This window comes from Bifidobacterium sp. AGR2158, from assembly GCF_000424225.1.
GTDB lineage: Bacteria > Actinomycetota > Actinomycetes > Actinomycetales > Bifidobacteriaceae > Bifidobacterium > Bifidobacterium anseris.
The window spans coordinates 1-57,671 of sequence record NZ_AUJM01000013.1 but is presented as its reverse complement, the minus strand read 5'-3'; the positions used below and the strand labels follow the sequence as shown (position 1 = coordinate 57,671).

46 protein-coding genes, 3 tRNA genes and 2 pseudogenes (1 of these 51 running past the window's edge) are annotated in these 57,671 nt (G+C 66.4%); 33 read left to right on the top strand and 18 right to left on the bottom strand.

Annotated elements, in window-relative coordinates:
- Positions 1-2,824: the 3' portion of a transcription-repair coupling factor gene (gene mfd, locus G606_RS0104980; protein ID WP_026645022.1), read on the top strand. 746 nt of this gene lie to the left of the window's left edge; 2,824 of the gene's 3,570 nt are visible here — the last part of the coding sequence; its start codon lies beyond the left edge, outside the window; its stop codon occupies positions 2,822-2,824.
- A 128-nt stretch (positions 2,825-2,952) separates the two neighbouring features.
- Here mfd and G606_RS0104975 read toward each other — a convergent pair whose 3' ends face one another.
- The 3 genes from G606_RS0104975 to G606_RS10000 all read right to left on the bottom strand — a co-directional run bounded on the left by G606_RS0104975 (position 2,953) and on the right by G606_RS10000 (position 5,820).
- Positions 2,953-3,678: an ABC transporter ATP-binding protein gene (locus tag G606_RS0104975; RefSeq protein WP_101670907.1), complete on the bottom strand. Its 726-nt coding sequence runs from the start codon at positions 3,676-3,678 to the stop codon at positions 2,953-2,955.
- Entirely contained in the window at positions 3,675-4,673 is a 999-nt protein-coding gene (locus G606_RS0104970) for an ABC transporter substrate-binding protein (protein WP_026645021.1), read from the bottom strand. Before G606_RS0104970 ends, G606_RS0104975 begins: the two co-directional genes overlap by 4 nt.
- Before the next feature lie 259 nt (positions 4,674-4,932).
- Entirely contained in the window at positions 4,933-5,820 is an 888-nt protein-coding gene (locus tag G606_RS10000; RefSeq protein ID WP_051198577.1) for an ABC transporter permease, read from the bottom strand.
- A 378-nt stretch (positions 5,821-6,198) separates the two neighbouring features.
- On the opposite strand from G606_RS10000, the gene eno reads away from it, so the two are divergent.
- The 8 genes from eno (at position 6,199) to G606_RS0104925 (ending at position 13,381) form a co-directional block, all read left to right on the top strand.
- Positions 6,199-7,491, top strand: coding sequence for a phosphopyruvate hydratase (gene eno, locus G606_RS0104960; protein ID WP_026645019.1), 1,293 nt, complete (start codon positions 6,199-6,201; stop codon positions 7,489-7,491).
- Positions 7,492-7,592: 101 nt separating this feature from the next.
- Positions 7,593-8,117, top strand: coding sequence for an FtsB family cell division protein (locus tag G606_RS0104955; RefSeq protein WP_026645018.1), 525 nt, complete (start codon positions 7,593-7,595; stop codon positions 8,115-8,117).
- A 17-nt stretch (positions 8,118-8,134) separates the two neighbouring features.
- The gene (locus G606_RS10945; protein ID WP_026645017.1) at positions 8,135-9,784 is read left to right on the top strand and encodes a DUF501 domain-containing protein; all 1,650 of its coding nucleotides are present in this window, start codon (positions 8,135-8,137) and stop codon (positions 9,782-9,784) included.
- A 45-nt stretch (positions 9,785-9,829) separates the two neighbouring features.
- A tRNA-Leu gene (locus G606_RS0104945) sits at positions 9,830-9,909 on the top strand.
- Positions 9,910-10,075: 166 nt separating this feature from the next.
- Positions 10,076-10,711, top strand: a complete 636-nt coding sequence (locus tag G606_RS0104940) for a cadmium transporter (protein ID WP_231371423.1) — start codon at positions 10,076-10,078, stop codon at positions 10,709-10,711.
- 117 nt (positions 10,712-10,828) lie between these two features.
- Entirely contained in the window at positions 10,829-12,298 is a 1,470-nt protein-coding gene (locus G606_RS0104935; RefSeq protein WP_026645015.1) for an L-serine ammonia-lyase, read from the top strand.
- A gap of 74 nt (positions 12,299-12,372) precedes the next feature.
- The gene (locus G606_RS0104930) at positions 12,373-12,780 is read left to right on the top strand and encodes an FKBP-type peptidyl-prolyl cis-trans isomerase (RefSeq protein WP_026645014.1); all 408 of its coding nucleotides are present in this window, start codon (positions 12,373-12,375) and stop codon (positions 12,778-12,780) included.
- A 118-nt stretch (positions 12,781-12,898) separates the two neighbouring features.
- Complete coding sequence (locus G606_RS0104925; protein ID WP_026645013.1) at positions 12,899-13,381, top strand: GreA/GreB family elongation factor; 483 nt, start codon at positions 12,899-12,901, stop codon at positions 13,379-13,381.
- A 118-nt stretch (positions 13,382-13,499) separates the two neighbouring features.
- Here the strand turns inward: G606_RS0104925 and trhA are convergent, their stop codons facing one another.
- Complete coding sequence (gene trhA, locus G606_RS0104920) at positions 13,500-14,378, bottom strand: PAQR family membrane homeostasis protein TrhA (RefSeq protein WP_026645012.1); 879 nt, start codon at positions 14,376-14,378, stop codon at positions 13,500-13,502.
- 193 nt (positions 14,379-14,571) lie between these two features.
- Between trhA and G606_RS0104915 the strand changes: the two genes are divergently transcribed.
- On the top strand, positions 14,572-16,050 hold the full coding sequence (locus G606_RS0104915; RefSeq protein WP_026645011.1) for a sensor histidine kinase: 1,479 nt from the start codon (positions 14,572-14,574) through the stop codon (positions 16,048-16,050).
- A 95-nt stretch (positions 16,051-16,145) separates the two neighbouring features.
- On the opposite strand, the gene G606_RS0104910 is transcribed toward G606_RS0104915, so the two are convergent.
- The 4 genes from G606_RS0104910 to G606_RS09985 all read right to left on the bottom strand — a co-directional run bounded on the left by G606_RS0104910 (position 16,146) and on the right by G606_RS09985 (position 21,223).
- Positions 16,146-16,421, bottom strand: coding sequence for a WhiB family transcriptional regulator (locus G606_RS0104910; protein ID WP_024541252.1), 276 nt, complete (start codon positions 16,419-16,421; stop codon positions 16,146-16,148).
- Between the two features lie 132 nt (positions 16,422-16,553).
- Complete coding sequence (locus G606_RS0104905) at positions 16,554-18,242, bottom strand: FtsK/SpoIIIE domain-containing protein (RefSeq protein ID WP_051198574.1); 1,689 nt, start codon at positions 18,240-18,242, stop codon at positions 16,554-16,556.
- A gap of 129 nt (positions 18,243-18,371) precedes the next feature.
- On the bottom strand, positions 18,372-19,700 hold the full coding sequence (locus G606_RS09990; protein WP_026645009.1) for an LCP family protein: 1,329 nt from the start codon (positions 19,698-19,700) through the stop codon (positions 18,372-18,374).
- A gap of 65 nt (positions 19,701-19,765) precedes the next feature.
- A complete protein-coding gene (locus tag G606_RS09985) occupies positions 19,766-21,223 on the bottom strand; it encodes an LCP family protein (RefSeq protein WP_442852242.1) in 1,458 nt (485 codons plus the stop codon).
- Positions 21,224-21,409: 186 nt separating this feature from the next.
- On the opposite strand from G606_RS09985, the gene G606_RS0104890 reads away from it, so the two are divergent.
- Positions 21,410-24,508 carry a glycosyltransferase family 2 protein gene (locus tag G606_RS0104890; RefSeq protein WP_026645008.1) on the top strand — a complete coding sequence of 1,033 codons (3,099 nt, stop codon included), beginning with the start codon at positions 21,410-21,412 and terminating at the stop codon, positions 24,506-24,508.
- Positions 24,505-26,046 carry a DUF5719 family protein gene (locus tag G606_RS11180; protein WP_026645007.1) on the top strand — a complete coding sequence of 514 codons (1,542 nt, stop codon included), beginning with the start codon at positions 24,505-24,507 and terminating at the stop codon, positions 26,044-26,046. The genes G606_RS0104890 and G606_RS11180 overlap by 4 nt, the downstream gene beginning before the upstream one ends.
- 10 nt (positions 26,047-26,056) lie before the next feature.
- On the opposite strand, the gene G606_RS0104880 is transcribed toward G606_RS11180, so the two are convergent.
- A complete protein-coding gene (locus tag G606_RS0104880; RefSeq protein WP_026645006.1) occupies positions 26,057-26,485 on the bottom strand; it encodes a metallopeptidase family protein in 429 nt (142 codons plus the stop codon).
- Positions 26,486-26,579: 94 nt separating this feature from the next.
- Between G606_RS0104880 and G606_RS0104875 the strand changes: the two genes are divergently transcribed.
- Positions 26,580-27,386 carry an HAD-IIB family hydrolase gene (locus G606_RS0104875; RefSeq protein WP_034523736.1) on the top strand — a complete coding sequence of 269 codons (807 nt, stop codon included), beginning with the start codon at positions 26,580-26,582 and terminating at the stop codon, positions 27,384-27,386.
- A gap of 51 nt (positions 27,387-27,437) precedes the next feature.
- On the top strand, positions 27,438-28,202 hold the full coding sequence (locus tag G606_RS0104870; protein WP_155802783.1) for a ComF family protein: 765 nt from the start codon (positions 27,438-27,440) through the stop codon (positions 28,200-28,202).
- A gap of 117 nt (positions 28,203-28,319) precedes the next feature.
- Here the strand turns inward: G606_RS0104870 and G606_RS09980 are convergent, their stop codons facing one another.
- The 3 genes from G606_RS09980 to glgB all read right to left on the bottom strand — a co-directional run bounded on the left by G606_RS09980 (position 28,320) and on the right by glgB (position 32,445).
- Entirely contained in the window at positions 28,320-29,381 is a 1,062-nt protein-coding gene (locus tag G606_RS09980; protein ID WP_231371420.1) for a sensor histidine kinase, read from the bottom strand.
- A gap of 68 nt (positions 29,382-29,449) precedes the next feature.
- On the bottom strand, positions 29,450-30,166 hold the full coding sequence (locus tag G606_RS0104855; RefSeq protein WP_026645003.1) for a response regulator transcription factor: 717 nt from the start codon (positions 30,164-30,166) through the stop codon (positions 29,450-29,452).
- A 26-nt stretch (positions 30,167-30,192) separates the two neighbouring features.
- On the bottom strand, positions 30,193-32,445 hold the full coding sequence (gene glgB, locus G606_RS0104850; protein WP_026645002.1) for a 1,4-alpha-glucan branching protein GlgB: 2,253 nt from the start codon (positions 32,443-32,445) through the stop codon (positions 30,193-30,195).
- 136 nt (positions 32,446-32,581) lie between these two features.
- Here glgB and G606_RS0104845 point away from each other — a divergent pair, with 136 nt between their 5' ends.
- Both G606_RS0104845 and G606_RS0104840 read left to right on the top strand, forming a co-directional pair.
- Positions 32,582-33,178 carry a CarD family transcriptional regulator gene (locus G606_RS0104845; protein ID WP_026645001.1) on the top strand — a complete coding sequence of 199 codons (597 nt, stop codon included), beginning with the start codon at positions 32,582-32,584 and terminating at the stop codon, positions 33,176-33,178.
- Complete coding sequence (locus G606_RS0104840) at positions 33,175-33,669, top strand: 2-C-methyl-D-erythritol 2,4-cyclodiphosphate synthase (RefSeq protein WP_026645000.1); 495 nt, start codon at positions 33,175-33,177, stop codon at positions 33,667-33,669. The genes G606_RS0104845 and G606_RS0104840 overlap by 4 nt, the downstream gene beginning before the upstream one ends.
- A 162-nt stretch (positions 33,670-33,831) precedes the next feature.
- On the opposite strand, the gene G606_RS0104835 is transcribed toward G606_RS0104840, so the two are convergent.
- The 3 genes and pseudogenes from G606_RS0104835 to G606_RS09970 form a co-directional block, all read right to left on the bottom strand.
- A complete protein-coding gene (locus tag G606_RS0104835) occupies positions 33,832-34,665 on the bottom strand; it encodes a metal ABC transporter permease (protein ID WP_026644999.1) in 834 nt (277 codons plus the stop codon).
- A gap of 356 nt (positions 34,666-35,021) precedes the next feature.
- Positions 35,022-35,555: pseudogene (locus G606_RS11525) on the bottom strand (ATP-binding cassette domain-containing protein); the annotation flags it as partial.
- A gap of 150 nt (positions 35,556-35,705) precedes the next feature.
- Complete coding sequence (locus tag G606_RS09970) at positions 35,706-36,737, bottom strand: metal ABC transporter solute-binding protein, Zn/Mn family (RefSeq protein ID WP_051198570.1); 1,032 nt, start codon at positions 36,735-36,737, stop codon at positions 35,706-35,708.
- Between the two features lie 130 nt (positions 36,738-36,867).
- Here G606_RS09970 and G606_RS0104820 point away from each other — a divergent pair, with 130 nt between their 5' ends.
- From G606_RS0104820 to G606_RS0104775, 10 genes are all read left to right on the top strand, one after another.
- Positions 36,868-37,764, top strand: a complete 897-nt coding sequence (locus G606_RS0104820; RefSeq protein WP_026644998.1) for a bifunctional methylenetetrahydrofolate dehydrogenase/methenyltetrahydrofolate cyclohydrolase — start codon at positions 36,868-36,870, stop codon at positions 37,762-37,764.
- A 181-nt stretch (positions 37,765-37,945) separates the two neighbouring features.
- Positions 37,946-39,427: a 30S ribosomal protein S1 gene (gene rpsA / locus G606_RS0104815; protein WP_026644997.1), complete on the top strand. Its 1,482-nt coding sequence runs from the start codon at positions 37,946-37,948 to the stop codon at positions 39,425-39,427.
- Positions 39,428-39,596: 169 nt separating this feature from the next.
- Complete coding sequence (gene coaE, locus G606_RS0104810) at positions 39,597-40,247, top strand: dephospho-CoA kinase (protein ID WP_026644996.1); 651 nt, start codon at positions 39,597-39,599, stop codon at positions 40,245-40,247.
- A gap of 8 nt (positions 40,248-40,255) precedes the next feature.
- Complete coding sequence (gene uvrB / locus G606_RS0104805) at positions 40,256-42,367, top strand: excinuclease ABC subunit UvrB (protein WP_026644995.1); 2,112 nt, start codon at positions 40,256-40,258, stop codon at positions 42,365-42,367.
- A gap of 72 nt (positions 42,368-42,439) precedes the next feature.
- Positions 42,440-43,423 carry a TerC family protein gene (locus G606_RS0104800; RefSeq protein WP_026644994.1) on the top strand — a complete coding sequence of 328 codons (984 nt, stop codon included), beginning with the start codon at positions 42,440-42,442 and terminating at the stop codon, positions 43,421-43,423.
- Positions 43,424-43,543: 120 nt separating this feature from the next.
- Positions 43,544-44,986 (top strand): pyruvate kinase, encoded by a 1,443-nt coding sequence (gene pyk, locus G606_RS0104795; protein WP_026644993.1) that lies wholly within the window; start codon positions 43,544-43,546, stop codon positions 44,984-44,986.
- Positions 44,987-45,136: 150 nt separating this feature from the next.
- A tRNA-Leu gene (locus tag G606_RS0104790) sits at positions 45,137-45,213 on the top strand.
- Positions 45,214-45,294: 81 nt separating this feature from the next.
- Positions 45,295-45,522 carry a hypothetical protein gene (locus tag G606_RS0104785; RefSeq protein WP_155802780.1) on the top strand — a complete coding sequence of 76 codons (228 nt, stop codon included), beginning with the start codon at positions 45,295-45,297 and terminating at the stop codon, positions 45,520-45,522.
- 8 nt (positions 45,523-45,530) lie between these two features.
- Complete coding sequence (locus tag G606_RS0104780) at positions 45,531-45,818, top strand: hypothetical protein (RefSeq protein ID WP_231371419.1); 288 nt, start codon at positions 45,531-45,533, stop codon at positions 45,816-45,818.
- 1 nt (position 45,819) lies between these two features.
- The gene (locus G606_RS0104775) at positions 45,820-46,170 is read left to right on the top strand and encodes a hypothetical protein (protein ID WP_026644990.1); all 351 of its coding nucleotides are present in this window, start codon (positions 45,820-45,822) and stop codon (positions 46,168-46,170) included.
- A 268-nt stretch (positions 46,171-46,438) separates the two neighbouring features.
- Here the strand turns inward: G606_RS0104775 and G606_RS09965 are convergent.
- Together G606_RS09965 and G606_RS0104765 are read right to left on the bottom strand one after the other, a co-directional pair.
- Positions 46,439-46,618, bottom strand: a pseudogene (locus G606_RS09965) (hypothetical protein); the annotation flags it as partial.
- Between the two features lie 12 nt (positions 46,619-46,630).
- The gene (locus G606_RS0104765) at positions 46,631-47,002 is read right to left on the bottom strand and encodes a hypothetical protein (RefSeq protein WP_026644989.1); all 372 of its coding nucleotides are present in this window, start codon (positions 47,000-47,002) and stop codon (positions 46,631-46,633) included.
- Between the two features lie 689 nt (positions 47,003-47,691).
- Here G606_RS0104765 and G606_RS0104760 point away from each other — a divergent pair.
- From G606_RS0104760 to glgX, 6 genes are all read left to right on the top strand, one after another.
- Positions 47,692-48,288 carry an NUDIX domain-containing protein gene (locus tag G606_RS0104760; RefSeq protein ID WP_026644988.1) on the top strand — a complete coding sequence of 199 codons (597 nt, stop codon included), beginning with the start codon at positions 47,692-47,694 and terminating at the stop codon, positions 48,286-48,288.
- A 98-nt stretch (positions 48,289-48,386) separates the two neighbouring features.
- On the top strand, positions 48,387-49,178 hold the full coding sequence (locus G606_RS0104755; RefSeq protein WP_442852241.1) for an ANTAR domain-containing response regulator: 792 nt from the start codon (positions 48,387-48,389) through the stop codon (positions 49,176-49,178).
- Positions 49,179-49,297: 119 nt separating this feature from the next.
- On the top strand, positions 49,298-52,129 hold the full coding sequence (gene polA, locus G606_RS0104750) for a DNA polymerase I (RefSeq protein ID WP_026644986.1): 2,832 nt from the start codon (positions 49,298-49,300) through the stop codon (positions 52,127-52,129).
- A gap of 87 nt (positions 52,130-52,216) precedes the next feature.
- Positions 52,217-53,137 carry a Nif3-like dinuclear metal center hexameric protein gene (locus G606_RS0104745; protein ID WP_026644985.1) on the top strand — a complete coding sequence of 307 codons (921 nt, stop codon included), beginning with the start codon at positions 52,217-52,219 and terminating at the stop codon, positions 53,135-53,137.
- The gene (locus G606_RS0104740) at positions 53,127-53,777 is read left to right on the top strand and encodes an NUDIX hydrolase (protein ID WP_051198568.1); all 651 of its coding nucleotides are present in this window, start codon (positions 53,127-53,129) and stop codon (positions 53,775-53,777) included. Before G606_RS0104745 ends, G606_RS0104740 begins: the two co-directional genes overlap by 11 nt.
- Before the next feature lie 90 nt (positions 53,778-53,867).
- Complete coding sequence (gene glgX, locus G606_RS0104735) at positions 53,868-56,012, top strand: glycogen debranching protein GlgX (protein ID WP_231371418.1); 2,145 nt, start codon at positions 53,868-53,870, stop codon at positions 56,010-56,012.
- A 123-nt stretch (positions 56,013-56,135) separates the two neighbouring features.
- Here glgX and G606_RS09960 read toward each other — a convergent pair whose 3' ends face one another.
- On the bottom strand, positions 56,136-57,386 hold the full coding sequence (locus G606_RS09960; RefSeq protein ID WP_051198564.1) for a hypothetical protein: 1,251 nt from the start codon (positions 57,384-57,386) through the stop codon (positions 56,136-56,138).
- 137 nt (positions 57,387-57,523) lie between these two features.
- On the opposite strand from G606_RS09960, the gene G606_RS0104725 reads away from it, so the two are divergent.
- Positions 57,524-57,597 (top strand) — tRNA-Pro (locus G606_RS0104725).
- Positions 57,598-57,671 lie beyond the last annotated feature (74 nt).

Below are 57,671 nucleotides of genomic sequence, written 5' to 3'. Positions count from 1 at the left end.
GATCAAGTCCGTCTGGGCGACGCCGTGCCGCGAGGTGCAGCTCACCGAGCAGATCCGCGAGCGCGCGCGTTCGCTCGTCGGCCGCATCCCGAACGCCGACGACATGCTCGAATCAATCACGCAGGCGATTCCCGTCGAGGGCATGGAATCGCTGCTGCCGGCCCTCGTGGACGACATGAGGCCCGTCTCGTCGATGCTGCCGAAGGACGCCGTCGTCATGCTGTGCGACCCGGAGAAGCTGCGCCGTTCGGTCGACGACCTAGCGAAGACCGCCAATGAGTTTCTCGCGACGAGCTGGCACGTCGCCGCCGCCGGGCACGGCGCCGGCGCGCCGATTGACTTCGAGGGTGCGAACTTCCTCGACTACGACGAGGTCGTCTCCTCGCTCGCGTACAGCGAACGCGAACTGTGGAGGATCAGCGGGTTCACCGTCGACTCGTCGCTGCCCGGGCATGTGCAGATCGATGCGCAGACGCCCAAGGCGTTCCGCGGTGACGAGCGGCGCACCGAGCAGGGCGTGCGCGCGCTGCTCGACGACGGCTACGACGTGACGGTGACGGCCGCCGCCCAAGGCACGCTGCACCGTCTTGCGCGCATGCTCAACGCCGTCGGTGTCGCCAATTTCACGGCCGTGCGCTCGCAGGCGCGCGACGGCTTCGTCGACGCGGCCGCGAAGACCGCGCTGCTCACCGAACGCGACCTGACCGGCCGCGAAAGCGTCGCCGGCGGCCCCAAGACGCCGCGCAAGCGCCGCAAGTCGATCGATTTGATGGAACTCAAGCCGGGCGACTTCGTCGTGCACGAACAGCACGGCATCGGCCGTTTCGTCGGCATGCGCCAGCGCACGACCGGATCGGGACGCAACCGCACGACGCGCGAGTACCTCGTCATCGAATACGCGCCGAGCAAACGCAACGCGCCGCCGGACAAGCTGTTCATCCCGACCGACCAGCTCGATCTCGTCAGCAAGTACATCGGCGCCGAGATCCCCAAGCTCAACAAGCTCGGCGGCTCGGACTGGGCGGCGACGAAGGCGAAGGCGAAGAAGCACGTCCACGAGATCGCGCAGAACCTCATCAAGCTGTATGCGGCGCGCCAGCGCACGAAGGGCTTCGCGTTCAGCAAGGACACGCCGTGGCAGAAGGAGCTCGAGGACGCCTTCCCGTACCAGGAGACCGCCGACCAGCTCACGACGATCGACGACGTCAAGGCGGACATGGAGAAGCCGGTGCCGATGGACCGCCTCATCTGCGGCGACGTCGGCTTCGGCAAGACCGAGATCGCCGTGCGCGCTGCTTTCAAGGCCGTGCAGGACTCCAAGCAGGTGGCCGTGCTCGTGCCGACGACACTGCTCGTCCAGCAGCACTACGAGACCTTCACCGAACGCTTCGAGGGATTCCCGGTCACCGTCGCGGCGATGAGCCGCTTCCAGAGCACGAAGCAGATCAACGAGACGATCAAGGGACTCGCCGACGGCAGCGTCGACGTCGTCATCGGCACGCACAAGCTGCTCAACCCGAAGATCAAGTTCAAGGACCTCGGTCTCGTCATCATCGACGAGGAGCAGCGCTTCGGCGTCGAGGCGAAGGAGGCGCTCAAGGCGATCCGCACGAACGTCGACGTGCTGAGCCTGTCGGCGACGCCGATCCCGCGCACGCTTGAGATGGCCGTCACCGGCATCCGCGAGATGTCGACGCTCGCGACGCCGCCGGAGGACCGCCTGCCGGTGCTCACCTACGTCGGCGCCTACGAGGACGCGCAGGTCACGGCGGCGATCCGGCGCGAGCTGCTGCGCGGCGGTCAGGTTTTCTACATCCACAATCGCGTCGAGGACATCGACAAGAAGGCCGCGAAGCTGCACGAGCTTGTTCCCGAGGCGAGAATCGGCATCGCGCATGGCAAGATGGGACGCAAGCAGCTCGACCAGATCATCCGCGACTTCTGGCATCGCGACATCGACGTGCTGTTGTGCACGACGATCGTCGAGACCGGTCTCGACATCTCGAACGCGAACACATTGATCGTCGACCACGCCGACCGCTTCGGCCTCAGCCAGCTGCACCAGCTGCGCGGACGCGTCGGCCGCGGCCGCGACCGCGCCTACGCGTACTTCCTGTACGACCCGGGCAAGCCGATGACCGAGCAGTCGCACGAGCGTCTCGTGACGATCGCGCAGAACACGGCGCTCGGAAGCGGCTTCGACGTGGCGATGAAGGACCTCGAGCTGCGCGGTACCGGCAACCTGCTGGGCGACGAGCAGAGCGGGCACATCGAAGGCGTCGGCTTCGACCTGTACGTGCGCATGGTCTCCGAGGCGATCGAGGACTACAAGGAGCCCGACCGCGTCGAGCCGCCCGTCGTCACGATCGACCTGCCCATCGAGGCGTCGATCCCGGTCGACTACATCGATTCGGACAAGCTGCGCCTCGAAGCGTACCGCAAGCTCGCAGAGGCGAGGAACGACGACGATCTCGAGGAGCTGCGCGAGGAGCTCACCGACCGCTACGGCGAGCCCCCGCAGGTTTTCACGTCGCTATTCGGCATCGCACGGCTGCGCGAGCGCGCCCGGGACCTCGGGATCACCGAGATCGTTGGCCAGGGCGGCAAACTGCGCGTCGGGGGCATCGACCCGCCCGAATCGGTACGCATGCGCATCGAACGCATCTACAAGGGCGCGCAGTACCGGCCGCTCACGCACACCTACACGATTCCGACGCCTTTCGCCGGATCGCTCGGATCGGGGTCGATGGATTCCGGCGAGGTCATCCACTGGGTTAGCCAGCTGCTCGACGACCTCGCGTGGACGCCGAAGCCGCGCGTCTGACGCACGACGCAGCCGACGGGTAGGCCAGATATCGTGAAGGCCGCACAGGGCATTCCTGTGCGGCCTTCACGATATATCGGCGCATCGGGCACTATGACCGGCGCCAACTGTGGTTGTCGACGGTTCCGTCACCCGCGCAATGCGCGGTGCAGCCGTTCCTCGAGCGCCTGATGGTCGTACGGACGTCCCTGGACGTCGAGACTCGAACGGTCAGCGCGCACCTCATCGCGGATGCGGCCGTCGGCGAGCACGAGGATGCGGTCCGCGAGCCGTACCGCCTCGGCGATGTCATGGGTGACGAGCACCGTCGCGAACCCAAGCCGTGCACGCAGTCCGGCGAGCAGATCCTGCATGTCAAGCCGTGTGAGCGCGTCGAGCGCGCCGAAGGGTTCATCGAGCAGCAGCAGCCGCGGCCGGCGCGTCAACGCCCGGGCGAGCGAGACACGCTGCCGCTGGCCGCCGGACAGCTCAGCCGGCAGTTTGTCTGCGGCGTCGGCCAGCTGCACCTGATCGAGCGCGCGCACGGCGAGCGCCTTGCGTTCGCGGCGTGTCATGCGGCCGCGGTCGGCGTCGATGCCGAGCGTCACGTTGTCCCAGATGCGCAGCCACGGGACGAGTCGCGCGTCCTGAAAGCCGAAGGCGACGCGCGGCTCGGTGCGCACGTGGCCGCGGTCCGCGTCGATCAGACCGGCGATGATGCGCAGCAGCGTCGACTTGCCGCAGCCGGAGCGGCCGATGAGTGCGACGGTCTCGCCTGCGTTGACGCGCAGGTCCACGTCGTCGAGCACGGTGCGTCCGTCGAAGGCCTTGCATACGTCGTCGATCGCGACGGCGGGCGTCACGCCGCCGCTCATGCGCCGCAGTCCATCGTCGCGGCGGCGATGTCGGGCATCGTGTCGATGAAGCCGAAGTCCACGTATTCGCGGGCCTGCGCCTCGAGCATCGCGCGGCCGTCGGCGTCGATCGGCAGGATCGTCGGCACGTCGAAGTGCGCGATCTGGTTGGCGACCTCCTCGGATGCTCCGAAGTGCCGGTAGGCGTCGGTGATAATCTCTGGACGCTTCGCCGCGGCCTCGGACTCCCTGACGAGCGCCCGGTACATCGCCTTGACGGCGTCGGGATGTTTCGTCGCGAAGTCGCGCGAGACGATATGGATCGAGACGTTGTGGTTGTCGTAGTCCTTGCCGTTGGCGAGCAGCTTCGCGCCCGGCGTGGCCATCGCCGCCGCGAGGTTCTGGTCGAAGGAGGAGAGCGCGTCGATCTGCCCGGAGGTGAAGGCCGCCTGGAAGTTGCTCGGGCTCATCTCGACGACGTCGACGTCGTCGACGTCCACGCCGCTGCCTTCGAGGGCCTTGTGCAGCACGTAGTCGCCGGTGCCGCCGCGTTTGATGATCGCAACCTTCCTGCCCTTGAGGTCGTCGAGTGATTCGACGCCGGAACCGGGGGCGGCGACGATGCCCTGTGAGTCGCCGTCGTAGTATTCGATTGCGAAGGCGGTCCACGGCTGTCCCTGCGCGAGGAAGTTGATGAACGATCCGGTGCCGGTGCTCGTTGCGTCGGCGTTGCCGGACAGGACGGCGGCGTAGGCGTCGGTCGGGTTGTACGGACCGGTGAATCGCACGTCGGTGCCCGCCATCGCCTCGTCGAGGAAGGGCTCGTCGCGCACCGTCGTCAGATAGTTCGCCGTGGACAGATAAGCGACGCGCATCGTGGCGCCGTCGCCCGCCTGCGCCGACGACGTGCCGCATGCGGCGGCGCCGGCGAGCAGCGCGGCGGCGCAGACGGCGGCGAGCAGGCGGCGCGGGTGGGAAGCGGATGAGCGGAATCGGGAAGTGGATGTGAATGACATGGTGTCTCCTTGTGGGTATGGTCGTGGGCATGGCCGCGCGGCCGCGTCGCCTCGCCATGGTCGGTCGTCGTACCATGAGCGGTCGTCGTGAACGGCATGGTCGTCGTGAACGGCGCGACGGCTCGGTCGGCCGACGTCGATGACGAATCGGTCATACGGTCATGCGGAATCGGTTGATGATGGGGCCGCATCGGTCGATGGCGGTCCTGAAACGAACAATGAACCCTGCGGAAGTCCGCGGGGAAGGGGGAGTACGACGTCAGCCGCGCACGTGCGCCAGCCGTTCGAGCGCCCCGACGATCCATTCGCTGAGCAGTCCGAGCGCCGCGTACAGCACGATGCACAGCACCATTTGGTCGGTGCGGAAGAACTGCTGGGCGCGCGCGAGCAGATAGCCGATGCCGGCCGACGAGTTCACGGTCTCACAGGTGACGAGTGCGATCCATGAGACGGTGATCGCGAACCGCAGTCCGGTCATGAACTGCGGCAGCACGCCGCGCATCAGGATCTTCGTGAAGACGGCGCGCCGCGGCATCCGGTAGGCGCGGGCGAGCTCGAGCAGTCCCGGGTCGATCGCGCGCACGCCGTCGCGGACGTTGACGTAGACGAGTGCGAACGCGCCGGTTGCGATGAGCGCGATTTTCATCGCCTCGCCGATGCCGAGCATGACGATGAGCAGCGGCGCGAGCGCGGGGAACGGGATCGCGCGCAGCATATGGACCGGCTTGTCGATGAGCGCGCCGCCGAGGCGGCTCGCGCCCGAGACGACGCCCGCCGGCACGGCGAGCGCCACGCCGACGGCGAGGCCGGTGAGCACGCGCAGCACGCTGACGCGCACCGATGGCCACAGCACGCCTTCGTCGCACATCGTCACGAAGGCGGCGGCAACCTCGGCGGGGGAGGGCAGCGCGCGCGTGCCGGCAGGCGAACGCGTGCACAGCGCCCACAGCGCGAACAACGCGAGCGTGGAGGCCCATGCGGCGCCGATGTGGACGGCGCGCCGGGTCCATGCGGGCAGCGACGGCGTGTGCAGGGACGTTGTGGACGGCGAAGTCGTGCGCGGCGATGTCGATGATGATGCGCACGGCGATGGGGACAACGACGGCGCGTCGGATATGACGGCGCCGTCCTGTTGCGGAACGGACATGACATTCCCTTCGATAGCATTGCCTATTTCAGGTTCGACGAGTGTGATCTCAGCCCAGCCGATCCGCTTTCCCAGCCGTCGTCGCGGGCAGTCCGCGGCGACGGGGTCCAGCACATGTTTGAGATCATGGCCCGGGCACCCCGTGTCGGCATCCATTGTTGCCAAAGGCGTTGGACAAAGGTCTCGATCGACGGCGTTGGGCAGTGCGGACGGATCCGTATGGTTTTCGGCTCGTGGGTGCGGGCCGTCCGTGGTCGCGCGGCGGGACGCGCCGATCTGGGAGCGCTCACAGTTTTCGTCGACGGGAAGTTGCGAATCGTCCAACAACGGCATTACTCTTGCAAATGTCATCACAACCCGTACACACAAGGAGCAGTTGTGGCAGCAATTGAAAGCGTGTATGCACGCCAGATTCTTGATTCCCGTGGCAACCCGACCGTCGAGGTCGTGCTTGACACCGAAGACGGTGCCCGTGGCATCGGCCTCGTGCCGTCCGGCGCGTCGACCGGCGAGGCGGAGGCCTGGGAGCGTCGCGACGGCGACAAGTCCGTCTACCAGGGCAAGGGCGTCCTCGGTGCGGTCAAGGCCGTCAACGAGGAGATCGCTCCGAAGATCATCGGCATGGACGCCACCGACCAGCGCGCGCTCGACGACCTGATGATCGAGCTCGACGGCACCCCGAACAAGGGCCGTCTCGGCGCCAACGCGATCCTCGGTGTCTCGCTCGCCGCCCTCTACGCGGCCGCCGAGACTGCCGAACTGCCGCTCTATCGCTACATCGGCGGCACCAACGGCCACATCCTGCCGGTTCCGAACATGAACATCATGAACGGCGGCGCGCACGCCGACTTCGCGACCGACATCCAGGAGTACATGATCTCCCCCTACGGCTTCGAGACCTACTCGGAGGCGCTGCAGGCGGGCGTCGAGGTCTACCACACCCTCAAGAACGTCCTCAAGAAGCAGGGTCTGGCCACCGGCCTCGGCGACGAGGGCGGCTTCGCTCCGAAGATGAAGACCAATGAGGATTCGCTCAAGTACATCATGGACGCGATCTCGGCCGCCGGCTACGAGCCGGGCAAGCAGATCGGCATCGCGCTCGACGTCGCCTCCTCCGAGTTCTACAACAAGGAGACCGGCAAGTACCACTTCGACGGCGAGGACCGCGACTCGGCCTACATGCTCGACTTCTACGAGAAGCTCGTCGACCAGTTCCCGATCGTCTCCATCGAGGATCCGTTCCAGGAGGAAGGTTGGGAAGACTGGGCGAAGATCACGAAGGCGCTCGGCGACCGTCTGCAGTTCGTCGGCGACGACCTCTTCGTCACCAACCCGGTGCGCCTGAAGAAGGGCATCGACATGGGCGCGGGCAACTCGCTGCTCGTCAAGCTCAACCAGATCGGCACCGTCTCCGAGACCCTCGACGCGATCGAGCTGGCCACGAAGAACGGCTTCACGTCGATGGTCTCCCACCGTTCCGGCGAGACCCCGGACACGACGATCTCCGATCTGGCCGTCGCGAAGAACACCGGCCAGATCAAGACCGGCGCCCCGGCCCGCGGCGAGCGCATCGCCAAGTACAACCGCCTGCTCGAGATCGAGGAGGAGCTCGGTTCGACCGCCGAGTACGCCGGCTACAGCGCCTTCAAGGCCTGCAAGCAGTACATGTGATCATGCCGGCCGCATGATGACCATCGTCGTCGTGTGACCGTCGCGTGAACGCTTCAGCCCGCCGCATCCGCTCGTCGAATGCGGCGGGTATTTTCATATCCATGAGCAAACGACCACGCGCCACGCAGGCGAAGCAGCAACCGATGAAACGGACGAGCGCGGGGCCAATCGCCTTCTTCGTCGCGCTGTTCATCATCGCGCTCGGGCTCATCCAGCTCATCTCGACCTTCCATTCCTATGCGCTCGATCTGTCGGAGCTCAACAGCCTCAAGAAGCAGGAGGCGGCGCTCGTCGCGCAGAAGCAGGAGCTCGCGAACGACATCGAACGCTGGGACGACGACGCCTATGTGACCGCGCAGGCGCGCGAACGCCTCGGCTACGTGTTCCCCGGCGAACAGCCGATCCGCGTCGAACATCCCGAGGCCGTGACCGGCAAGAAGACGTCGACGCCGCTCGACGGCGCCGACGGCGCGCAGGAGACGACGCTGCCGTGGTACAACGAGATGGCGTACTCGTTCAAGGAGGCCGACGCCGGCAAGGACAAGACGCATGGCGCAGACGCACACGACGAGACGGACGCCGGTGCCGCGACGCCGTCCGACGATCAGGACAAGGAGCAGCAGTGACCGATTTCGATGCCGAGATGATGCAGCGGGCCGAGGAGCTCGTGGACCGTTTCCTTGCCGCGCCGGCGAGCGAGGAGGACGTCGAGGTCGTCGGCGCGCAGCTGGGGCGCTTCCCGCGTGGCATGGTCGCCGTCGGCGCGCGCTGCCGCTGCGGCCGTCCGCTCGCCGTCGTCACCCGTCCGCTCGTCGACGGCAGGATCCCTTTCCCGACGGCGATGTACCTGACGAGCCCGGAGGCCGTCAAGGCCGCATCGCATCTCGAGGCGGAAGGCCTGATGAAGGAGTACAACGCGCGCCTCGCCGAGGACGAGGATCTGCGCCGCGCCTACGAGCGCGCCCATGTGGTGTACCTTGCGTTCCGCCATGCGCTGGCGGCGCGTCTGGGTGACGATGAGACGCACATCGAGGGCACGAGCGCCGGCGGCATGCCGACCCGCGTCAAGTGCCTGCACGCGCTCGTTGCGCAGAGCCTCGTCATGGGCCCGGGCGTCAACCCGATCGGCGACGACGCGCTCGAACGGATGAGCGGCGAGTTCGACGCCGACGTCTGCCGCTGCGCGACGCTCGACGAGGGCCGCGCAGCGCGCCGCGCGCGCCGTCACGCCGCCGAACGCGATACACGCGACGAACGCGGCGAAGGCAACGAACATAATGAGGAAAACGCGTCGGAGACGTCGGTCGTCGTCGCCGGCATCGATTGCGGCACGAACTCGATCCGCCTCAAGATCGCGCGCGTCGACGCGGACGGCATCCACGACGTTGTGCCGCGCATGCTGCGCGTCGTGCGTCTGGGCGAAGGCGTCGACGAGACGCATCGCTTCGCCGACGACGCGCTCGAACGCACCTACGCCGCGGCGCGCGAGTTCGCGGCCGTGCTCGCCGAGCACCGCGTCGACGCGCTGCGCTTCGTCGCCACGTCGGCGACGCGCGACGCCGAGAACCGCAAGGAGTTCGAGGACACGATCGAATCGATCCTCGGCGTGCGCCCCGAAGTGATCTCCGGCACCGAGGAGGCCGACCTGAGCTTCCTGGCGGCCACGGCGATGACGTCGCGCGACGACCTCGAGCCGCCGTTCCTCGTCGTCGATCTGGGCGGCGGCTCGACCGAGCTCGTCGTCGGCGGCGACGGCGAGGCGATGCCTGCGACGAAGGTGCGCGCCGCGTTCTCGATGAACATCGGCTCTGTGCGCATGACCGAACGCCATCTGCACTCCGACCCGCCGACGCAGCAGCAGATCGACGAGACCGTCGCCGACATCGACGCGCACATCGACGAGGCCTTCGCGCATGTGGCGGCCGGCGCCGCCAACACGATCATCGGCGTGTCCGGCACCGTCACGACGATGACGGCGCTGGCGATGGGACTGCCCGAATACGACCACTGCGCCGTCGACGGCGTGCGCATGGACTTCCTCACCGCCTTCGACGTCGACGACCGTTTCCTGCACATGCCCCGCGAGGAGCGGCGCGGCTACCGCACGATCCATCCGGGGCGCATCGACGTCGTCGGCGGCGGCGCGCTCATCTGGAGCCGCGTGCTCGAACGCGTCGCCGAGGCGGCGCGCGCCGACCACGGCAAAGTCATCGACTCCTACGTGGCGAGCGAGCACGGCCTGCTCGACGGGCTCGTGCTCGACATGGGACGGCGTTTGCTCGCCGAACGCTGACGTGGCATAATGCCTACGGTGCCGGCGTGAGGCCGCCGGCCGCACGCCCCCATGGCGAAATCGGTAGACGCATTCGACTTAAAATCGAACGCTCCGGCGTGTGGGTTCGAGTCCCACTGGGGGCACCCTGACAACCCGCCAGAAATGGCGGGTTTTCCCGTATATACGCATGCTGATACGGTCATCGGCGTGTCCATACGCGCCGCGTTCCCACGATCCGCCGATTCCCTCACGACATCGTCATCCGTCCGTAACACAACGCGCGCTTTTCCTTCGTACACTCGCAACAACATGACCACCAGACCTACGGACGACGGGAATCACATGAGCGAATCAATCTCCAGCGCATCGAGGGGCGCCGCGGCCGCGCGCGCACATACGAGCGTCGTGAAGGACCAGACGACGGGCGTGCCGATCATGCTCGCGCAGGCCGTCATTCTCGCCGCGACGCTCACGTTCTGCGAGATCTTCTGCTCGCCGCTGACCGCGACCTTCCGTCCGGCGGTCTTCGCGCTCGTGCCGTGGGCGGGCGTCGCCTCGCTGTTCGCCGTCATGTTCTCCTTCGTCGTCGGCTTCGCGCTGCTGTGGTGCGCCGAATCCTTCGCCTACCGCATGCGTCGGCGTCTGCAGCCGCTCGTCTATGCGACGATCGGCGCGATCTCGTTCGGCGTGTGGACCGTGTGGGTCATCCTCGGCGTGCGCAACATGATCACCGGGCGCCTTGGTGCCGGCGTGCTGTCTTCGCACGACACGACGATCGCCGTCGTCAGCGGCGCGCTGCTCGGCATGGCGGCGTTCTTCGCCGCCTACACGCTTGGCGAACGCCTCGCCCGCCACCGCAAGGCGCTCATTGCGATCGCACTCGCCGTCCTGCTCATCGCCTGCTACGGCGGCTACGTCCTCTTCATCATGCTCCACGCGCTGTGAGCGCCGACGTACGCACGCATCGACGCGCATGACGGCCCGACGGCCGCCATGCGCGTTTTCATATGCGCGCCCGGCAGCCGACGGCGGAATGCGGCGGCGACGCCTATACTGTCAGGCATGTTCAGCGTCCTTGATCTGTTCTCCATCGGCGTCGGCCCCAGCTCGTCGCACACGGTCGGCCCGATGCTCGCGACGCGCGCCTTCGCCGAAGCGCTGCGCGAACGCGGCATTCTGCCACGTGTGGCGCGCGTCGCCGTCACCCTGTACGGTTCGCTCGCCCTGACCGGGCTCGGCCACGGCACCGACCGCGCCGCCGTCGCCGGCCTCGAAGGCAACGATCCCCGGCACGTCGACACCGCATACCTCGCCGACATCCACGCGCGCTGCGACGCGCGCGGCGCGATCGACCTCGATGGTGTACGCACGATCCCCTTCGACTTCGAACACGACGTCATCCTCGACGTGTGGCATCGTCTCGCAGCGCATCCCAACGGGCTGCGCTGCATCGCCTACGGCGAGCACGACGACGTCGTCTTCGAACAGGTCTGGTATTCGATCGGCGGTGGCTTCATCCAGGAAGGTCTCGTCGACGATCCGGTGCTGCCGATCCACGCCCACGACGAGCACGCCGAACAGGCGGCCAAGGAGGCGCGCGAAGGCGAATACCGCCGCGACGACGACCTCGCCGGCGTGCCGCATCCGTTCACGAGCGCCGACGGACTATTGAGGATCTGCGCCGACGAGCACAAGTCGATCGCGCAGATCGTGCGCGACAACGAGACGGCGCTGCACGGTGCGGACGAGCTCGACGTGCGGCTTGACGCGATCTGGGAGGCGATGCGCGCCTCGGTCGTCGCCGGCTGCACGAGCACGCAGCGCGTGCTGCCCGGCGGCCTCGACGTGCCGCGGCGCGCGCCCGGCGTCTACGCGCGGCTGCGCGGCGCCGGCGACGTGCTGCGCGCCGACCCGTCGGCGGGTCTGCGACATCTCGAATCGTCGGAATCGTCGTGGATTGACCTGTTCGCGCTTGCCGTCAGCGAGGAGAACGCCGCGGGTGGGCGCATCGTGACGGCGCCGACGAACGGGTCGGCCGGCGTCATCCCGGCGGTGCTGTTGTACTACCGCCGCCTGCTGTCCGGGGCGAGCGACGAGGGCATACGCGATTTCCTGCTCACGGCCGGCGCCGTCGGCTATCTGATCAAACGCAACGCCTCGATCTCCGGCGCCGAGGTCGGCTGTCAGGGCGAGGTCGGTTCGGCGTGCTCGATGGCCGCGGCCGGGCTGTGCGCCGTCGTCGGCGGCACGCCCAGACAGGTCGAGAACGCGGCGGAGATCGGCATGGAGCATCATCTGGGGCTGACGTGCGACCCGGTCGGCGGCCTCGTGCAGATCCCGTGCATCGAACGCAACGCGGTCGCCGCGAACACAGCCGTCGTCGCCGTGCGCATGGCGATGCTCGGCGACGGATCGCACATCGTCACGCTCGACCAGGTCATCCGTACGATGAAGGAGACGGGCGAGGACATGATGGCGAAGTACAAGGAGACGTCGAAGGGCGGCCTGGCGCTCAACGTCGTCGAATGCTGACATGGGCACCCTCGGCGCAATGGGCCGTTCTGTGCTAGGCTGGGTCCCGTTGTGCTTGGAACCAAGGAGGAAACATGGCTAACGAGATGCCCCAGGTCGAAGGCGGATTCGGAGACCTGCCGGTGATGACGTTCCCGCAGGACGAGGCGCCCAAGGGGCTCAAGGTCGTCGAGCTCGTCGAAGGCAACGGTCCGATGGTGCGCCGCGGCGACACGGTGACCGTCAACTACCACGGTCAGGTCTGGGGCAACGACAAGGCCTTCGACTCGAGCTTCGAACGCCACCAGCCGGCGAGCTTCGGCATCGGCGTCGGCCAGGTCATCAAGGGATGGGACCAGACGGTCCCTGGCCACAACGTCGGCTCGCGTCTGCTCATCTCGATCCCGCCGGAGTACGGCTACGGCTCGCGCGGCGTGCCGCAGGCCGGCATCGGCGGCGATGACACGCTCGAGTTCGTCGTGGACATCATCTCCACGCGCTGAAACGTGCATGGCCGGCCCGACGCCTGCCGCATCGGCCGCATCGCGCCCGTCGGGGAGCCGCCCCGGCGTGCACGATGCGGATTTTGCATATCAAGGCTTTTCCATGAAGGAGGACATCATGGCTCAGGAAGAGAAGACCGTCCTGCTCACGCAGGAGGCGTATGACAAGCTCAAGGAGGAGCTCGCGTACCGTGAGGGCGAGTACCGCGAGGAGATCACCGAACGCATCGCCGCGGCGCGCGCCGAGGGTGACCTGTCCGAGAACGGCGGCTATCAGGCCGCGCGCGAGGAGCAGGGCAAGAACGAGGGGCGCATCAATGAGCTCATCGTCAAGCTGCGCAACGCGAAGATCCTCGAGGCGCCGGACGCCGGCGTCGTCGGCAACGGCTCGCTCGTGACGATCGAGCTCGCCGGCCGCGAGATGAAGTACGTGCTCGGCTCGCGCGACATCGCCGTCGCGACCGACTACGACGTCATCAGCCCCGAATCGCCGATCGGCGCCGCCATCCTCGGCGCGCACGAGGGCGACGTCGTCACCTACAAGGCCCCCAACGGCCGCGACATCTCGGTGACGATCAAGGAATCGAAGCCGCTCGACTGAGCGGACGCGTCGCCGGACGCGGACGATCCCAATTAAGGGGGCGCGCCGGGGATGGCCCATCATGGGCCATCCCCGGCGCGCCCCCTTAATTGGCTTTTGTCGATTGATTATCGCGGGCTCAGCCGATCTTCGCGAGACGGCAGATGACGAGGTAGATCGCGACCATGTGGCAGGCGTAGCCGGCGATCGTGCCCAGATGGAAGATCTCGTGGAAGCCGAAGACCTTCGGCCACGGGTCGGGGCGGCGCAGCGCGTAGACGACGGCGCCGGCGATGTAGCAGGCGCCTCCCGACAGCAGCAGCCACACGACGGCAGGGCCGGCGGCGGGGGAGATCCAGAACATGCCCATGAAGGCGACGCCGGAGACGCCGAAGACGACGTAGACGAGCGTGTACAGCCAGCGCGGCGCGTCGATCCACACGACGTGGATGAGGATCGCGACGGCCGTGCAGCCCCACATGCCGATGATGATCGTGTTGCGCCAGAACGCGTCGAGCGCGAAGGAGACCGGCGTGTAGGTGCCGGCGATGAGCAGGAAGATGTTGACGTGGTCGATGCGCCTGAGCACGTCGGTCACGCGCGGCGACCAGTCGCCCAGATGGTAGGCGGCGGAGTTGCCGAACAGGATGAGCGAGGCGGTCATGAAGACCGCGCACGCCCATTTGAGGCCGGCTCCGTGCGCCAGACAGACGAGCACGATGCCGGCGGCGAGCGCGAGCGGCGTGGCGGCCGCGTGCAGCCAGCCGCGCATGGCCGGCTTCTCGCGGCCGTGGACGTCGAGGCGGATCCGGCGCGGCGCGCGCACGCCCTCAAGCTTGGCCGCCTTCTCCTCGCCCTTGGCGATCGCCTTCTTCGCGCGGCTGTCCGCCTTCGCCAGGATCGTCGCCGCCTTCGCGCGCGCCCTGCTACGCGTCGCCTCGGCCTTCGCCTCGAGCGCCGTGCGTCTGGCCTGCGCCAGCTCGCGCCGGCGCTGCTCGAGCTGGTCGTCGCCGTCCATGGCCGCCCCCGCGGCCTGTGTCGTCCCTGCGCTCATCGTCGCATCCTCCCGTCGTGTCGTCCACACTTGGTTACGCAATCGTAGGTTACTATAGCGTAGGTTGTTGACCTGACCCGCTGAAGGGGTGTCGATTGAGCCCCGCGCGTACAGCCGCCGCCCTGCGGGGGCGCCGATGTGGCCTATCATGGGGAACATGGCTGATTTTTCACAGATTCTCGCGACGCGCCCCGATTTCGACGCGTCCGACAAGGAATGGCTCCATCATCTCGTCGCCGACTGGCAGGTCATCGCCGACCTGAGTCTGGCCGACCTGCTGCTCGTGCTGCAGAAGGGCGACGGCAGCTTCGTCATCGCCGGCCAGTGCCGCCCGTCGACGGTCGTGAGCCTGCGCATCGACGACGTCGTCGGCGAACGGGTCGACAACGAGCTGCAGGAGGAGATGGCCGAGGCGATGAAGTCGGACGGCGTCTACCGTTCGTCGGTGCTGCGCCGCATCGGCGACGCGCTCGTGTGCAACGTGTACGCGCCGATCCGCCACGGCGGCAAGACGCTCGGCCTCGTCGTGCGCGAGACGAACCTTGCGACGCGCGAATCGAACGGCCGCTACGAACTCGAAAGCATCGGTGCCGGCAAGCAGCTGTACGGCATGATCCCGCGCGGCCAGTTCCCCTACAAGGACTCCGTCCTCAGCCAGCGGCACAACGCGCGCGTCGCCGACGGCTTCATCCTGCTGTCCGCCGACGGCATCGTCCAGTACGCGTCGCCCAATGGCATCAGCTGCTTCAGACGTCTGGGCATGGTCGACATGCTCGAGGGTGCCAACCTGAGCGAGGTGGGCACGAGCCTGATCCACGAGAACGACCCGGTGCCCGAATCGCTGCCGCTCGTGCTGCTCGGCAAGGCCGCGATTGACTCCGAACTCGTCGCGAACCGTTCGGCCGTCTCGATGCGCTCGCTGCCGCTGATGGACGAGCACGGACGCACCGGCGCGATCGTGCTGTGCCGGGACGTCAGCGAGCTGCGCCGGCGCGAGGTCGAGCTGCAGACGAAGGACGCGACGATCTCCGAGATCCACCACCGCGTCAAGAACAACCTGCAGGCCGTCTCCGCGCTGCTGCGGCTGCAGGCGCGCAAGACGAAGTCCGACGAGGTCAAGAAGGAGCTCAAGGAGGCACAGCGGCGCGTGCAGACGATCGCGATGGTCCACGAGGGGCTGAGCCAGTCGGCCGACGAGATCGTCGACTTCGACAAGGTCATCGCCAACCTGCTGCGCATGAGCGTCGACCTGACGGCGATGAGCGACCAGCGCATCTCGATCGACTTCGTCGGCAGCTTCGGCATGATGCCGGCGCAGGACGCGACGCCGCTGTCGCTCGTGCTCACCGAGCTGACGACGAACGCCGTCGAACACGGCTACGAGGGCCGCAAGGAGGGGCACATCACGGTGACGGCCGACCGGCGCGGCAACGAGCTCGACATCGTCGTGCAGGACGACGGCAATGGCATGGGCAGCGAGGAGGAGGACGGCATGGCCCGTTCCTCGGGCTCGGGCCTGGGCACGCAGATCATCAACACCTTCGTGACGAACGACTTCGGCGGCACCGTGCGCTGGGAGCCGGTCGAGACCGGCGGCACGCGCGTGCGGCTTGCCATCAAGCTGCGCGCCGCCTGAGAGGGTCCGCACGAAGGCCCCGGTTCCCGCCATCGCGGGAACCGGGGCCTTCGCATATCGACGGCGGATGGGCCGCCGATCCGGGTTGCGTCGGCTCAGCCGAGCTGCATCGACGCGGAGCGGCGCGCACGCATCGCACGGCGCTTGAGGGCCCTGCGTTCGTCCTCGCTCAGGCCGCCCCACACGCCGTAGTCCTGATTCGTGTCGAGCGCGCATTTGAGGCATGCGTCGATGACCTTGCAGGTGCGGCATACGGACTTGGCCTCTTCGATCTGCTGGTATGCGGCACCGGTGTTGCCCACCGGGAAGAACAGCTCGGGGTCCTTGTCGCGACACGCCGCCTTCGCACGCCAATCGAATGCACTGCTCATGGTGATGACATCCTTCTTCTGTCTGCTGTCCGGCTTCTTCCGTCCGGTTCCGATAACGACTACGTTGCTCATGCTAGGCAATAACCGGGGCGATTTCAAGACCTTGCGCGAAAAACGGCCCGCATGCGGCGTTCAGCTCACAGCGCACTGCACAAGCCGCACATGGCCCGCCTCGATGAGCACGCCGCGTCCCGGCGTGCGCAGATCCTCGGCGCCCATCGCGTCGAGGACGGAGGCGGGGATGCCGTCGGCGAGGTCGACGGCGCGCTCGCCGACCGGGAAGACGAGCCGGCGTGCGCAATGGTCGGGCACGCGAAGCCGGCGTGACGAGCCGAGCGCGAACACGACGCACCGCCGCCCCGAGCATACGAGCTCCTGGACCTGCGCGGCATGCGGGTCGGCGCTGAACGGGTCGAACCATGCGTCGGCGTCGTCGATGCATACGACGTCGGCGCCGCATGCGCGGGCGCCCTCTTCGATCGTCCTCAGCAGCGTCGTGCGTCCGCGTCCGGGACGTCCTATGACGGCGAGGTTGCCGTCGGCCGGGTCGAACAGGCACGGGCCGGTGGCCACGCCGTCGTCCTCGAGCCCGATCGCGATCGCGCCGGGTGGTGCGTCGATGTCGCGCGCATGCACGAGACGGGGTGCCGGCGCCGTGAACAGCGGGGGAGCGCCGCCCTGGCCGTGCACGCGTGCGGCGCGGCCGATCTCATCGACGAGGCGCTCCGGGTCCGGGTCGGACGCGCAGCGCAGCCGCACACGGGCGTCGTCGATCCTCGCGATCGCGGCTCCCGGCTCGGTGACGCGCAGCCGGGCGGCGTCGTCGACGCCGAGCATCTCCTGCGACTGCATCGCGTCACGCATGCGCAGGCAGACGCGTAACGCCATGTTCGCCTTCATCGGCGCGCTGATCTCGCCGAGCGGGTTCTGCGTGCAGACGATCAGATGCATGCCGAGCGAACGGCCCAGCGAAGCGATGCGCGTGAGCCGGTCGGCGAGGTCCGGCAGCTGGCCGGTGAGCATATGGAACTCGTCGACGACGACGACGAGCCGGGCGGGCGGATCGGGCGCTCCCATCAGGTCGGCGACGCCCAGATCTGCCGCGAGCTGTTCGCGGCGCGTCAGCTCGCGTTCGAGCGCGAGCAGCGCGCGCTTGGCGTAGGCGAGGTCGAGGTCGTTGACGCAGCCGCGCACATGCGGCAGTCCGGCGAGTGCATCCATCGCCGAACCGCCTTTGAAGTCGAGCAGCGCGAGCTGGACGCGGCATGGTGGGTAGCGGCAGGCGAGCGCCAGGCACCAGTCCTGCAGCAGCACTGACTTGCCCGAGCCGGTCGTGCCGGCCACGATCGCGTGCGGGCCGAACCGTGCAAGGTCGATGACGGCGGCCTGTCCGGACCCGTTGACGCCCACGGGGGCGCGGCAGCCGCCGTCGGCGACGCACCAGCGGTGTGCGATTGAACGGAAGGGCGCGGCGTCGTCGGCGAAGCCGAGCACCGACGCCAACGGCACGGGCGGCGCATGGGCGCCCCGTGCGGCGTCGTCCGCGGCGGCTGCGGACATGGATTGTTCGGAAAATGATTGCGCGGTTGCGGACGCGGCGGGCGCGGCCGTGTCGTCGCCGCGTCCGGCCGTCATGAGGACGAGCGAGGCGAGCGTGGCGACGCAGCCCGAGGCGATCATCGTCGCGAACAGCCATTGCCGTTGGGCCAGCAGCATGGCGAGCATGACGCATTGCGCCGCGAGTGGGGCGCCGTAGGCGCACAACCGCACATGGCGCATCCGTCTGGCGCGTTTCGCCGCGCGCACCGCCTTGCCGTCCATGCGCACAGCATGCGCCGGCGGCCCGGTGTGGGCAAACCGTCGGCGGGTCGTACGCCGTGGTGTTCGCCGTCGGCGCAATGAAAGTGTGTCGCGGCGGTTTTTCGGTGCAACGGGCGTGCGCCGGTGCGGTCAGCCCTGCTGTTCGGCCTGCGTGCCGACGACGCCGGCCTTGTGCGTGCCGTCGACGAGCTGGGAGAACAGTTCGGTGTTGCGCGCGTCGTCGAGCAGCACCGACGAGCCGACGCCGTCGACGTAGTAGTCGGGGTCGGTCCAGTACACGGTGCCGGTGATGCCGCCGGCGCCGGACGCGTCGCGGAAGGCGAGCAGCATACGTGCCATCGTCGCCGGCGTCGATGGGTCGTCGACGCTGATCGCCGCCATCGCCGCGTCGCCGACGCGCGTGAGCTTGGGGATGTTGAGCAGTGTCGAGGGCGAGGCCGCCTCCTTCGCGATCGCGCCGATGACCTGGCGTTGGCGCTGGGCGCGGCCGAAGTCGCCCTGCGGGTCGGAGTAGCGCATGCGGGAGAAGGCGAGTGCCTGCTTGCCGTCGACGACGTGGCAGCCGGCCTTCCAATGCATCTCGGACTTCTCGTCGTCCACGTCCTGGTCGTAGCACAGTTCGACGCCGCCGAGCGCGTCGACGATCGTCGTCAGGCCGCCGAAGTTGATTTTCGCGACGTGGTCGATCTTCTGGCCGGTGATGTCTTCGACCTTCGCGACGAGCGGCTTTCTGCCGTACAGGCCGAGCACGGCGTTGATCTTGCTCAATGCGCCGTCGACCTCGACGAGCGAGTCGCGCGGGATCGAGATCAGCGACGACGGACCGTTCTTCGGCTTGGTGAGCACGAGGATTGTGTCGGTGCGTTCGCCGGTCGTGCCGTCCTGGCCGGTCGTGCCATCGCGTTCGTCTGAACCGAGGATGAGCCATGAGGTCGCCGGCCCCGAGGGGGTGTCGGTGAGCCAGTCGGCGCGGCGCAGTCCGGAGTCGACCCAGTGCCACACGCTCAGGCCGCCGATCAGTGCGATGGCGAGCAGCGTCGCGAGGATCGCCACGACGATCCTGCGCGCGCGGTGCGGATGGCGCCGGCGTGCGACCGCGGCGCCGCCCGACGATGCCGTCGCCGTGCGGGCGCGGGCGCCGGATGGTGCGGATGACGAGGACGGTGTGGATGATGTGGTCGACGCGGACGATGCGGCGGTCGGCGGCGGCACGCGCCGTTCGGATGTCGTGCGCCGACCGGACGTGCGCGGCGGGATTGAGGCGGGACGCGTGGAGGAGGGGCGCGATGATCCGGTGGAGGCCGTGCGGGCGTGCGGCGCGAAGCTCGGGGGAGCCGCCGACGCCGCATCCGGTGTCATGTCTGATGTCGTGCGCGGCGTCGCGCCGTCCGCGTCGCGTCTGCGGCGCGGCGAGGGCGCGAAGCTCGGCGGTGTCGTCGGATCATCGGTGTTGCTCATCGTTCCTCCACGGGGCGTCTTGCGCCCTCATCGTGCCGCGGCCCGTGGCCGGCGGCGTCCGTCGGTCATTCGTGTTTCGCGGGCACCGAGCAGATCGTCGTGTTGAGGTACTGGTAGGCGATGCCGATGTACTGGTTGGTCTCGGGGTCGCGGATCGATCCGTTCTCGGGGTCGACGACGCCGTTCGTGTTCGGGTCGATGAGCGTGCCGTCCTCCTGTTTGATCAGGCCGGTCTTCGGATCGACGGTCGGTGAGGGCTGCGCCGACGGCGTATCGGCGGGCGTCTCGTCGCCCGTGCCGTAGCCCGTCTCGGTGGGTTCCGGCGTGGCCGTCGCGTTGCCGTTCGCGGAGTCGTCCTTGTTGTTGTCGTTCTTGCCGTCGTCCTTGGCAGCGTCGTCGTTGGTGTCGTCGCCGTACAACGGACGGTCGTCGCGCAGCCGGTCCCAGACCTCGGAGGCGTTGTCGGCCCATACGACGCGGTTGGGGTCAAAGGGGGCGGGCACGACGGGCACAGTCTGCGCGTACACGTGTGAGACGTCGAGGTGGCGCAGGCTGAACGCGAGCGCGACGAGCGCGTTCGTGTCGGCCATGCCTGAGCTGATGTTGAGCGAGCGGATCGCGGCGAGTGCGAGCTGGTAGAGTTCGCTCGTCTGCGTGAACATGTTCTTCGATATAGCCTCGGCGATCACCGATTTGATCAGGTACTGCTGGCGCGTCGTGCGCATGATGTCGCTGCCGTCGGTGCCGGTGCCGTGGCGCATGCGCGCGTAGTTCGTCGCTTGGCGTCCGTCGAGGTGGTGCATGCCCTTCCTGAGGTCCATGTCGGTGTTCGCGTCGACGGTGTCGACCGGGATGCACACGTCGACGCCGCCGATCGCGTCGATCATGTCGGCCAGACCCTTGAAGTCGACGACGATGAAGTTCGTGATGTGCATGCCGGTGAGCGCGTTGACGGCCGTCACCGTGCAGCTCGCCGCCGTCGACAGGTCGCCGCCCTCGCGCCAGGCGGTGGAGAACACCGAGTTGAACATGACGCCGTACTGGGCGGGGATGTCCTTGCCGTCGCTTGTGCGGCAGTTGGGCACGTCGACGATCGAGTCGCGCGGGATCGAGACGATGTTGATGAAGTTGCGGTCGGCGCTGATGTCGACGACCATCGTCGTGTCGGCGTTGTGCAGGCCGTCCTCGCCGTCGTGCAGGCCGCCGGACAGGTCGGCGTTGCCGTCGTCGCGCGTGTCCTGGCCGATGAGGACGAACTTGATCGGCCGTCCCTCGTTGGGGTCGAGCTTCTCCTCGTCGACGAAGACGGTCTTGACGGCGCCCTCCTGGACGGCCTGGTTGAGGTTGAGCCATGTGGAGGCCACGGCCGTGGACGCGAACACGAGCGCGGCGACGACGACGCAGGCGACGGCGACGAGCGCGCGGTGGCGGATGCGCCATGCCACGGCGCTGTGCCGCGGCCTCGCCTTGCGGGAGCTGCCCAGATACGCTTCACGTGTCTTCTTCGCGGTATGAGAGGCCAACGGTCCACCTTTCGTGCGTCGTTCCCCGTCGCGGGGTCCCCATGCGCGTGCGCGGCCCCATGCCGCCGACGTGCAATCATATGCGATTATAGGGCATGACGGTGAGAAAGCCGTGCGTGCCGCCCCTCAAGGCGCTCCAGGGGGGCGGCCAAGGGCGGATATACCCTTCTGCGTACACTGGGACGCATGACACTCTCGGGCAACAGTGAGATCCAGCGCATCATCGGCGGTGCCCTTGCATCGCGGCCGTATTCGCACAGCCAGCGGGCCGAGGCGAACGTGACGGCCGTCATCACCGTCGAGGACGACCTGCGCTATCTGCCCCGCACGTTGCGCGCCGTGCTCGCCCAGAGCGTGCTGCCGTCCACGATCGTCGTCGCCGACTGCTCGGGGCGCACCGTGCAGTCCGTGCAGACGAGCTTCGAGATCATCCCCACGAAGGAGGACGTGCTCGAGACGATGCCCGAGCCGCAGCGCATCTCGATCCAGATCGTGCGCGTCGCCCAGGCCCGCTCCTTCGCCGACGCCGTCACCAAGGTGCTGCGCAACGCGCAGGTGGACACGTCGACGAAGACGCTGTGGCTGCTGCACGACGAATCCCGCCCCGCCGACGACCACTGCCTCGAACGGCTCCTCGACGCATGGGCGAACTCGCCGACGGCCGCGTTGCTGGGGGCCAAGCAGCTCGACTGGGAGGGTCGCGCGCTGCACGGCGTCGGCTGCTACGCGGCGCGCGGACGCGTCGTCTCCCTCGTCGTCGACGGCGAACCCGACCAGGAGCAGTACGACGGACGGCGCGACGTCTTCTCCGTCTCGCTCGCCGGCGCCCTCGTGCCCGTCAACACGCTCGCCGCCGTGCACGGCGCCAACCCGTGGTTCGGTACCTTCGACGAATCCGAGGACCTCTGCCGACGCCTGTGCCTGTCCGGGCGCCGCGTCGTCGTCGTGCCCGAGGCGCGCATCGCGCACCGGCGCGCACGCTACGACGGCGTGCGTTCGCGCGACGGCGGCGCGATCGAACCCGACGCCGCCGTCGACTCGTCGATGACGCAGCTCGTCTGCGCCCAGAAATACGCGATGACCGACATGGCCGCCCCCTGGTGGCCGCTGGCGTGGATCCTGGGACTGTTCACCGCACTCGGCGACGCCGTCGCACTGCTGTTCCGCAAACGCCCCTACCGGGCGATGTGCCGCCTCGTCATGCCATGGGCCGCGCTCGCCGCCGTCCCCGGCGCGCTCGCCGCACGCCACCGCATCGCCGCCGCAAGCCACGTGCCGCGCGCCACGCTCGCGCCGCTGATCGCCGACCGCCGTCAGATCCGCCAATGGAAGGCGCGCTCGCGGGCCTTCGACGAACAGCGCGGCAACGTCATCCTCGACCCGCTCGCCGTCGTCCACCTGCGCCGCCGACGCATCCGCCGCTGGGCGTGGGCGCTCGCCGCCGCCGCGCTCGCCTTCGCCGCGACCGCCGCCATGTACTGGCCGATCCTGCGCCACGCGTTCTCCGGAGAATCGATTCTCTCGAACCAGCTGCTGCCCACCGATGCCGGATGGCGCCAGCTCGCCGCCGCGGCCACGACCCCCTGGGTCTACGGCATCGGCACCGGCATCCCCGCGCCGCCCTCGCCATGGCTGCTCGTGCTCATGGCCGCGTCCGTGTTCACCGCCGGCCACGTCGCCGCCGCGCTCGCCCTCATCTTCTTCCTGTCCGCCCCTGCAAGCGTCCTGTCGTTCTGGGCGCTCGCCGGCGTCGTCACCCGCTCCAACCCGATCCGTGTCGCCTCCGCGCTGTGCTGGTACGGCCTGTCGCTCGCCTTCGGCCTGTACTCGACGGCGAACCTGCCGATGCTCACCGTCATGACATTCCTGCCGGCCGCGCTCGCGCTGTCGTTCAAAGCCGTCGGCATGTACCGCACCGAGGATCCCGTCAACCCGCGCTCATCCGTGCAGGCCGCCGCGGCCGCCGCGCTGCTGTTCATCCCGGCCGTCGCCGCCGAACCGCAGCTGCTGCTCGCGCTCATCGTCATCTTCGTCGCGTTCCTCGTCTTCGTGCGCCGCCACCGGCTCATGCTGCTGCTCATCCCGCTGCCGGCCGCGTTCGCGCTCGCGCCGACGCTCGTCAACGCGGTGCGCTACGCCGGCGACGGCATGTGGCGCCAGCTGTTCGGCGACGTCATGATCCCGGGCGCCCCCGTCAACGGCGCGCCGGAGGCGATCGGACTGACGACGATGGTATGGCGCGCCTTCGGCCTCGAACAGGCGCCGACATGGTCGGCGGCGCTCGCCGGCGACGATCTGACGCGCACCGTGCTCGTGCTGTGCTGCATCGTATGCGCCGTCATCGCGCTGCTCACGCTGCTGCGCCCCGGTATGCTGCGCCCATGCCGCATCCTGTGGACGGTGACGCTGTGCGGCCTCATGCTCGCCGTCACCTCCGCCGTCGTCGTCATCGCCGCCACGCCGGACGGCGCCGCCGCCGGATCGGTGCTGCCGGGCGTCGCGCTCGCCGCATGCGGCATGCTTGCCTGCGTGGCGATGGCGGCCGGCCCCGGCGTCACGCCCTTCCACCGTCTCGTCACCGACCGCACGCGCCGATTCGGCGCGACGACGATCGTGCAGGGCGCCGTCACCGTGTTCCTGACGGCGATGACGGCCGTATGCCTGCTGTTCGGCGTTCAGACGGCCGAAGCCGGCGGCGTCGCCATCACCGGCGACGGCCTGCCGATGGTCGCCCAGGACTATCTGGCGCAGGACCCCGACCGGCGCGTGCTCGCGCTCGCGGCCACGAACGCCGACACCGTCGCCTACACGGCGATGCGCACCGGCCGCGGCGACCTGATCGACAGCTCCGCCGCGTGGCGCGTCAGCCGCGCCTTCGACCACGAGGGACACACCGACGACGAGCAGCTCGCCCACATCGCCGCCAGCCTGCTCGCCAACAGCGACAACGACGCGATACGCCAGCTGTCCGACCTCGGCTTCGGCGGCATCTACGTCGTCACCGACGAGGGACGCGACCTGAGCGTGCGCGCCGGCGAACAGCTCCAGGCGAACGTGACCGCTTCGCAAGGCACGCAGGAGGTCGTCGCCAACGCGCAGGGCACGTACTACCGGCTCACGCTCGATGCCACCGCGTCCCAGCGCATCGACACGACGGACCAGCGGCGCATGGAGACGAGCCCGTGGCGCACGGCATGGCTATGGTGCCTCGCCGTGCTCGTCGCGGTCTACATCATCGTCGCGATACCGCGCAGCCGCGGCGTCAGCAAGGAGGAACAGCAATGAGCGATGAACCGAACCGTCTCGACGACTTCGCGCACAGGACGCGCACCGTCGTGACGACGGTCGTGACGGGCGTCGCCGTCATCGCGCTGTTCGCCGCATTGACGATCGTGCCGCCGCGTTCCGGCGCGCACGACGCGCCCGCCGTCGCAGACGCGACGATCTCCGAACAGGCGAGCGCCAAGCAGACGCTGCGCTACTGCCCGGCCGCGATGACGATCGCCGATTCGGCCTCCTACGGCGACGAGGAGTTCCACACATCGACCGGCGACCTCGCCTCGGCGCGCCGTTACGCGGCCTTCGGCTCGGTCTTCCACGCCCAGGCCGATGCGCTCGGCGCCTCCGGATCCGCCGACGGCCTCGTCCTTGAAGGCGCGAACGGCGACGAGGACGCCGACGTCTTCATCGCCGGTCAGGACAAGGACGCCGACGCCACGCTCCTCGACACGCGGCTGCTGTCCGCCGCCGACGGCACCGGATCGACCGGGTCGGTCGCCTCATGGGCGACGACCGGCGACATCCCCGGCATCGCCGCCGCCTCCTGCGTGTCGCCCGCCCTGACCCAACGCTTCCTCGTACCGAGCACAACGACCGGCAACACGCAGCAGCTCGTCGTCGCCAACCCGTCCGACAAGCCCACGAGCGTCGACATCGCGATATGGGGGACGAAACACGGCAAGATCACGCCGGCCACGTCGTCCGTCCTCACCGTCGGCGCGAACGCGAGCGCCGACATGCTGCTCAACGCCGCCGCCCCCGACGAGCAGGGCCTGTACGTGAGCGTGACGAGCCACGACGCGCCGATCGCCGCCGTCGTGCGCTCCGTCGCGATCGACGGCCTGACGCCGCACGGCAACGACTACGTGACGCCGCTGCCCGACGCCTCCACGACGCAGACGATCATGCTGCCCGACGGCGACGCGGCCACGACGCTGAGCGCATACGCGGACAAGGACACCGCGGTCACGCTGTCATGGATGAGCGACCACGGCCTGATCGACATCGGCCGTCTCGACGCGCGCGGCGGCAAGGTCACGCTCAAGGAACTCAAGGACCGGCCCAAGGACGCCCACGCGATCCTCGCACAAAGCGACGCCGCCTGCGCCATCGCCGCCCAAAGCACCGTCGAAGGCGCCGACGGCAGACGCGACTACACCGTCATCGACGCGCACACCGCCTACGCGCAGTCCGCGCTCACGCTGCCCGACGGCGCCGCCGCGACGCTCACGGTCGCCAACGCCGGCGCCGAGGGCGCGACAATCACCTTCGCCGGCTACGACGAGCACGGCGAGGAAACCGGCACCAAGACAGTCAAAGTGGACGCCGACTCGTCGACGACGCTGAACAGCGCCGACCTCGGCAAACGCGTCGCCGCGATCCGCGTCGCCGACGCCGACCTGACGATCGTGTGGGGCGCGTTCGTGACGAACACGACGCTGCGCGACGCGAAGACCGCCGCGCTCGCCTACGTGCCGGCGACGAGCCTCGACGTGCCGCGGCACCTCGTGCACGCCTTCAACGATCCGGACATCGTACGCTGAGCGGCGTCCGTCACAGGCCGAAATCGGGGTCGATCTCGTCGGGGCGGCGCCCATAGAGCTCGGCGATCGACTCGACGATCTCGTCGCGGATCGCCAACTGCAGATCAGTGCGGTTCACCGCATGCGTCTGGATCGGCAGCCGGTAGAGCACGATGCGCGCCGGCGCGCCATGCTCGGCCGGGAACGCCTGCGAGAACAGCCGCGGCTCGCGCTCCCACGGCGCGGGCGACGACGGCGGCACATCCTCCACGGCGAACTGCAACGGCCGCACAAGCTCTGGCCACGCGGCCGACAGACGACGGATCTGCGCGACGACGAGATCGTCGAACAGCCCCGAACGCGTCCGATACCGCGGCAGACGCGTGCCGAACATCGGCGTGCGCATCCCACGGCCATGACGATTGCGATACACTTTGGCATTCCAAGGAAGCTGGGTCATGGCCTCCACTGTAGCCGACCACGCCCGCACCCACATCACGCAGGCACGGTAGGATACAAGGATGTCCAGGAACAAGACGGGGAAGTGGTGAACGATGAACGAACCCAACATCGCCCAAAGCAGCGAAGTGGACGTCGACGCGCTGTGCGCACGCATGCGCGTCGCCGCCTTCGACCTCGACGGCACGCTCGCGCGATCGAAGAAACCCATGCATGCCGACATCGCCGAGGCACTGAGCGAACTGACGACGCTCATCCCCGTCGCCATCGTCTCCGGCGGCGTCATGCCGCTCATCGAAAGCCAGGTCACCGACATGCTCACCGCCGACGCCGACCGCGCCAACCTGCACCTCATGCCCACGACCGGCACACGCTACTACCACTGGGACGGCGCCGCATGGGCCAAGATCTACGAACGCGACCTGTCACAGGCCGACCGCGAAGCCGCCATCGCCTCCCTCGAACGCCACGCACGCGAACAAGGCATCTGGACCGACGACACCTGGGGTCCGATCATCGAGGACCGCGGCAGCCAGATCACCTACTCCGCGCTCGGCCAGCAGGCGCCCGTCGACGCCAAGGAACGCTGGGACCCCGACAACGCCAAGAAGAACCGGCTCGCCGAAGCCGTCCAGCACGACCTGCCCAACCTCAAGGTGCGCTCCGGCGGCTCCACAAGCGTCGACATCTCCGCACGCGACATCGACAAAGCCTACGCCGTACGCGAACTCGCCCGCGCCACCGGCGTCGACGTCGCCTCGGTCGCCTTCATCGGCGACCGCATGGACCCCGACGGCAACGACTACCCGGCCGCCGCAGCCGGCACGATCGCCATCCGCGTCACAGGCCCCGAAGACACCCTCCGGCTCATCAACGCCATCAACACGCGCCTGCGCCACTGACAGACGACGCACGCACGACAGGACCACCACGACGACCGCGAGGGAACCGAGATGACCGCGACGGAAGCGATGACGAACGCGCTCGCGGCGGCATGGCGCCAATTGCGCGACGTCCTGCTGCCACGCGGCTGCGCCGGCTGCGCATGCCCCGACGCCGTCCTGTGCACCGAATGTGCGCAGGCCCTGCGCCGACCCGTCGCCTTCACGCTGCCGCGCAGCGCGGCCGGCCACGGCATCGCCTGCGGCACCTACCGCGGCCCCGTCCGTCACGCCATCCTCTCATGGAAGGACCACGGCGACGCCGAGGCCGACGGCCCGTTCGCCGACGCCCTCGCCGACCTCTTCGACACGGCGGGCGCACCGATCATCGCCGCACTCGATCCCATGCCAACCGGCATCGGCATCGTGCCCGCACCCTCGTCGTCGCGCTCCACACGCCGCCGCGGCCGCCGTCATCTGGACCCGCTCGCCGACGCCCTCGCCGCGCACTGCCGTAGCCGCGGACTATCCGACACGCAGGTCCTCCCGATGCTGCGGGTGCACGCCGTGCACGGCAAATCGGTGCAGACCCACGGCGCGCGCGACCGCATGCGCCGCATCCACGGCCGCATCATCGTCGACGACGCTATATGGCCAGCTTCGACGATGCCGCTCGTCCTGCTCGACGACATCGTCACGACCGGTGCGACGATCGGCGCATGCGCGGACGCGCTCGTCGACGCCGGCCACGACGTGCTCACCGCCTTCGCGCTCGCCTACACGCCGCCGAAAGACAAAGGCGACGCCGATGACGGCGCGGGCGACGGCTGCCGATGAGATGCGCGGGCTGACGGATAGGGATAGGGGAATACGGCATACGCAGATGGTGCGGCGCCCCGACGGGGCGCCGCACCATCTGCGTATGGCCGTCACGTGGTTGTGGAGGAGTGGGTTTCACTGGCCGTCGTAGGCGGCCTCGGAGTCCCTTCCCGCCGCCTGCTCCTGAAGCGTTTGCGGATCGGGCGGCGTGACCGGCAGCGTGATCTCGAAGTCGACGCCGCGCGGGTCGTCGACGACCTGGACGGCGCCACCGTGCAGTTTCGCCGCCCATCGCGCGATTGACAGGCCGAGCCCGGTGCCGCCGGATTCGGTGCCGGGGCCGGACGTGCCCTTGACGAAGCGGCGGAAGATGTCGTTGCGCACTTCCTTGGGGATGTCCGAGCCGAAGTTGACGACGTTGATAATCACCGTGTCACCGTGTTCGCCGGCATGCGCCTCGACGAGCACGGCCGTGTCGTCGCGCGAATGCTTGAGCGCGTTCGCGATGATGTTCGTCAGCAGTTGTCGCAGGCGTGCCTCGTCGCCTTCGACGACGAGGTCGTCGGGGACGCGCTGCTCGATCGTGTGCCCGTGGCCGGCGTCGGCGTATTCGAGCGGACCGACGGTTTCGTCGATGAGTTCGGCGACGTTGAGCCGTTCGATCTCAAGGCTCGAGGCGCCCGCCTCGACGCGCGACATGTCGAGCAGGAAGGAGATGAGGTCGGACAGCCGGTGCGTCTGGCTCAGGATGTTCTCCATGTTCACCGGCGTGGGTTCGACGACGCCGTCGGCCATGTTCTCGACCATCGCCTGGAGCGCCGAGACCGGCGTGCGCAGCTCATGGCTCACGTTCGCGATCATGTCGCGGCGCATCTGGTCGGCGTGTTCGAGTTCGTCGGCCATCGTGTCGAACGATTCGGCGAGCTGGCCGATCTCGTCGTTCGAGTCCTTGTTGAGGTGGATGCGCACCGAATAGTCGCCCTGCGCCATCGCCTCGGCGGCGTCGCGCATCTGCCCGAGCGGCCGAGTCAGGCCGCGGGACGTGAAGTAGGTGAACGCGAGCGTGACGACGATCGTCACCGGCATCGACAGCCATCCGTTGATGCCGGTGATCGACAGGAGCCACGCGATGACGAACGCGAGGATCGTCGCGACGACGATGAGGAGACTCAGTTCGGCGCGCAGTGATGAGAACATGCCGATGGGGCGCTGTCCCTCGGCATGCTCCCGTCCCGGCGCACCGGGACGGGAGCATTGCTTCGCCATCACTGTTCTGGCGGCTCGAAGGCGTAGCCGACGCCGTGCACGGTGCGGATCGTCGCGGCGCCGAGCTTGTGACGCAGCGCCTTGACGTGCGAGTCGACGGTGCGCGTGCCGGAGGCGTCCACCCAGTCCCAGACCTCCTCGAGCAGCTGCTCGCGCGTGAGCACCGACTTCGGTTTGCGCGCGAGCGTCGTCAGCAGGTCGAACTCGGTCGGCGTCAGGTGCACGGTCTCGCCGTCGAGCGTCACGCGGCGCGTCGCCGGGTCGATGACGAGCGAACCGAAGTCGAGGATCTTCTCATGCTCCGACTTGCTTGCGATGACCTTCGCGCGTTCGACGCGGCGCAGCAGCGCTTTGACGCGGGCGACGAGCTCGCGCATCGAGAACGGCTTGGTCATGTAGTCGTCGGCGCCGGCTCCGAGCCCGATGATGACATCGGACTCGTCGTCGCGCGCCGTGAGCATGAGCACCGGCACGGGGCGCTGCGCGACGATGTGCTTCGTCGCCTCGACGCCGTCCATGCCCGGGAGCATGACGTCCATGACGATCAGATCGGGGCGGAGCTGGGCGGCTGCTTTCACGGCGCTGATGCCGTCCGAGGCGATGCGGGCCTTCCAGCCGTCGGCGGTGAGACGTTGCGCGATGGCTGTGGCGAGCGTCGGCTCGTCCTCCACGACGAGGATCGTGTAGGAGTTCGGCATCTGTACGTGTGCGACCATAATCACCAGTCCTTGGTTGCTTCGGGTCAGTCGTTGTCCGGGACGAGGAACACGGCGCCGAGTGCCGGCACTGTGATGCGCGTCGACCATTCACGCGAATGGTACGCGCCGGCGTTCGCCTCGATGTCCGTGTTGTGGATGTCCGAGCCGCCGTACTTCTTGTCGTCGGTCGTCAGGACCTCCTTCCAGCGGCCGCCGAGCGGCAGCGCGACCTGATAGTCGGCCCATGCGGTGCCCGAGAAGTTGACGACGACGACCATGCGTTCGCCGTGGGCGCCGATGCGTTCGAAGCTCAGCGTGTTGTGGTCGGCGTCGTCGCTTGTCAGCCACTGGAAGCCGTCGGGCGTGAAGTCCTGGCTCCACAGCGCCGGCGATTCCTTGTACAGCTTGTTGAGGTCGGCGACGAGCGCCTGCACGCCGCGGTGGTCCGGCCAGTTGAGGCAGTCCCAGTCGAGCTGGCTGTTGTAGTCCCATTCGCCGTACTGCGCGAGCTCGTTGCCCATGAAGGTCAGGTTCTTGCCCGGATGTGCCCACTGGTAGGCGAACAGCGAACGGACGCCGGCGTAGCGCTGCCAGTCGTCGCCCGGCATCTTGCCGAACAGCGAGCCCTTGCCGTAGACGACCTCGTCGTGGCTGATCGGCAGCACGTAGTGCTCCGAATACGCGTAGACCATCGAGAACGTGATCTCGTTGTGGTGCCACTTGCGGTTGATCGGCTGCTCATGCAGATACTCGAGCGTGTCGTGCATCCAGCCCATGTTCCACTTGAGGCCGTAGCCCAGGCCTCCCTGGTCGGTCGGCGCGGTGACGCCCGGATACGCGGTCGACTCCTCGGCGATCATCATGATGCCCGGGTTGTTCTTGTACGCGGTGGCGTTCGCCTCCTTGATGAAGTCGATTGCCTCGAGGTTCTCGCGGCCGCCGAACTTGTTCGGATGCCACTGGCCGGGCTCGCGGCTGTAGTCGAGGTAGAGCATCGAGGAGACGGCGTCGACGCGCAGGCCGTCCATATGGTATTCGTCGAGCCAGAAGCACGCGTCGGCGACGAGGAAGTTGCGCACCTCGCGACGGCCGAAGTTGAAGATGTAGGTGCCCCAGTCGGGATGCTCGCCGCGCGTCGGATCGGGATCCTCGTACAGCGGCGTGCCGTCGAAGCGGCCCAGCGCGAACGCGTCCTTCGGGAAATGCGCGGGGACCCAGTCCATGATGACGCCGATGCCTGCCTCATGCAGACGCTCGACGAGGTACTTGAAGTCGTCCGGGCCGCCCAGGCGCGAATCCACGCCGTAGTAGCCGGTGACCTGATAGCCCCACGAGCCCGCGAACGGGTACTCCTCGAGCGGCATGAACTCCACATGCGTGAACCCAAGCTTCTGGACGTAGGGGACGAGCTTGTCGGCGAGCTCGCGGTAGTCGTGCACGTCCTTGCGCCAGCTGTTGGCGTGCACCTCGTAGATGCTGACCGGGCCCTGATGCGGATCGGACTCGGCGCGGCGCTTCATCCAGTCGCCGTCCTGCCATTCGTGCGTGGACTCGACGACGATCGAACCGGTGCGCGGTGGCACCTCGTGCGAGCGCTCCATCGGGTCGGCCTTCATCTCCCAGTTGTTGTAGGCGTTGAGGATGTGGAACTTGTAGATCTCGCCGGCCTCGACGCCCGGGACGAAGAGCTCCCAGACGCCCGAGGAGCCGAGCTCGCGCATCGCGTGGCACGTGCCGTCCCAGGCGTTGAAGTCGCCGACGACCTGCACGGCGTGCGCGTTCGGCGCCCAGACGGTGAACGACGTGCCGACGACGCGCTCGCCCTTCGTGCCGTCGTTGCCGCCGAGCGGGTCGTCGTAGCGGCGCACGTGGGCGCCCATGACCTCCCACAGGCGTTCGTGGCGGCCCTCGCCGAACAGGTAGAGGTCCATGTCGCCGATCGTCGGCAGATAGCGGTAGGGGTCGTTCTCGACGACGGTCGTGCCGTCGGCGCGCACGGTGCGGATGCGGTAGTCGGGCACGCCGTAGCCGTCCTTCGTCCTGACGGCCGGCACGAGCGTGACGAAGACGCCATTGTGCTCCGGCTTCATCGGGTATTCGCCGTCGGCGGTGACAATCGTGACGGACTGCACGCCCGGGCGCAGCACGCGGATCGTGCAGGTGTCGGGGAACTCGGCGGGGCCCTGATGGGCTCCAAGGATCTCGTGGGGGTTGTAGAACGCGCCCTTGCTGACCTCGTCCAGTTGATCGTCATTGACGGGGACGATGGCTTTCTCGTTGAATGTGAAGTTTGTCATGTATCCGAGAATACGCATGTTTTCCCGACGGCACGAGCGGATTCACGGTTTTCGCCATCTTTTTTTCCAATCTTCCACCAAGTCCACGCAAAATGGCATGATTGTTGGCGTTTCTGATTTTTCTCACGGAGGATTCATGGGCTACAAGGTCGGCGATATGGTCGTGTACCCGCGCCACGGCGCGGCGAAGATCGAGGCCATTACCGAACGGACTGTTAAAGGCGTGACACGTGAGTATCTCAAGCTTTCGGTGCTTTCCTCCGATGACCTTGAGATCTTCGTGCCCGTCGACAACGTGAAGAAGGTCGGCGTGCGCGACATCGTGGACGGCGACGAGGTGGCGAAGGTGTTCGAGATCCTGCGCACCCCGATCATCGAGAAGGAGATGAACTGGTCGCGCCGGTACAAGCTCAACGTCGAGAAGATATCGACCGGCGATGTCAACAAGATCGCCGAGGTTGTGCGCGACCTGGCGCAGCGTGACGTCGACGAGCACGGCCTGTCCGCCGGCGAGAAGCGCATGCTGACGAAGGCCCGCAGCATCCTGACCTCGGAGATCGCATTGTCGGAGAAGATCGAGGAGGAGGAAGCGCAGCGCCTGCTCGACGTCAACCTCGGCTACAGCGAGCCGCAGCCCGGCGACGACGGCCACCACACGCAGGCCCCCGACGAGCCGGCGTCCGAGACTCTCGCGCGCCTCGAGGCCGAGAACAAGAAGACGAAGAAGAAGTGAGCGCCGCACCGCGCACCGGACTGGGCTTCGACGCGCACCGCTTCGTCGCCGACGGCGTCGACCGTCCGCTGTTCCTTGCGACGCTGCGCTGGGATGGCGCCGGCGTCGACGGCGACTCGGACGGCGACGTGGCGGTGCATGCGCTCATCGACGCGCTGCTCGCCGCGTCCGGACTGGGCGACATCGGCACGTTGTTCGGCGTGGGCCCCGCATCGCGGGGAGCCGGCATGGCCGGCGCCGCGATGCTCGCTGAGACGGTGCGGCACCTGCGCGACAACGACGCCCTCCCTGGCAGCGCATCCATCGCCGTCATCGGCAACCGGCCGAAGATCGGACCGCGCCGTCATGAGGCCGAGCAGGCGATGTCGGCGATCTGCGGATGCCCGGTTGCGCTGACGGCGACGACGACGGACGGCATGGGATTCACCGGCAGGGGCGAGGGCATCGCCGCGATCGCGACGGCGCTCGTGCAGGTCGACGACGCGCACTGAGCGGGGCGCAATCTTGGACGTCCGCGCGCATTGGCGCAACACTCATAACGAACATCACGAAGAAGCGGCCCGTTCCTCCATGTCACGCATGGAGGAACGGGCCGCTTCTTCGTGATGTTCGTGTCCGTGGCCTGACGATGCGCGCCGGGGGCGTCGGGACGCTCAGCCGTGGCGGCGCAGCGCCTCGACGCCCTTCGCGACACCCCAGAACAGCGTCGACAGCGTCACGATGACGAAGCTCGGGGGAGCGGGGAACATCGCCGCAAGCACGAGGCCGCCCCAGATCGAGACGAGGCACAGCAGCGTCGAGACGACGATCGCGCGCAGCGGCGTCGTCGTCACGGTCGTGGCGGTCGCCGCCGGGGTGACGACGAGCGCGAAGATCAGCAGCGTGCCGACGGCCGGTACGGCGATCGTGATGACGCCGGCGAGGATTGCCATGAACAGCGCGTTCATGGCGCCGATCGGCACGCCTTTGGCCTGGGCGACCTGCTCGTCGAGCGAGCTGAACAGCAGCGGACGGTAGACGATCGCCATCGCGACGAGCAGCACGGCGTCGAAGATCGCGAAGCCGACGATCTGGTCGCTGGTGATCGTCAGGATCGAACCGAAGAGGATCGATTGCAGTTGCTGGGACGCCGAACTCGACATGCGCGCGAAGAACAGGCCCAGACCGGTGGCGAAGGCGAGGACGGTGCCGGTGGCGATCTCGCGTTCCGAGGCGCGTTTGCCGAGCGCGGCGATGACGAGCGCGCCGGCGAGCGCGAAGCCGCCGAGACCGACGGCGACCGGCAGGCCGAGCAGCACGGCGCCGGTCGCGCCCGGCAGGCCGATGTGCGCGATCGCGTGCGCGGCGAAGGTCGAATGCCGCGCGATCGTGAAATAGCCGACGACGCCGGCGGCCAGCGCGATGCACAGGCCGGCGAGGAAGGCGTTGACCATGAACGGCGCCGTCAGCGTCGTCGTCCATGCAGGGTCGAAGGTGAAGGTCGTCATTGCGTCGCTCCTTGCTGCGTCGGGTCCGTCTGCGCGTGCCCGTGGCGGTGGAAGCGCGCCACCTCGGCGGCATCATGCATGTCGCAGCCGCCGGGTTCGGACAGGTTCGGCGTGACGAACATGTCGCCCTGCGGCGTCGTCACGACCTGCACCTTCGTGCCGTACAGATGGGTGAGCAGCCGCGAGTCGAGCACGTCGTTGAGCCGCGCGTAGTGCGGGTGGCCGTCGAGCAGATAGACGGCGCCGGTGAGGATCGGCAGTAGCATGTTGAGGTCGTGGGCGACGATTTGGATCGACATGCCGAGCTCGGTGTTGAGACGGGAGAGGATACGCACCGTCGTGCGCTGGCTCGCCAGATCGAGGTTGGCGAGCGGCTCGTCAAGCATGAGCAGCTCGGGATCGCTCACGAGCGCCTGCGCGATCGCGACGCGCTGGCGCAGGCCTCCCGACAGCTCCGACAGGCGCAGACGCGCCTTGTCGGCGATGCCGATGAACTCCATTGCCTCGCGCGCCTTCGCACGCTGGCGGCGCGTCACCGGATGGAAACCGAAGCGCGTGCCGGTCAGCCCCAGCAGCACCGACTGCTCGGCGGTGAGACTCGAATCGATGTCGTTCGTGTAGCTCTGCGGCACGTAGCCGATGCGCGCGTTGCGCTCGCCCGGCGCCGCACCGAGCACCTTCATCGTGCCGTGGGACAGCGGTATCAGGCCGAGCTCGGCCTTCATCAGCGTCGTCTTGCCGGCGCCGTTGGTGCCGACGATCGCCGTGACGGTGCCGCGCGGGATCGTGAAGGTGCCATGGCTCCAGATTGTGACGCCGCCGCGTTTGACGGCGATGTCACGACATTCGACGCTCGGACCCTCCTTTTCCGCCTCGTCGGGGTGTTGCATTATGGCTCCTTTCCGCTGATGTGACGCGTTGGGACGCGAACAGTATCGCAATCGCTATTGACAATGATTCTCAATAACGATTGCCTGGGCGCCGCATACCGCCGCTCGCAGACGACATGTCGACGTTCGTGAGCGACGCGCCCGCGGCACTCAGTCGTCCCCTTCGTTGACGGCGCGGTCCTGCTCGGTGTTGCCGCCGTTCGCGGCGTCCCCTGACTCGTCGACAGGGCAGTCCTTCTCGCCGTCCCTGCACGTGGTCATGTCCTGCTCGACGGTGTCGAAGAGCGCTTCGATCCAGCCGGTGAGGTCGGCGTAGTCGGGAGGCATCTGCTCGGTGACGTCGAGCACCGGCGTCTTCGCCTTGCGCGCGACGTCGACGAAGCCCTGCGTGGTCTCGTTCTCTTCCTGCGGGTTGTTGACGAGCAACCGCACGCCGTCGTCGCCGAGCAGCCGCTGGAAGTCGCGCACATCGGCCGCGGACGGCTCCGCCTCGGATGCCATCGCGCGCGCGTAGCCGGCCGGCGTCCTGTCCTCGAAGCCCATGTCGTTCATCAGATAGTAGGCGACCGATTCGGTCGCCGCGTAGGTGAGGTCGTCGTGCTCCTTGCCGAAAGCCTCGATGCGCTTCTCGAGCGCGTCCTCCTTCTTCTTCCACGCCGCGAGATTGGCGTCGAAGGACTTCGCGTCCTTCGCGCGCAGCCTCGCGAAGGTGTTCTTGAGCGCGTCCGCCATCGCGTAGCGCGCGTCGCGCGAGAACCACAGATGGGGGTTGTCGCCGTCCATCGCGCCCACGATGTCGGCGGCAGACACGAGCGTCGTCTGCGCCGGCAGGTTCTTGCTCGCCCATGAGTCGTAGCCAGCGCCGTTGACGATGACGACGTCCGCGTCGTGCAGCGTCTTCATGTCCTTGGCGGTGGGCTCGAAGTCATGGGCGTCCGTCGTCGTCGACGACAGGATCGACGTGACCTTCGCGTCGTCGCCGCCGATCTGCGCGGCGAGCGAGCCCCACTGGTTGAGCGAGGAGACGACCGTGAGCGGCCCCGCGGAGGCCGTCTCGGATGCGGAAGGGGAGGCGTCGTCGGCGCCGATGCGCTCGCATCCGGCGAGCGTGGCCGCGAGCGCGAGCGCGACGAGGGACGCGACGGCCGACCGCAGACGATGTGACGAGGTGCGTATGCCCATGAGCAGTGGTTTCCTTTGCGTAAGACTGGCGTCGCGTCACGTGTGGGCTGCTTCCGGCGGCGCGTTGGCGCGCCGGTATCGTACGATACGGCAAGGCACATCGTTCCACGGCAACGAAGGGGGTTTCCTCATGGCAATGATACTCGACGGCAAGGCGGTCGCCGCTCAGGTGAAGGAGGATTTGGCACAGCGCGTACGCGCGCTGCGCGAGCGCGGCGTCGTGCCGGGCTTGGGGACCGTCCTCGTCGGCGACGACCCCGGCTCGCTCAGATACGTCGCCGGCAAGCACCGCGACTGCCAGGAGGTCGGCATCGCGTCGATCCGCCGCGAGCTGCCCGCCGACGCGAGCCAGCGGGAGCTGCTCGACGTCGTCGCCGAGCTCAACGCCGACCCGGCATGCACCGGCTACATCGTGCAGCTGCCGCTTCCCGCGGGCATCGACCAGAACGCCGTCATCGACGCGATCGATCCGGCCAAGGACGCCGACGGCATGCATCCGTACAACCTCGGCGAGCTCGTCCTGCACACGCGAGGCGCATTGACGACGCCGCTGCCGTGCACGCCGAGCGGCGTGCTCGCGCTGCTGGAGCACTACGGCATCGACCTTGACGGCCGTCAGGTGTGCGTACTCGGACGCGGCATCACGATTGGCAGGACGATCGGCCTCATGCTCACGCGCGCCGACGTGAACGCGACGGTCACGCTATGCCACACCGGCACGAAGGACGTCGCCGCGCACATCCGCGAGGCCGACGTCGTCATCGCCGCCGTCGGGCGCGCCGGATTCGTGCGTCCCGAGGACGTCAAGCCCGGCGCCGTGCTCGTCGACGTCGGCGTCTCAAGGCTGCCCGACGCCGACGGCCGCATGCGCGTACACGGCGACGTGGACCACGGCTGCTATGGGGTCGCCGGCGCGTACACTCCCAATCCGGGCGGCGTGGGGCCGATGACGCGCGCGATGCTGCTGCGCAACGTCGTCGAGATGGCCGAACGCGCCGCCGGCGTCGGCACGCCGGCCGCGGAATAACGGGACGCGGGCGGCTGTTGGGGAAGACGGCAAGGCACGACACGCCCGAAATGCTGCGTGCGGTTTTGGGCATGGCTCGCGATAGTCTTGACTAATGGCCGCACGCGCGCGTGATGCGCGCGCCGCAGCAGATAACTGAAGAACGATACTATCCATCCACTATTTTGTAAGAACCACATTAATGGCAGAAAACAATAAGGAAGTCGAAAAGGTTGCCATCAACGATATCGGCACCGTCGATGACTTCATCAAGGCAGTCGATTCCACCATCAAGAACTTCGACGATGGTGATCTGGTTGAGGGCACGGTCGTCAAGGTCGACCACGATGAGGTCCTCCTGGACATCGGCTACAAGACCGAGGGTGTGATCCCCTCCCGTGAGCTTTCCATCAAGAAGGACGTCGATCCGGATGAGGTCGTCAAGGTCGGCGACACCATCGAGGCCCTTGTCGTCACCAAGGAGGACAAGGAAGGACGTCTGATCCTGTCGAAGAAGCGTGCGCAGTACGAGCGTGCGTGGGGCGACATCGAGAAGATCAAGGAAGAGGACGGCGTCGTCGAGGGCACCGTCATCGAAGCCGTCAAGGGCGGCCTCATCGTGGACATCGGTCTGCGTGGCTTCCTGCCGGCGTCGCTCGTCGAGATGCGCCGCGTGCGCGACCTCTCGCCGTACATCGGCCAGAAGATCAAGGCGAAGATCCTCGAGCTCGACAAGAATCGCAACAACGTGGTCCTGTCGCGTCGCCAGTACCTCGAGGAGACCCAGTCCGAAGTGCGCGAGACCTTCCTCTCGCAGCTCAAGAAGGGTCAGATCCGCGAAGGCGTCGTCTCGTCGATCGTCAACTTCGGCGCGTTCGTCGACCTTGGCGGCGTCGACGGCCTCATCCACGTCTCCGAGCTCTCCTGGAAGCACATCGACCACCCGTCCGAGGTCGTCAAGGTCGGCGACAAGGTCACCGTCGAGGTGCTCGACGTCGATCTCGACCGCGAACGTATCTCGCTGTCGCTCAAGGCGACGCAGGAGGATCCGTGGCAGCGCTTCGCCCGCACCCACGTGCCGGGTCAGATCGTGCGCGGCAAGGTCACGAAGATCGTCCAGTTCGGCGTCTTCATCTCCGTCGAGGACGGCATCGAGGGCCTCGTGCACATCTCGGAGCTCGCGAACCGTCACGTCGAGAACCCGGAGACCGTCGTCAAGCCGGGCGAAGAGGTCTTCGTCAAGGTCATCGACGTCGATCTCGACCGTCGTCGCATCTCGCTGTCGCTCAAGCAGGCCAACGACTCCGTCGACCCGGCCTCCGAGGACTTCGATCCGGCGCTCTACGGCATGCCGGCCGAGTACGACGAGGAAGGCAACTACAAGTATCCGGAAGGCTTCGACCCGAACACCAACGAATGGATCGCCGGATACGAGAAGCAGCGCGAGGAATGGGAATCCCAGTACGCCGCCGCCCACGACCTGTGGGAGCAGCACAAGGAGTTCGTCGCCAAGGAACTCGAGAACGCCGAGGCTTCGGCCGCCGAGGACGGCCAGAACGCCCCGAAGGAAGAGAAGGTCGAAGAGATCTCGAACTACTCCTCCGATTCCGAGTCCAACGGCACCCTCGCCGATTCCGATCAGCTCGCCGCCCTGCGTGAGCAGCTGCTGAACGAGAAGAAGTGAGCCGCTGAGCCCTAGGGCTTTCGACTGAGGGGGCGTCGTGCGCATGTGAGCGCGCGACGCCCCCTCTTGTTTTTTCCGTCGACGGCGTCCGGCGCCGTGTCGGTTGACACGCCGATGCGGGCGCGCCTACGATGTGGACGTCAATGACCGGACGAGGAAGGACACGCATATGCAGGGGGAGAGCGGACGACGCTTCGTGCGCGTCGGGCTGACCGGCGGCATCGCCGCCGGCAAGAGCACCGTCGCGGCGCGCATGGCCGCCGACGGCGCCGACGTCATCGACTACGACTTCCTCGCGCATATCCTGCAGGAGCCGTGCTCGCCGATCATCGCGCCGCTCGCCGAGGCCTTCGGCGCCGACGTCGTCGACGCCGAAGGCGGCATCGACAGGAAGGTGCTGGCGGAACGCGTGTTCGGCGCCGGAGCCGACGAGCATGCACTCGAGACGCTCAACGGCATCATGCATCCGAACGTCTACGATCTGGCGCGCAACCGCGAGCGCAGCATCCTCGCGCGGGGAGGGAGGCATGTCATCGTCCACGACGTGCCGCTGCTCGGCGAGGTCATGGATACGATTCCCTTCACGTTCGACTCGGTCGTCTGCGTCGTCGCGCCGGCCGACGAACGCGTCCGCCGTCTCGTCGCGACGCGCGGCATGACGCCGGAGCAGGCGCGTGTGCGCGTCAGCGGGCAGGGGGACGATGCGTCGCGGCTGCGCTACGCGGACGTCGTCATCGACGCGTCGCAGCCGATAGAACAGATGTTCGAATGTGTTGATAGGCTTGTCGCGGCATGGTTCGCCGACGGACAGCGGGAGTGAGGAACGTCATGGGATTCAACATCGAACGCACGAACAAGCCGTTCGTCGTCAAATCGCCGTACAAGCCGTCCGGCGACCAGCCGCAGGCGATCGACGAGCTCGCCACGCGCATCGAGAACGGCGAGAACGACGTCGTGCTCATGGGTGCGACCGGCACCGGCAAGACGGCGACGACGGCGTGGCTCATCGAGCGTCTGCAGCGGCCGACGCTCATCATCGAGCCGAACAAGACGCTCGCCGCGCAGCTGTGCGCCGAGTTCCGCGAGCTGATGCCGGACAACGCCGTCAGCTACTTCGTCTCGTACTACGACTACTACCAGCCCGAGGCGTACATCCCGCAGACCGACACGTATATCGAGAAGGATTCGAATATCAACGATGACGTCGAGCGTCTGCGCCATGCGGCGACGGCGAACCTGCTCACGCGCCGCGACTGCGTCGTCATCGCGACCGTCTCGTGTATCTACGGCCTGGGCACGCCGGAGGAGTACGCAGGGCGCATGCTGTTCCTCAAACGCGGCCAGCAGATCGACCGCGACCGGCTGCTGCGGTTGTTCGTGGACATGCAGTACAAGCGCAACGACATCGCGTTCACGCGCGGCACCTTCCGCGTGCGCGGCGACACTGTCGAGATCATCCCGGTCTATGAGGAGCTCGCCGTGCGCATCGAGTTCTTCGGCGATGAGATCGACCGCATCTCGATGCTGCATCCGCTCACCGGCGACGTCATCGGCGAACAGGACGAGGTGCACATCTTCCCGGCCTCGCATTACGTCGCCGGCCCCGAACGCATGGAGAAGGCGATCGGATCGATCCAGCGCGAGCTCGACGAACGCGTCGCCGAGCTGCGCAAACAGGGCAAGGAGCTCGAGGCGCAGCGCCTGTCGATGCGCACGACCTACGATTTGGAGATGCTTTCGCAGGTGGGCGTGTGCTCCGGCGTCGAGAACTACTCGCGTCACTTCGACGGTCGCGCGCCGGGCACGCCGCCGCATACGCTGCTCGATTTCTTCCCCGACGACTTCCTGCTCGTCATCGACGAGTCGCATGTGACGGTGCCGCAGATCGGCGCGATGTACGAGGGCGACGCGAGCCGCAAGCGCACGCTCGTTGAACACGGCTTCCGCCTGCCGTCGGCGATGGACAACCGTCCGCTCAAATGGCCCGAGTTCCTCGAACGCGTCGGGCAGACCGTCTATCTGTCGGCGACGCCCGGCGACTACGAGCTCGGCCTGTCCGACGGCGTCGTCGAACAGATCATCCGCCCGACCGGACTGGTCGACCCGAAGGTCGAGGTGCGTCCCGTCGACGGCCAGATAGACGATCTGCTCGCCGAGATCAAGGACAGGGTCGCCAGAAACGAGCGCGCGCTCGTCACGACGCTGACGAAGAAGATGGCCGAGGACCTCACTGACTATCTGCTCGAACGCGGCATCAAGGTCGAGTATCTGCATTCGGACGTCGACACGCTGCGGCGCGTCGAGCTGCTGCGTGAGCTGCGCGAAGGCAAGATCGACGTCATCGTCGGCATCAACCTGCTGCGCGAGGGCCTCGACCTGCCCGAGGTCTCGCTTGTCGCGATCCTCGACGCGGACAAGGAAGGCTTCCTTCGGTCCTATCGCTCGCTCATCCAGACGATCGGTCGCGCGGCGCGCAACGTCTCAGGCACCGTCATCATGTACGCGGACGACATGACGGCGGCGATGGAACGGGCGATCGGGGAGACCGAGCGTCGCCGCGAGATCCAGATCGCCTACAACAAGGAGCACGGCATCGACCCCAAGCCGCTCATCAAGAAGATCAGCGACGTCAACGACATGCTCGCCAAGGAGGACGTGGACACGCAGACGCTGCTCGAAGGTGGCTACCGCAACGCGGGCAAGGCCGGAAACACGCATCTGGGCGTCCCCACGCTCGATCCCAAGGAAGCCGACAGGCGCCACGAGGAGATCCTCAAGGCGGGACTGCCGGCGCAGGACCTCGCCGACCTGATCCGCCAGCTGTCCGACCAGATGCACACGGCGGCCGAGCAGCTGCAGTTCGAACTCGCCGCGCGCCTGCGTGACGAGATCCGTGACCTGAAGAAGGAGCTGCGCGCGATGACCGAAGCCAAGCGCTGAGCCGATCGGCGGCCTGCGTGCGCCGCCGACGCGGATGGCTCGCGTCGGCGACGCTCCGTAAGCTGGGAGGCTATGGCAGAAACACCCGTCTCCTTCATGGTCGGCACGTACGTCGTGCTCGCCGTCTTCTTCATCGTCGATCTGTTCGTCCTCGGACGCCGCCCGCATGTGCCCTCGACGAAGGAATGCGTGCAGCACATCGCGTTCTTCGTCGCGATGGCGCTTGTCTTCGGCGGCCTCATCTGGTGGGTCGCCGGATCGAAGCCGGCGATCGAGTTCTATTCGGGCTGGCTCACCGAATACTCGCTGAGCATCGACAACCTCTTCGTATTCGTCATCATCATGTCGAACTTCGCAGTGCCCAAGAAGCTGCAGAAGTTCGTGCTGTCCGTCGGCATCACGATAGCGCTCGTGCTGCGCGGCGTGTTCATCCTCGTCGGCGCCGCGCTCGTGCAGCGCTTCACCTGGGTGTTCTTCATCTTCGGCGCGTTCCTCATCTACACGGCCGTCAAGGTCGCCCGCGGCGAGGACGATGACGAGGAGTTCCACGAGAACGCGCTCATCCGTCTGCTGCGCAGAGTCAGCCACATCACCAACGAGTACGACGGCGAACGGCTGCGCGTCACGAAGGGCGGCGTGCGGTACTGGACGCCGATGCTGTTCGTGTTCCTGACAATCGGCACGACCGACGTCATGTTCGCCTTCGATTCGATTCCGGCGATCTTCGGCCTGACGAAGGACCCGTTCATCGTCTTCACGTCGAACGTCTTCGCGCTGCTGGGCCTGCAGCAGCTGTACTTCCTGCTCGGCGCGCTGCTCGACAGGCTCGTCTACCTGCCGGTCGGCCTGTCGGTCGTCCTCGGTTTCATCGGCGTCAAGCTCATCCTCGAGGCGCTGCACGGCAACACGCTGCCGTTCATCAACCATGGCCGGCCGCTGACGATGGTGCCCGAGGTGCCGACGTGGATGTCGCTCGCCGTCATCGTGCTCGCGATCGGCCTGTCGGCGCTGTTCAGCGTGCTCAAGATGCGCAGCCTCGAGCAGAAGGCGCGGTGAGGTGTTATCGCTCACAAGAAAAATCGTCCCGAAGCGCAACACGCGGCGGCGGGTGTTGTAAGCTTGAACCGGCGTTCGGGCTTCGTCCCGAAAAGTAATCACAAAGAATAGGTAGGCACCATGCGCAAAGCAAAGATCGTAGATACCATCGGTCCGGCCACTGAATCCCTTGAGAACCTCACCGCGCTCGTCGAGGCGGGAATGGACGTCGCACGTCTCAACCGTTCGCACGGCACCCCGGAGGACCACCTGCGCGTCTACAACAACGTGCGCCAGGCCTCGAAGACGACCGGCCGTAACGTCGCGGTCCTCGTCGACCTGCAGGGTCCGAAGATCCGCTGCGGCTGGTTCAAGAAGAACGCCGACGGCGAGGACAAGGTCCTGCTCAAGGAGGGCCAGGAGTTCATCATCACGACCGATGATGTCGAGGGCGACGAGCACATCACGTCCACGACCTTCAAGGGTCTGCCGGGCGACTGCCATCCCGGCGATCCGATCCTCATCGACGACGGCAAGGTCCGTCTCGAGGTGACCAAGGTCGAGGGCAACAACGTCTACACGAAGGTCGTCGTGGCCGGCCCGGTCTCGAGCCACAAGGGCATCAACCTTCCGGGCGTCGCCGTCTCGCTGCCGGCGCTCACCGAGAAGGACGAGAACGACCTGCGTTGGGCGATCCGCACCGGCGCCGACATCATCGCGATGTCCTTCGTCCGCTTCGCCACCGACATCGACCGCGCTCATGAGATCATGGACGAGGAGGGCCGCCGCATCCCGATCGTCGCGAAGATCGAGAAGCCGCAGGCGGTCGAGAACCTCGAGGACATCGTCAAGGTCTTCGATGGCATCATGGTTGCCCGTGGCGACATGGCCGTCGAGATGCCGTTCGAAGAGGTGCCGCTTGTCACGAAGCGCTGCATCGAGCTGTCCCGCCAGTACGCGAAGCCGGTCATCGTCGCCACCGAGGTCCTCGGTTCGATGGTGCATTCCCCGGTTCCGTCGCGCGCCGAGGCCTCCGACTGCGCGAACGCCGTCCTCGACGGCGCGGACGCGACGATGACCTCGAACGAGACGGCCGTCGGCGAGTATCCGACCGAGACCGTCAAGACGATGGCCCGCATCTCCGGCTATGCGACCGAGCATGGCTTCGACCGCATCCCGAAGCTCAAGGATCTCGACATGTCGAGCACCGGCGCCGTCTCCTCGGCCGCCGTCGACCTCGCCGAGAAGCTCAACGCGAAGGCGATCGTCGCCTACACGCAGACCGGTTCGACCGTCCATCGTGTCTCGCGCGAACGTCCGGCCACGCCGATCTACGGTCTGACGACGAATGAGCACACCTACCATTGGCTCGCGCTCAGCTGGGGCACCGAGGGCATCCTGCTCGACGAGGACTATCACGACATGTCCCGCAAGGATCTGATGACCTTCACTGACAAGGCGCTGCGCGCCGCCGGCAAGGTCTCCAACGGCGACAAGATCGTCGTCCTCAGCTCCGCTCAGGGCGATCATCAGCCGGGCCGCACCGACTCGATCTACGTGCACACCGTCGGTGCCTGCGACTGATTCCCTCTCCGGCCGATGGGCGTATGTGCGCTCGACGCTTGTGAAGGCCGCTCCCGTTGCGACTGCTGTCGCGGCGGGAACGGCCTTCGCTGTATCCGCGTGTCGCGCCGCGTGATTTTATGGTATAGTTGAATTTTGTCGCGCCGCGACGCCCTCGTATCCCAATTGGTAGAGGAGACAGCCTCAAAATCTGTATAGTGTGGGTTCGAGTCCCACCGGGGGCACCAAGCGAATGAAGCCGGTGATTGTTGGGACATCAACGATCACCGGCTTCACGCATGTGTGGCGTCCGCATGTTTGGACACGTTGTGGACGCTTCCTTCGGGAAAACGATGCCGGTTTCCCGATGGTTGCGCAAGGATCACGACCTGCCGGAATTGACTGTCAAGCATCTCAAGCATCTGCTGGACGGCTCCTGCGAGAAAGCACGAGAGGATAGGATTGGTGCATTGCGAACGTTAACCGTGGATGGATTCGCCACGATTATTGCATTCGGCAAAAAAGAAGTGCATCGCCAGCATCTATCCATGGAATGAAGATTATCATGCCCAGAGGGACGACACCTGATGACCTGTTGCTGGGGAAGTTCGTGAAGATCCTTGAGGACCACAAACGATACAGGGAGGCCGAACTATTGGACGCCACGGCTATCGCCGGTGGGTTCGCCGCTGGATTCGACTTCGCGATGCAGGCTTGCAAAACGTCTGGCATAGTGCCACCCACGCATTTGGTGCATGAGATGATGAGCTCGCCATGGTTTGAAAAGGGTTCGTACGCCGATGATATTTGCCAAGAACTCTTGAAGAAAGACGGATCCACCATTGCGTCGTGACATGGATCCGATTCAGCACATACTCATCATGGTGGGGGATTCGCCCGCACCGTTGAACGCGACGGTGTTCATGGACGAGACGCATCCGTTCGAGACGGCCGCCTACCATATCAATCTGATCAGGCAGGCCAATCTTACGGACACCTTCATTGCACGGATGAGTGGAAAGTCCATCGCCCGCGCCGAGATCGGCCGTTGGCATGGAAGGCAACGAGTTCCTCGACGCGATCCGCTCCGATACCATCTGGACTCGTGTCAAACAACGCGTCAGTGCCATCTGGAGCATATGCGTTTCATCGACTACGACAATACGTTGAAAAGAATAGCGGAAGCGGTTTCCGAGAGCCAATAACGGGTTCAGGGAAACCGCTGAAACTATTCCACTGCAATCCGCCTTCGCAAACGCAAATGCCGTCGCACGCTTCAAGCACATCCGCTGCGTCACCGAGCCGAACACGGAATCAGCAGGAGCATCCGACGGCGATGAGCAGTACGAGGGCGAGAGCCACGCTCACACGAGTACACGGTCCGACCGATCATGGAGAGTCGTCGCCAAACGCTGCCTGCAGCATTGCCACGACAGCATCGATACAGCTCAGTTGGCATGCTTGCAGGGACGTCCCCCCGCCGACGCTGCGTCCGGGACGTGCGGCGTTCCATGCGTCAATCGTCTCCGGTTTCCATTCGCGCGTGCGTCCGATCATCACGTCCGGTTCCGGCAGTTTCAGGTTAAGCAGGCCGCCGCTGGTGATGCCGAGCCGCTCGGCGACCTGTTTGACACCCAGATAATACTCAGTCATGTTTCGTGCCTCCTACCGTGAGCATGCCGCTGCGATGATCGTGCAGCCGAACACGATCAGCGACGACCATGCCACCCACGCGCTCGCGGCGGTGCCATGGCCGAACAGCGCACCCATTACGGAATCAAGCCTCGGTGAGAGGGGCAACGAAGGGGGGCGATGACACGTCAGGGTCTCGGCGAGTGGGTACTCTTCCTTCGGCCTTCCGTAGTAGACGCACCATAGCATCCAACGCTGTAGCTCTTTACCGGTGACGTTGATGGAATCGTCCTCTATATTGAAGAAACCGACACCTTGGGACCTGAAATACGCTGTCGACAGGTCACCGACTGAAATATCCTTGGATTCCCTGCAGAATGCTTCGAAATCAGCGCATTTCATCATCCTGCCACCTCCTCCACTGGACATTGTAATCGGCTGTGGGAAGCGATGATTGCCATGTCCGATTGATTATGGACAGACGTCGTCAAGAGCCGTCGGCCGCATGTCGTCGACGCCGCCGTCTGTTGATTCCGATGTGATGTGGAGGGAACGCGTAGGGGGGATACTCTACTTTGCCGCGGCGTCGTCGATTCCAAAATCGTTTTTCGCGCTCGCGGCGATGCCGAGGGCGAACGCCACGCCCACTACCGATCCGTACCCCCATGATGTCTCCCATGTGCGCAGCTGCTCCGGCAGAGGGTTTTCCGGATACTTGGACTATTCGGAAACCCGTGTCTTGCCTGCTTTCTTAGGAATCTTCTTAGGAATAGGGCAGGAATGCTGTATTGACGGTAACGAAGAAGGGCCGCCGGAAAACGATTCGAGGATACTTGACGGTTCGGCACCCGACCCCGGTCGCGACACCAGTCGGCTGGCGTAGGGGAGAGGCGCCGACTCAGGTCTGCGTGCATGGACGGGGCGGCGCTCGCGATGTGGGGAGCTTCGCGGATATAATCAGCGGCGGCGTCAACGGCACCGCACAGGCCGACGTTGCTGATCGTGCGCGGACGGTTCCTCTGTGCGGGAAGTCGCCGACGGCTGCCGTATACAATGGAAGAAGTGTGTTTTCGTACCCGAAAGGAGCATCCATCATGGGCAAGGAGACGTATCGTCGTTTTGATCCGTGGCGTGCGGCGCCGGTAGTTGAGGAGTCGCGCAAGACCGTGTTGGGCGGCCATTACTTCACCGTGGACCAGGTGTCCTATGATTCGCGCGACATCGGCCATTTCGACCGCTACATCCTGCACAAGAACAACGGCGACTCGGTCGGCGTCATCGGCCTGACCGACGACGGCCTGATCCCGCTCATCGAACAGTACCGCGTCGCCGTGCACCGTTGGACATTGGAGATTCCGGCGGGGCACGCGATCAAGCAGGGGGAGCGGCCCACGGACGTCGCGCAGCGCAAGCTCATCGAAGAGGTCGGCTACACGGCGGCGCACCTGACGCAGTTCTGCCGCTTCATCAACACGCCGAGCTACTCGACGCAGTACACGGCGCTGTTCTTCGCATCCGGCCTGACGCCCGCGTCCCCCGAACAGGCACCCGAGGACCTGCGCTCGTCGGTGCGGTACTTCACGCCCGAGGAGGCATACAAGATGGTGCTCAACGGCACGATTCTCGACGCGAAGTCGATCATCGCGATCCAGCGTGTCTACGAGTCGCCGAACCACATGGTCCAGAGCTGACCGGATTTGCCGCGCAGGCGTGCCGTCCTGGACGCGCGATGACCTGCGCTATACTGCATAAGGACAAATGCGCCGTTGGGGCGCCGAGCGAAAGAGACATGGGACGGATGACTGTACAGGACATGGACAAGGAACACGAAGCAGAGGTCCTCACCGAGGAGGAGCTGGACACGCTCGCCGCCGACGGCGATGCGGCAAGCAAGGCCGAACAGGCGCAGGACAAGAAGACGGAAGGCCGCAAGCCGACCGTCGTCGTCGCCGAGGACGAATCGGTCAACCGCATGGACCTCGTCGCGATGCTTGAGGACAACGGCTACGACGTCGTCGGCCAAGCGGCCAACGGCGAAGAGGCGATCGCCCTGACCCGCGAGTTCAAACCCGACGTGGTGTGCATGGATGTCAAGATGCCGCACATGGACGGCATCACGGCTGCGGGCGTCATCTGCGACGAGAACATCGCGCCGGTCGTCATGCTCACCGCCTTCTCGCAGATCGACCTCGTCAAGCAGGCGATCGGCGCGGGTGCAATGGCCTACGTGACCAAGCCGTACGAGGAGTCGAAGTTGCTGCCAGCGCTCGCCGTCGCGATGGGCCGCTTCGCCGAGATCAACGAGCTGCTCGACAGCGTCGAACGCAGCGAGAACGAACTCAAAGACACGCAGGAGAAGCTCAAGGACACCGAGGAGCAGCTCAAGAAGGCACAGGATACGCTCGAGGAGCGCAAGCTCGTCGACCGGGCCAAGGGGCTGCTCATGGACAAGGCGAACTTCACCGAACAGGGCGCGTTCCGCTGGATTCAGAAGACGTCGATGGACCAGCGCATCCCGAAGAAGCGTCTCGCCCAGGCCATCATCGAAAAGTACGGCGAGGACGATCAGGACAACGACTGAAGCCACGCCACACGCAGGTCGCGGGTGCGCGATCCCGCAGAGGGATCGTACACCCGCGACGTCGTTTCAGGACGACCCGCACCGTTCCACATCCATCCACCCCACATGATCGGACCCTTATGGAATCCTCAGCAACCCCCTCGCGTCCCACACTGCTCGTCGTCGATGGACATTCGCTCGCCTTCCGCGCGTTCTACGCGCTTCCCGTCGACAACTTCAGCACGAAGGACGGCCAGGCCACGAACGCCGTCTACGGCTTCCTCACGATGCTCAGCCAAGTCGTCGAAACCGAGCATCCCGACCGCATCGGCATCGCCTTCGACGTCAAGGGAGGCACCTTCCGCAACGAACTGCTCACCCAATACAAGGGCACGCGCGAAGCGGCGCCCGAAGAACTCCTCAGCCAGCTGCCGCTCATCCAGCAGGCGCTGACCGCGCTCGGCATACGCTGGATCGAAAAACCAGGATACGAAGGCGACGACGTCATCGCCACACTCGCGACAATGGGCGAGCACGACGGCTGCCGCGTCCTCGTCCTGTCCGGCGACCGCGACTCCTTCCAGCTCATCGATGACGATGTGACCGTGCTCTACCCGGGCTACCATTTCAAGGACCTCAAGCACATGGATCCGGCCGCCGTCGAAGCCAAATACCACGTCACGCCGAACCAATACCCCGACCTCGCCGCCCTGCGCGGCGAAACCTCCGACAACATCCCCGGCGTGCCCGGCGTCGGCGACGGCTTCGCGGCGAAATGGATCAACCAGTACGGCGGCCTCGACGCCATCATTGAACACGCCGACGAAATCGGCGGCAAGAAAGGCGAGGCGCTGCGCGAGAACCTCGACCAGGTCCGTCTCAACCGCCGCGTCAATGCCCTCGTGCGCGACCTCGACCTCGGTGTGACGATCGACGACCTCGGCTACGGCCGCGCTGACGCCGACCTCACCGAACGACTCTTTGGGGAGCTGCAGTTCGGTGAACGCACACGCACGAAACTGCTCACGACCTTCAACACCGCGACGGACGCCGCACGGATGCAACCGTCGGCAATCCCCGCGATCGTCGAACCGCTCGTCGACACGCTCACCGACACCGCGTCGCTGACGATGTGGATCGAGCAGTACTGTCCGCCGGCCGACGCGACCACCGACCAACCCGACTACACCCTCGACGTCACCGCCGAATACGACCGGCAAAGCGACCGGTGCGCTGACGCCGTGCGCCGCTCATGGACGCTGTACATCGACGGCGACGCCAAACCCGGCCATGCCGCCGCGCGCGTGGCCGCCATCATGGCCGGCGCCCACGCCGTCGCCTTCGACCCGCACGACCCGCGCTACCACGACACGCTGCGCGCACTGCTTGACACGCACGCGGGCAGCCTGAGCGTCCACGGCTTCAAAGAGCATCTGCACATGCTCGCCGCCGTCGACCTGAGCTGCCCCAACGTGCTGTTCGACACCAACCTCGCCGGCTATCTCATCGATCCCGACTTCCAAGGCGGCACCCTCGAGGAATGCGCGGCCCACTTCCTCGACGTCCACCTCGACGAGCGCGACGACAAGCCCCGTCAAGGCACCCTCGGATTCGAAGACGACACCGACGCCGATGACACCGATGACGCGCAGCGCTGCATCGACCATGCCGTCGTCGTCGCCTCCCTCGCACGCAGGCTGGCACCCGAACTCGAACGACGCGAGCAGTACCCGCTGCTGCGCGACATCGAACTGCCGACATCGCGTGTGCTGTTCCATATGGAGCGCACCGGCGCAAGCGTCGACCGCGCGCGCTTCGACGAGCTGCACACGCAGTTCGCCGACGAATCCGCGCAGATGGAGGCTGTCGCCGAACGTGCCGCCGGACGCAGCATCAACCTGCAGAGCCCCAAGCAGCTCGGCGTCGTCCTGTTCGACGAGATGGGGCTGACGCCGACGAAGAAGACGAAGAAGGGTTCGTACACGACGAACGCCGCCGCGCTGCAGACGCTGTACGCGGCGAGCGAGGAGGGCTCGAAGGCGAACGAGTTCCTCGGCGCGCTGCTGCGGCACCGCGAGACGAACAAGCTCAAGCAGATCGTGGAGACGCTCATCGACGCGATCGACCCGAAGGACGGCCGCATCCACACGACCTTCACGCAGACGGTCACTGCGACCGGAAGACTGAGCTCGGTCGACCCGAACCTGCAGAACATCCCGAACCGCAACGCCGACGGCCGTGAGATCCGCTCCGGCTTCGTGCCTGGCGACGGCTTCGTCGACCTGCTCAGCGCTGACTATTCGCAGGTCGAGCTGCGCATCATGGCCGACCTGTCCGGCGATGAGGCGCTCATCGAGGCCTTCAGGTCGGGCGCCGATTTCCACCGCTACGTCGCCAGCCTCGTCTTCGGCATCCCTGTCGACAAGGTCACGCCGGATGAACGCGGCCGCGTCAAGGCGATGAGCTACGGCCTGGCCTACGGACTGAGCACCTACGGCCTGTCCAAGCAGCTCGGCATCTCGACCGGCGAGGCGACGAAGCTGCGCGACCAGTACTTCGAGACCTTCGGCAAGGTACACGACTACCTCGAGTCGCTCGTGGCCGACGCACGGCGCACCGGCTACACCGAGACGATCTTCGGGCGCCGCCGTTACTTCCCGGACCTCAATTCGCCGAACCGGCAGCGCCGCGACGCCGCCGAGCGCGGGGCGCTCAACGCGCCGATCCAGGGTTCTGCCGCCGACATCATGAAGATCGCGATGATCCGTGCCGACCGTGCGCTGCGCGACGCGAAGCTCGCCAGCCGCATCGTCCTGCAGATCCACGACGAACTCGTCGTCGAGCTCGCCGCCGGCGAGGTCGACGAGGTCACGCCGCTCATCAAGGATGCGATGGAGCACGCCGTCGACCTCGCCGTCCCGCTCGACGTCTCCACCGGCGTCGGCACCGACTGGCAGCGCGCCGCCCACTGAGCGCCATCCCTTAATCAGGCTCCTCCGCGGTGTGGAGGAGCCTGATTGAGCTTCAAAATAAGCAGTAACTTACGGAAAGGAAGCTTCATGGCTAACCTCAAGCAGACCATCGATGTGCTCGAGACGCTGTATCCACTGCGATACGCGGAAGCATGGGACCATCCGGGACTCATCGTCGGCGATCTCACCGACCCGGCCGATTCAATCGTGTTCGCAGCCGATCCGACGATGGACGTCGTACATGACGCGGTCGAATCGGGCGCGCAGCTGCTCGTCTGCCATCATCCGCTGTTCTTCCGCGCCGTGCATGAGGTCTCCGGGCGCACGTTCCGCGGCGAGATCGTCTCGCGGCTCTACCGGGGACACTGCGCGCTGTGGGTCGGCCATACGAACGCCGACGCCGCCTGGCGTGGCGTCGGCATGGCCGCGGCCGACGCGTTCGGCCTCATCGACCAGACGCCGATGGTGCCTATCGACGACGCGAGCACGCCGCACGCCGTCGGCCTCGGCAGGGTGGGTCGGCTTCCCGAGCCGATGACGCTGCGCGCCTTCGCCGAGCGCGTCGCCGATGCGCTGCCGGCCACCCGCTACGGCATCCAGGTCGCCGGCGACCTCGACGCGCCGGTGCGCACCGTGGGCGTGCTGCCCGGATCGGGCGATTCGATGTTCAACGAGGTGAACGCGCTCGGCGTCGACGTCTACGTCACGAGCGACCTGCGTCACCATCCGGCGACCGACGAATTGCAGGAAAGTCTGTACGAGGCGGCGATGCGCCGCGACGGCGTGCTGCTCGGACACGGCGATGGCCATATGCGTCCCGCGCTCATCAACACGCCGCACAGCGCCATCGAATCGCTGTGGTTCTCCTATGCGCTCGAGGACGTGCCGAACGCCGTCGAACTCGCCACGGGCTCGCGTCCGCAGGTGCGCTGGAACCGTGCGAACACCGATCCGTGGGACCTGTCGCTGGGCGCGAATTTCACGATGGGGGACGCCGATGGCCGCTAAACAGGGACGCAATGCCGCATATCGGGACAACGGACGGGTCGTGCGGCTCGATGCATTGTTCGACGCCACGTCCGACGGCATCGACATGGACGTGCCGGCGCGCGTCGTGGACAGCGAGACGAAATACCGCGGCGCGATCTTCGCCGTCGAGGACCGCACGGTGGCGTTGACGCGCAACGATGGCAGCGAGACGCTCATCCATCGGCAGGTCGTCGTGCACGCGCCCTGCGTCGTCATGCTCGTGCACGACGTGCGCACGGACCGCTATCTCGTCGAACGCGAATACCGCGCCGGGTCGAACATCACGACGATCGGGCTGCCGGCGGGACTCATCGACGTCGGCGAAGATCCGCGGCATGCGATGCTGCGCGAACTGCGCGAGGAGACCGGCGTCGTCGCCGAAGACGTCGATATCGACGACGCGGGCTCCTACTACTCGTCGGAAGGCATGACCGACGAACTCGCGCACATCGCCGTACTGCACCTGCGCGAATGGAGTCAGGGGGAGTGCCGATTCGACACCGACGAGCACGTCGAATCGGCATGGGTCGACTGGCGGACGCTGCTGACGCTGCCGATCACCGCGTCGAACTCGATCATTGCGATCCAGCACGAGCGGATCCGCCGCCTGAGCGCGTGACCTGTGTCGAGGACGCCATATGCGCGGCCTCGACACTATCCAGTGAACGAAACTCATGAGGATGCTGCGCGGATGTGCCATACTGAAAACATGCAGACAAGACCTGGATCCATGTACCCGCTCGGCGCAAGCTACGATGGGGCGGGAGTCAATTTCGCACTGTTCTCACGCATGGCACAGAAGGTGGAACTGTGTCTGTTCGACGAGCAGGACAACGAGACCCGCGTCGAACTGACCGAACAGAACTCGTTCGTATGGCATATCTACATCCCCGGCATCCAGCCCGGACAGCGCTACGGATACCGCGTGTACGGACCGTACAACCCGCATAACGGCGAATGGTGCAACCCGAACAAGCTGCTGCTCGACCCCTACGCGAAGGCGATCGAAGGCAACATCGACGGCGACGAGAGCCTCTACTCCTACTGGTTCAACGACGCCGACAACCCGGACGACATGAACGACCTCGACTCGTCGGGGCATACGATGAAATCGGTCGTCATCAACCCGTTCTTCGACTGGGACAACGACCAACATCCGAACATTCCGTATTCGGATTCGGTCATCTACGAGGCGCATGTGCGCGGCATGACGAACCTCAACAAGAACGTGCCCCCGGAGATCCGCGGCACCTACGCCGGACTCGCGCACCCCTCCGTCATCGACTACCTCAAGAAGCTCGGCATCACGGCGATCGAGCTGATGCCGATCCACCAGTTCATCAACGACCCGTTCCTGCAGGAGAAGGGGCTGGGCAACTACTGGGGATACAACACGATCGGCTTCTTCGCCCCGCACAACGCGTATTCGAGCCAAGGGCAGCGCGGCGAGCAGGTCAACGAGTTCCGTTCGATGGTCAAGGCGTTCCACGCCGCCGGCATCGAGGTCATCCTCGACGTCGTCTACAACCACACGGCCGAAGGCAACGACAAGGGACCGACGCTGAGCTTCAAGGGCATCGACAACCTGTCCTACTACCGTCTCGTCGACAACGACAAGCTGCACTATTTCGACACGACCGGCACCGGCAACTCGCTGCTCATGCGCTCCCCGCACACGCTGCAGCTGATCACCGACTCGCTGCGCTACTGGGTGCAGGAGATGCACGTCGACGGCTTCCGCTTCGACCTCGCGGCCACGCTCGCGCGGCAGTTCCAGGAGGTCGACAAGCTGTCGGCGTTCTTCGACATCGTCGAACAGGATCCGGTCATCTCCCGAGTCAAGCTCATCGCCGAGCCGTGGGATCTGGGTTCCGGCGGCTATCAGGTCGGCGGCTTCCCGCCGAACTGGTCGGAGTGGAACGGCCGCTACCGCGACTGCGTGCGCGATTTCTGGCGGTCCCAGCCGGCGACGCTGCCCGAGTTCGCCAGCCGCATCATGGGCAGCTCCGACCTCTACCAGCACAACGGTCGCAAGCCGGTGGCGTCGATCAACTTCGTGACGGCGCACGACGGCTTCACAATGAACGATCTTGTCAGCTACAACAACAAGCACAACGAGGCGAACGGCGAGGACAACCGCGACGGCGAAAACAACAACCGCTCGTGGAACTGCGGCGTCGAAGGACCCACGACAATCCGCGACATCAACGAGCTGCGGCACCGCCAGATGCGCAACATGTTCTCGACGCTGCTGTTCAGCCAGGGCATCCCGATGATCTGCGGCGGCGACGAGGTCTGCCGCACGCAGCTGGGCAACAACAACGGCTACTGCCAGGATAATGAGATCTCGTGGACGCATTGGAACCTCAAGGACTACCAGCGCGATATGCTCGGATTCGTCTCGAAGCTCATCCATCTGCGCCTCGAGCATCCGGTGCTGCATCGCCGCCGCTTCTTCACCGGCCGTGAGGCGGACATGCCGGCCGATGCGCTGCCGCAGGTCGAATGGTTCGACCACAACGGCGCGATCATGGATCTCGAGGCGTGGCAGAACGCGCACGCGTTGTCCATCATGGTGTTCCTCAACGGCGGCGACATCCCCGAGACCGACTGGTACGGCAACAAGATCGTCGACAACGATTTCATCCTCATCTTCAACGCGCACTACGAGCCGATCATGTTCACGCTGCCGGATGAACGCTACGGCCGCAAATGGAAGCTCGTCGTCGACACGCACAACCCGGACGGCCCGGAGCTCAACTACGAGGCCGGGTTCGCGATCACCGCGCAGTCGCGCAGCTTCCTGCTGCTCATGAGCGACGACAAGGCGGACGGCGACCTGCTCTTCGACTGAGGCAGCCGCCTGCGACGGGTGTACCTGCGCTCGTGCGGCCATGTATTTCCGCCGCTATGGGAACGCCCCCGACATCCATTTGATGTCGGGGGCGTTCCCATAGCGGGACGCGCGATGCACGGACTAGTTCCGGGCGAGCTGCGAGGCGACCTGCCGACGATGCTGGTCAGTGTCGGCCTGCGCGGCGAGCACGGGCGAATTGGTGTCCGTCAGGACGGTGTTGAAGCCGGCGCTCTCCTCGTCGCTGATCAGATCGTCGAGCTTGGCGGTGTTGACGACCTCGTGCGCAATGAGCTGCTGCTGGATGCGATCCGCCTCAATCGCGGCGATCTGCCGGGAGAAGCCGATGAACCAGCCGAGGAACAACATCGCCGCGAGCGCTTCGACGTTCGTGAGCGTGTTCTCGCCCTGCAGCCAGGAGATGCCGGCGATGACGCAGACGAGGATCGCGATGTCGGAGATGACGAAGAACGCGCGACTCAGCTGCGGCGCGAGCCAGGGGAGTGTAATGAGCAGCGCGAACATGACGCAAGGCATGCCGCGGGCGAACACGTTGTGCAGGATCGGGTGGGGCGTGTAGCGGAAGGTGCCGATGCCGATGAACGCGATGCCGGAGAGCGTCAGCAGGATTGACAGCAGCGTGATGCGCACCTTGAATCGGGGGATGTGGTAGGAGACCTGCGGCGTGCGGATGCCGACCGAGCCGTTGGGGCGCACGACCTGGTAGGTGGCGATGAGTTCGGAGATCGCGAAGTAGGTGATGATGATGATCGACAGGCCGCCGAAGACGAGTGTGATGTTGAACATGCTCGCCGCGAAGGTCGTGCGGTCGCCGAGCTCGGAGAAGTTGTTGCGGAACCAGTGGGGGTCGTTCGTCGTCGAGCAGGCGGTGCCGACGCCGGCGATGACGAAGAACGGCAGCAGCGACGCGAGCGTCTTCGCGTTCATCAGCTCGGCCTGCACGAAGGTGAGGTAGCCGCAGACCCCGGCGAAGGTCGCGGTGAGCGCCGGCAGGTACATTTCGAAGATGACCTTGCCCATCATCGAGTTGAGTACCCAGAACAGCGTGTAGCTGGTCAGGAACAGCGTGACCGCGTAGACGAAGGACAGTGCGAAGATTTCGAAGGAGCGGCGCAGGTGGATCGCCCACATGACGTGTTCGTTGAGCATCCGGATGCGGTGTGTGTAGCCGATGACGAACGAGACGACGCCGCAGGCTCCGACGAGTGCGGCCGCGGCCATGAATCGACGTTGGGACAGCTGCCAGATGGCGGGTGCCCAGCGCAGATAGGCCATGATGGCGAGGCCTCCAACCACCGCGCAGCAGAAGAACGAGATTAAGCCGGCTGATTCGGCCCTCTGATGACGTTTCATGGTTTCCCTTTCCGGTACGACACTCCACATTGTAACGAGGTGGCCGCAAGGCATGGTATTATTTCATCTTGTGCCTGAAGACGGTTGTCTTTGAAGATGGCGGTCTGCGGTCTTCATGGATGGGTGTTCGGGCGCGACGGGCTGTGGCGCAGTTTGGTAGCGCGTCTGCTTTGGGAGCAGAATGTCGCAGGTTCAAATCCTGTCAGCCCGACTTCCTTATTCGAGGCCATCCCGTGGGGATGGCCTCATTGCAATGATTCCAAGGGGCAGCGGCCGTTCCTGCCG

What these genes read in the sequence shown, in the direction of transcription:
- G606_RS0104975 (WP_101670907.1), bottom strand. Translation starts at nt 3,678, where the DNA reads ATGAGCGGCGGCGTGACGCCCGCCGTCGCGATCGACGACGTATGCAAG.
- G606_RS0104970 (WP_026645021.1), bottom strand. Translation starts at nt 4,673, where the DNA reads ATGTCATTCACATCCACTTCCCGATTCCGCTCATCCGCTTCCCACCCG.
- G606_RS10000 (WP_051198577.1), bottom strand. Translation starts at nt 5,820, where the DNA reads ATGTCCGTTCCGCAACAGGACGGCGCCGTCATATCCGACGCGCCGTCG.
- G606_RS0104955 (WP_026645018.1), top strand. Translation starts at nt 7,593, where the DNA reads ATGAGCAAACGACCACGCGCCACGCAGGCGAAGCAGCAACCGATGAAA.
- G606_RS10945 (WP_026645017.1), top strand. Translation starts at nt 8,135, where the DNA reads ATGATGCAGCGGGCCGAGGAGCTCGTGGACCGTTTCCTTGCCGCGCCG.
- G606_RS0104940 (WP_231371423.1), top strand. Translation starts at nt 10,076, where the DNA reads ATGACCACCAGACCTACGGACGACGGGAATCACATGAGCGAATCAATC.
- G606_RS0104935 (WP_026645015.1), top strand. Translation starts at nt 10,829, where the DNA reads ATGTTCAGCGTCCTTGATCTGTTCTCCATCGGCGTCGGCCCCAGCTCG.
- G606_RS0104930 (WP_026645014.1), top strand. Translation starts at nt 12,373, where the DNA reads ATGGCTAACGAGATGCCCCAGGTCGAAGGCGGATTCGGAGACCTGCCG.
- G606_RS0104925 (WP_026645013.1), top strand. Translation starts at nt 12,899, where the DNA reads ATGGCTCAGGAAGAGAAGACCGTCCTGCTCACGCAGGAGGCGTATGAC.
- trhA (WP_026645012.1), bottom strand. Translation starts at nt 14,378, where the DNA reads ATGGACGGCGACGACCAGCTCGAGCAGCGCCGGCGCGAGCTGGCGCAG.
- G606_RS0104915 (WP_026645011.1), top strand. Translation starts at nt 14,572, where the DNA reads ATGGCTGATTTTTCACAGATTCTCGCGACGCGCCCCGATTTCGACGCG.
- G606_RS0104910 (WP_024541252.1), bottom strand. Translation starts at nt 16,421, where the DNA reads ATGAGCAGTGCATTCGATTGGCGTGCGAAGGCGGCGTGTCGCGACAAG.
- G606_RS0104905 (WP_051198574.1), bottom strand. Translation starts at nt 18,242, where the DNA reads ATGGACGGCAAGGCGGTGCGCGCGGCGAAACGCGCCAGACGGATGCGC.
- G606_RS09990 (WP_026645009.1), bottom strand. Translation starts at nt 19,700, where the DNA reads ATGAGCAACACCGATGATCCGACGACACCGCCGAGCTTCGCGCCCTCG.
- G606_RS0104890 (WP_026645008.1), top strand. Translation starts at nt 21,410, where the DNA reads ATGACACTCTCGGGCAACAGTGAGATCCAGCGCATCATCGGCGGTGCC.
- G606_RS11180 (WP_026645007.1), top strand. Translation starts at nt 24,505, where the DNA reads ATGAGCGATGAACCGAACCGTCTCGACGACTTCGCGCACAGGACGCGC.
- G606_RS0104880 (WP_026645006.1), bottom strand. Translation starts at nt 26,485, where the DNA reads ATGACCCAGCTTCCTTGGAATGCCAAAGTGTATCGCAATCGTCATGGC.
- G606_RS0104875 (WP_034523736.1), top strand. Translation starts at nt 26,580, where the DNA reads ATGAACGAACCCAACATCGCCCAAAGCAGCGAAGTGGACGTCGACGCG.
- G606_RS0104870 (WP_155802783.1), top strand. Translation starts at nt 27,438, where the DNA reads ATGACCGCGACGGAAGCGATGACGAACGCGCTCGCGGCGGCATGGCGC.
- G606_RS09980 (WP_231371420.1), bottom strand. Translation starts at nt 29,381, where the DNA reads ATGTTCTCATCACTGCGCGCCGAACTGAGTCTCCTCATCGTCGTCGCG.
- G606_RS0104855 (WP_026645003.1), bottom strand. Translation starts at nt 30,166, where the DNA reads ATGGTCGCACACGTACAGATGCCGAACTCCTACACGATCCTCGTCGTG.
- glgB (WP_026645002.1), bottom strand. Translation starts at nt 32,445, where the DNA reads ATGACAAACTTCACATTCAACGAGAAAGCCATCGTCCCCGTCAATGAC.
- G606_RS0104845 (WP_026645001.1), top strand. Translation starts at nt 32,582, where the DNA reads ATGGGCTACAAGGTCGGCGATATGGTCGTGTACCCGCGCCACGGCGCG.
- G606_RS0104835 (WP_026644999.1), bottom strand. Translation starts at nt 34,665, where the DNA reads ATGACGACCTTCACCTTCGACCCTGCATGGACGACGACGCTGACGGCG.
- G606_RS09970 (WP_051198570.1), bottom strand. Translation starts at nt 36,737, where the DNA reads ATGGGCATACGCACCTCGTCACATCGTCTGCGGTCGGCCGTCGCGTCC.
- G606_RS0104820 (WP_026644998.1), top strand. Translation starts at nt 36,868, where the DNA reads ATGGCAATGATACTCGACGGCAAGGCGGTCGCCGCTCAGGTGAAGGAG.
- rpsA (WP_026644997.1), top strand. Translation starts at nt 37,946, where the DNA reads ATGGCAGAAAACAATAAGGAAGTCGAAAAGGTTGCCATCAACGATATC.
- coaE (WP_026644996.1), top strand. Translation starts at nt 39,597, where the DNA reads ATGCAGGGGGAGAGCGGACGACGCTTCGTGCGCGTCGGGCTGACCGGC.
- uvrB (WP_026644995.1), top strand. Translation starts at nt 40,256, where the DNA reads ATGGGATTCAACATCGAACGCACGAACAAGCCGTTCGTCGTCAAATCG.
- G606_RS0104800 (WP_026644994.1), top strand. Translation starts at nt 42,440, where the DNA reads ATGGCAGAAACACCCGTCTCCTTCATGGTCGGCACGTACGTCGTGCTC.
- pyk (WP_026644993.1), top strand. Translation starts at nt 43,544, where the DNA reads ATGCGCAAAGCAAAGATCGTAGATACCATCGGTCCGGCCACTGAATCC.
- G606_RS0104780 (WP_231371419.1), top strand. Translation starts at nt 45,531, where the DNA reads ATGCCCAGAGGGACGACACCTGATGACCTGTTGCTGGGGAAGTTCGTG.
- G606_RS0104775 (WP_026644990.1), top strand. Translation starts at nt 45,820, where the DNA reads ATGGATCCGATTCAGCACATACTCATCATGGTGGGGGATTCGCCCGCA.
- G606_RS0104765 (WP_026644989.1), bottom strand. Translation starts at nt 47,002, where the DNA reads ATGATGAAATGCGCTGATTTCGAAGCATTCTGCAGGGAATCCAAGGAT.
- G606_RS0104760 (WP_026644988.1), top strand. Translation starts at nt 47,692, where the DNA reads ATGGGCAAGGAGACGTATCGTCGTTTTGATCCGTGGCGTGCGGCGCCG.
- G606_RS0104755 (WP_442852241.1), top strand. Translation starts at nt 48,387, where the DNA reads ATGGGACGGATGACTGTACAGGACATGGACAAGGAACACGAAGCAGAG.
- polA (WP_026644986.1), top strand. Translation starts at nt 49,298, where the DNA reads ATGGAATCCTCAGCAACCCCCTCGCGTCCCACACTGCTCGTCGTCGAT.
- G606_RS0104745 (WP_026644985.1), top strand. Translation starts at nt 52,217, where the DNA reads ATGGCTAACCTCAAGCAGACCATCGATGTGCTCGAGACGCTGTATCCA.
- G606_RS0104740 (WP_051198568.1), top strand. Translation starts at nt 53,127, where the DNA reads ATGGCCGCTAAACAGGGACGCAATGCCGCATATCGGGACAACGGACGG.
- glgX (WP_231371418.1), top strand. Translation starts at nt 53,868, where the DNA reads ATGCAGACAAGACCTGGATCCATGTACCCGCTCGGCGCAAGCTACGAT.
- G606_RS09960 (WP_051198564.1), bottom strand. Translation starts at nt 57,386, where the DNA reads ATGAAACGTCATCAGAGGGCCGAATCAGCCGGCTTAATCTCGTTCTTC.